This is a genomic window from Pseudomonas sp. GW821-FHT05H12 (assembly GCF_059419385.1).
Genome location: NZ_JBWKRS010000005.1, coordinates 138,163 through 195,833, shown reverse-complemented (window position 1 = coordinate 195,833; position 57,671 = coordinate 138,163). Strand labels below are relative to the sequence as shown.

The window sequence follows — 57,671 nt, the reverse complement described above, 5'->3', positions numbered from 1 at the left end:
ACCAGACCGGGGCAATGTGCTCAGGTGTCTTGAAGGCGTTGGCCTGTTCGAAGTTGGGTTTCTCCAGGAAATAACCACCCATCTCCGGGAAAAAGAACACGATCGAGCAGAAGATGAACAGGAACACCACCACGCCGACAATGTCTTTCACGGTGTAGTACGGGTGGAACGGAATGCCGTCCAGCGGTACGCCGTTTTCGTCTTTGTGCTTCTTGATGTCCACGCCATCGGGGTTGTTGGAACCCACTTCGTGCAGCGCGAGGATGTGCAGCACCACCAGGCCCAGGATCACGATCGGCAGGGCCACGACGTGCAACGCGAAGAAGCGGTTCAGGGTAATGCCGGAGATCAGGTAGTCACCGCGAATCCACTGGGTCAGGTCGTTGCCGATCACGGGGATCGCACCGAACAGCGAGATAATCACCTGGGCGCCCCAGTACGACATCTGGCCCCACGGCAGCAGGTAACCCATGAAGGCTTCGGCCATCAGCGCCAGGTAGATCAACATGCCGAAGACCCACACCAGCTCGCGAGGCTTCTGGTACGAACCGTAGAGCAGGCCGCGGAACATGTGCATATAGACGACGATAAAGAACGCCGATGCACCGGTGGAGTGCAGCAGGCGCAGGATCGAGCCGTACTCGACGTCACGCATGATGTATTCGACGGACGCAAACGCTTCTTCCGCCGACGGCGTGTAGCTCATGGTCAGCCAGACGCCGGTGACGATCTGGTTGACCAGCACCAGCAGGGCCAGGGAGCCGAAGAAGTAGAAGAAGTTGAAGTTTTTAGGCGCGTAGTACTTGCTGAGATGGTCTTCCCACATTTTGGTCGCGGGGAAACGCGCATCCACCCAATCCATGAACTTGCTCATCAGGCCTTCTCCCCCTGGTCGACGCCAATGATAACGATGCTGTCCGTCTCGTATTGGTGCGGCGGAACGGGCAGGTTCAACGGTGCGGGTTGTGACTTGTAGACGCGACCGGCCAGGTCGTAGTGAGAACCGTGGCAGGGGCAGAAGTAGCCACCGACCCAGTCCTTGCCAAGGTCGGCAGGAGCAACTTCCGGGCGGAAGGTAGGCGAGCAGCCCAGGTGGGTGCAGATACCGATCAGCAGCAGGATCTCTGGCTTGATCGAACGGATTTCCTTATCGACGTAGGCGGGTTGGTCGGAATTCTTCGAGTCGGGATCAGAGAGCTGACCCTCGATTTTCTTGAGATTTCCCAGGATTTCCTCGGTACGACGAACAATGAAGACCGGCTGGCCGCGCCACTCAGCAATCATCTGCTGGCCTGGCTCGATCTTGCTGATATTCACCTTCACCGGTGCACCTGCGGCTTTCGCCTTGGCACTGGGAAACCATGACCCCACGAACGGGACCGCAGCCCCCACCGCTCCTGCAGCACCCACCACGGATGTGGCTGCTACCAAGAAGCGACGCCGGCCTGCATTCACGCCGTCATTGCTCATTCAGTCCTCTCCCATCAGCTTTTTGGCCTGTTAAATCAGGCGTCTACTAAGTATTGAATCTTTGCTTATAAAAATTTTGTCGGATGGTAATGAAAAGCCCCACGTATGACAAGGGAATTGCCCGGGGCTCCGCCCCCAGGCCTTGTAGTATAGGGGGTCTACGGATGTGGCAAGTTGTCACGCGCAAATTTGTGCATAAATCGCAGGCAATAAAAAACGCCCAGCTCCGTGAGGAGGCTGGGCGTTTTTGTGGAACGTAAAGCGAATTAACGCTTCGAGTACTGCGGACGCTTACGCGCTTTACGCAGACCGACTTTCTTACGTTCAACTTCACGGGCATCGCGAGTAACGAAGCCAGCTTTGCGCAGAGCGCTACGCAGGGTTTCGTCGTAGCTCATCAGTGCGCGAGTGATACCGTGGCGGATTGCGCCAGCTTGACCACTTACACCGCCACCGATAACGGTGACGTAGATGTCGAACTTTTCAACGGTCTCGGTCAGTTCCAGCGGCTGACGAACTACCATGCGGGCAGTTTCGCGGCCGAAGAAGTTGTCCAGGGAGCGGTTGTTGATCGAGATGTTACCAGTGCCCGGACGCAGGAAAACGCGTGCGGTTGCGGTTTTGCGACGGCCAGTGCCGTAATTTTGAGTCGCCGACATAATGAACTATTCCGTTAAAACTTCAGTTCTTGGGGCTGCTGAGCAGCATGAGGGTGTACAGCGCCCGCATAGACTTTCAGCTTGCGAAACATATCGCGACCCAGTGGGCCCTTAGGCAGCATGCCTTTGACCGCGATTTCGATCGGGGCTTCAGGCTTCTTGGCAATCAGGCCTTCGAAGTTGGAAGACTTGATACCGCCTGGGAAACCGGAGTGACGGTAGTACATTTTGTCGCTTGCTTTGTTGCCGGTTACACGAACCTGCTCAGCGTTGATGATGACGATGTAGTCACCGGTATCAACGTGCGGGGTGTACTCAGGCTTGTGCTTGCCACGCAGACGGCTGGCGACTTCAGTGGCCAGACGACCCAGGGTCTGACCAGCGGCGTCGACGACAAACCAGTCGCGCTGAACTGTTTCCGGTTTTGCAGTAAAAGTTGTCATTCTTTAATAGCCTCAGGGGCCGCCTGTAAATTTAGACGGCGGATCTTACTGAATAGTGCGTACTTTGACAAGGTCAAAGGCAGCCGGATACAGACGCTATCGGGGGCTCGGGTCGGCGCGTCCGTTCAACGGCAAGATTCTTCGGCAGGCGGCGCATCACTTCCACTGCAGAAAGAGGTGGGCAATTATGCAGATTGCCAAAAAAAATTCAACCTGCTTTTATGATTGTTTTCCCCGAAGGAGTACCCGATGGATTATCGACAGCTGGGCCGTACGGATCTGAACGTGAGCGCGATAGCCTTGGGCACCATGACCTGGGGCGAGCAGAACAGCGAGGCAGAGGCCTTCGCACAGATCGAACGGGCCAAGGCCGCGGGGATCAACTTCCTCGACACCGCCGAAATGTACCCGGTGCCGCCCAAGGCCGACACCTATGCCACCACCGAACGCTACATCGGTAATTACTTCAAAAGCCGCGGCGACCGTGCCGACTGGATCCTGGCCAGCAAGATCGCCGGCCCTGGCAACACCATCGACTACATCCGCGACGGCCACCTGCGCCACAACCGCAAGCACATCGTCGAAGCCCTCGACGCCAGCCTCAAGCGCCTGCAGACCGACTGGATCGACATCTACCAGTTGCACTGGCCGGAGCGCAGCACCAACTTCTTCGGCCAACTGAGCTACAAGCACAAGGACGAAGACAACCTCACCCCACTGGAAGAAACCCTCGAGGTGCTGGACGAGCAGGTCAAGGCCGGCAAGATCCGCCACATCGGCCTGTCCAACGAAACCCCGTGGGGCACCATGAAGTTCCTGGCCCTGGCCGAAGCCCGTGGCTGGACCCGCGCCGTGTCGATCCAGAACCCCTACAACCTGCTCAACCGCAGCTTTGAAGTGGGCCTGGCGGAGGTCGCGATTCGTGAACAGTGCGGTCTGCTGGCCTACTCGCCCCTGGCGTTCGGCATGCTCAGCGGCAAGTACGAAAACGGTGCACGCCCGGCCAAGGCGCGCCTGACCGAATACAGCCGCTTCAGCCGCTACTTCAACCCGCAGTCGGAAGCAGCCTGCAGCCGTTATGTGGCACTGGCGCGAGAACATGGGCTGGATCCGGCGCAGATGGCGCTGGCGTTTGTGACGCAACAGCCGTTTGTGACCAGCAACATCATTGGCGCCACGTCGCTTGAGCAACTGGACAGCAACATTGCCAGTGCCGACCTGAAATTGTCGAAAGAGGTGTTGGAGGGGATTGAGGCGATTCAGAAGGATCATCCGAACCCTGCGCCTTGATTGACCGGCAGACCGCTATCGCAGGCAAGCCAGCTCCCACATTTTGATTTGTGAATACCGTCAAATGTGGGAGCTGGCTTGCCTGCGATGGCGCCCTCAAAAGCACCACATGATCAAAGCGCCCGAGCAATGATCTCTTTCATGATCTCATTGGTCCCCGCATAAATCCGCTGCACCCGCGCATCCGCCCACGCCCGGGCGATCGGGTATTCCCACATGAAGCCGTAGCCACCGTGCAACTGCACGCACTCATCGAGCACCTTGCATTGCAGGTCCGTGGCCCAGTACTTGGCCATCGCCGCCGTGGGTACATCCAGCTTGCCCTCCAGGTGCAACGCGATGCACTTATCCACAAACACACGCCCGATCTGAATCTCGGTGGCCATCTCCGCCAGCTTGAACCGGGTGTTCTGGAAATCGGCGATCGCCTTGCCAAACGCCTTGCGTTCGCGGGTGTACTCCAGCGTCCACGCCAGCGCCGCCTCGGCTGACGACACGGCGCCAATCGCCACGGTCAGCCGCTCCTGGGGCAACTCCTGCATCAGGTACGCGAAACCCATGCCGGCCTGGCCCAGCAGGTTTTCCTTGGGCACCCGCACGTCCTGGAAGAACAGCTCGGAGGTGTCCTGGGCTTTCATGCCCACCTTTTCCAGGCGCTTGCCCTTGTCGAAACCCGGCGTGTCGGCCTCTACCAGGAACAGGCTGGTGCCCTTGGCGCCGGCCTTTGGGTCGGTCTTGGCCACGACGATGACCAACTCGGCCAGGTAGCCATTGGTGATAAAGGTTTTGGAGCCGTTGATCACATACTCATCGCCGTCCAGCACCGCGGTGGTTTTGACCCCTTGCAGGTCGGAGCCGGCACCTGGCTCGGTCATGGCAATGGCCGTGACCATCTCGCCGGAGATCAGCTTGGGCAGGTATTTGTGCTTCAGCGCCTCGCTGCCGTAATGCAGGATGTACGGCGCCACGATGTCCGAATGCAGGGAAAAACCGATGCCGGTCAGGCCGAGGCGACTGATCTCTTCGATCACCACCGCGCTGTACAAAAAGTCCGCGCCCAGGCCGCCATATTCTTCCGGCAGGTGGGAACACAACATCCCCGCCTCCCCCGCCTTGCTCCACAGGCCACGGTCGATGTAGCCCTGTTTTTCCCATTGCCCATGGAACGGCGCGGCGTCTTTTTCGAGGAAAGTGCGCACGCTGTCGCGGAAGAGTTCGTGCTCCGGGCTGTACAAGGTTCTGGGAATCATGGGTCACCTGCGTGGATTGTCAGACAAGGACGAGCCCACAGAGACTATGCCGCGAAAGCATCACGGGACACTGGACACATGCGACAAAAAATAAGACGATCCAGCCGTCTGGTGACCACTTTCCCCTATAAGAATAAATGAAATTATGTCTAACCAAATCTCCACGCCGTTGCGGCGCGTCAGCATTTTGGCCATTGATCGGGTATTCGCTTCCACCCTCATGCAAGCCAAGGATTTCTTCCACCTCGCCAGTCTGCGTTACGGCAAACAACAAGGCCTGGGCCTCACCCCCGCATTCGAAACACGCCTGGTCAGCCCCGACGGGCAATCGGTACGCAGCTTCAGCAATGTGATCATGCCGGTGGACGGCGGCCTGGAAAACGCCGACATCATCGTATTGCCGGCCTTCTGGGATGATTTCGACGCGCTGTGCGCGCGTTACCCTCAAGTGCTGCCGTGGCTGCGCGAACAACACGCCCGTGGCGCCGTACTCTGCGGCGAAGCTACCGGGGTGTTCTGGCTGGCCGAGGCCGGCCTGCTCGATGGCAAGGAGGCGACCACCTACTGGCGTTTCTTCAATGCCTTCAGCGAGCGTTTCCCCAGGGTCCAGCTCAATCAGGACAAACACCTCACCGACGCCGACAACCTGTATTGCGCCGGCGGCACCACGTCGGCGTGCGACCTTTATATCTACCTGATCGAACGCTTCTGCGGCGCCAACATCGCCCAGGCCGTGGCCCGCGACATCCTCTACGAAGTGCAGCGCAGCTACGCACCGGGGCGCATCGGGTTTGGCGGGCAGAAGCTGCACCAGGACGTGATCATCCTGCAGATCCAGCATTGGCTCGAAGAACACTTTGCGGACAAGTTCCGCTTCGAAGACGTGGCCCGGGAACACGGCATGAGCATCCGCAACTTCATGCGCCGCTTCCAGACCGCGACCGGCGACAAGCCGTTGCACTACCTGCAACGCCTGCGCATTGAGACGGCCAAGGGCCTGCTCTCGGGCAGCCGCAAGAGCATCAAGACCATCAGTTATGAGGTGGGTTACGACGATGCGAGTTTCTTTGCGCGGTTGTTCAGGCAGCACACGGAACTGTCGCCGAACCAGTACCGGCAGCAGTTCCAGCAAGCTGCATAACCCAGTTTAAACACAGCTCCACTGTAGGAGCTGGCTTGCCAGCGATGAGGCCAGCACCATCAACATTGATGTTGAGGCCGCCATCGCCGGCAAGCCGGCTCCTACAAGGGATGCGTTTAGGGCTTGTGACCGCGTGACAGGAACTCGTGGGACTGCATTTCCAGCAGGCGGCTCAGCGTGCGCTGGAACTCGAAGTTCAAGCGACCACCGGTGTACAAATCCTTCAACTCAACTTCCGCCGAGATGATCAACTTCACGTTACGGTCGTAGAACTCGTCGACCATGTTGATGAAACGGCGTGCAATGTCATCGGTGGTGACGCTCATCTGCTCCACGCCACTCAGGATCACCGCGTGGAAGATCTTGCCCAACTCGATGTAGTCGTTCTGGCTACGCGGGCCGTCGCACAGGGCACGGAAGTCGAACCAGGCCACGTCATCACAAGTGCGCAAGGCAATGATTTCGCGGTTCTCGATCATCAGCTTGTCGTTTTCCACTGCCTGGGTGCATTCCGGCGTCAGCGCACGGAAGCTCTTTTTCAGGCTCTCGTGGGCCGCTTCGTTCAGCGGGAAGTGGAACAGCTCGGCTTGCTCCAGATGGCGCAGGCGGTAGTCGACGCCGCTGTCGACGTTGACGATCTCGGTGTTCTGCTTGATCAGCGCAATGGCGGGCAGGAAGCGCGCACGTTGCAGGCCGTCCTTGTACAAACCGTCGGGCACGATGTTCGAGGTGGCAACCAGGGTCACGCCGTTCTTGAACAGCTCTTCCATCAGAGTGCCCAGGATCATGGCATCGGTGATGTCGGAGACGAAGAATTCATCGAAGCAGATCACCCGCGCTTCTTCGGAGAAACGCTTGGCGATGATGGTCAGCGGGTTCTTCTCGCCCGGCAGGGTCTTCATTTCTTCGTGCACGCGCTTCATGAAGCGGTGGAAGTGCGTCCGGACCTTTTCCTTGAACGGCAGCGCTTCGAAGAAGGTGTCTACCAGGTAAGTCTTGCCCCGGCCGACGCCGCCCCAGAAGTACAAGCCTTTGACCGGCGTGTGGTCTTTCTTGCCAAACAGCTTGCTGAACATCCCTGGCTTGTTTTGCGAAGCGGCGATCAGGTCGTCGTACAGGCGCTGCAAATGGCGCACCGCATTTTCCTGGGCCGCGTCATGAAAGAATTCAGGGCGCTTCAGATCAGCTTGATATCGTTCTAGGGGCGTCATAATTTCGTTAGCAAGGCAACAAAAACGGGCCGTCACTGTAACGACGGCCCCGGATAATGGCAATCAACCCTTGGTCGGGTTAATCCTCGATAGGGGTCAACGCAACGCGCAGGGCTTCGATGGCCGCATCGCGCGACGCTTCGTCGGCGAACTCGGCACTGTCGGCCACCGCGGCGCCGTCCAGCCATACGCTGAAGCCCAGGGCTTCGGTGCGCACGTCCAGGGCGTCGCCACTTTGCAGCTGCTTGGTCACCGCACCAGCGGCTTTACCATCGGCAAAGTTGCGCGACAGCAGCAGTTGTTCGCCATCGGCCGCCAGCAGGCGGAAGCGGAAGCTGCCATCATCTTCACGGAAGCTCACGAAGCGCGCGGCTTTCGCAGCTTTCTTCTTGGCCGCCACCGGCGCCGCCGCTTGATTGACGAACGAGCGCAGGCCCACCGCTTCACGCAGTTCAGCCAGGAACGGCGCCGCCACGGCACGGGCTTTCTTGGCACCGATCAGCAGCAGGTCTTCCATGTCGGAAGGGCGCGACATCAATTGATGGTAACGCTCGCGGGCTTCGCCCAGTTGGCCGTCCAGCAGTTGGAACAGGCGGTTCTTCGCCTCACCCCAGCCCAGGCCTTGCAGCAGTTCAGCGCGGAACTCTTCTTCCTGCGCCTTGCTGGCAAACGCCTGATACAAGGTGAACAGGTGCGAGTTGTCCGGGTCTTTGGCTTCGCCCGGTGCGCGGGAGTCGGTGACGATGCGCGAGATGGCGTCTTTCATGTCCTTGGCGCTGGTGAACAACGGGATGGTGTTGTCGTAGCTCTTGGACATCTTGCGGCCATCCAGGCCCGGCAAGGTGGCGACGCTTTCTTCGATCAACGCCTCGGGCATGGTGAAGAATTCTTTACCGTTGCCGAACAGGTGGTTGAAGCGCTGGCCGATGTCGCGGGCCATTTCCACGTGCTGGATCTGGTCGCGGCCGACCGGCACCTTGTGCGCGTTGAACATCAGGATGTCCGCCGCCATCAGCACCGGGTAGCTGTACAGGCCCATGCTGATGCCCGCATCCGGGTCTTCGCCGGCTTCCACGTTCTTGTCCACCGAGGCCTTGTACGCATGGGCACGGTTGAGCAGGCCCTTGGCGGCCACGCAGGTGAGCAGCCAGGTCAGCTCGGGGATTTCCGGGATGTCCGACTGGCGATAGAACGTCACCCGATTCACATCCAGGCCACCGGCCAGCCAGGTCGCGGCGATTTCCATACGCGAGCGCTGGATGCGCTGCGGGTCATCGCACTTGATCAGGGCGTGGTAGTCGGCCAGGAAGTAGAAGGAGTCGGCATTGGCATCCTGGCTGGCAAGGATCGCCGGGCGGATCGCGCCAGCGTAGTTGCCCAGGTGCGGCGTGCCGGTGGTGGTGATGCCGGTGAGGATACGGGTACGAGTCGTCATGGGTAATCGCTTATCAGACTGCTATCAATTCGAGAGGCGCGGCAGCACCAGATCCTTCAGATCGGTGAGCTTGCCATGAAAAAAGTGCCCGCATTCTGCCACTTTCAGCAGCTCATGGGGGCGTTTCAGGGCGGCGGACCAGTCGTAGACGGTCTGCGGGTCGACCACTTCGTCGGTTTCTGGCTGGATCAGGGTCAGCGGGCAGCCCTGTGGCAGCACGTCGGTATCACGCAGGCGCATCACCGCAGCGGCCACCATAAACAGGTGCGCGAGTTGTTCGCCCTTGGCTTCCAGGCGCCCGCCGAGGCTGGCCGCCACGTAGCCACCGAAGGAGAAACCGAGCAGGGTGATCGGCAAATCCGGGTGTTTTTCCCGCAGCCAGGTGGCGGCCGCTTCGGCGTCATCGACTTCGCCGGTGGCCATATCGTGAGTACCGGCACTGGCGCCGACGCCCCGGTAGTTGAAACGCAAGGTAATCAAACCGGCATCGCGGGCGGTGCGTTGCAGGGTCGAAACGACTTTATTGAGCATGGTCCCACCCTGCACCGGGTTGGGGTGGCAGATCAGCGCCAGGCCACGTGGCTCGGGGTGATCCAGGTACAGGGCTTCCAATTGGCCTACCGGGCCATCGATCAAAACGGGGGTTTCACGCATGAGCAAGGAATGAACTCCGTGACCTCTCAAAGGGTCGACTCGTCTAGCTAAAAGTCTGTGCATGGCATCATTGCGAGCTTAATCGCGGTATACAGCGCAGGTCCGAGCCGTTAACGTAAAGCAAAGCCGTTTATAGAGGAAGGACTCGTGGAACACTCGCTCTTAGTTTGGTTGTTGCCGACTCTTGCCCTGGTTGCCGGTGTCGCCATTGGTTTCCTGGTTGCTCGCTTGCTGCCCAATGCCGCGCCTAACCGCACGCAGCGTCAGCTGGATGACATCCAGGAACGTTTTGACAGTTATCAGAACGAGGTTGTTACCCACTTCAACAGCACCGCGACCCTGGTCAAGAAGCTCACCCAGAGCTACCAGGAAGTACAGGATCACCTCGCCGATGGCGCCAACCGCCTGGCCCTCGACGACATCACCCGTCAGCGCCTGCTGGCCGCGTTGCATTCCGATGCACCGCAAACCCCACGGGAGCGCCTGACCCCACCCCGGGAAAACCAGGAGCCACCACGGGACTACGCGCCAAAAACGCCGAACGCCCCAGGCATGCTGGATGAGCATTACGGCTTGAAGAAGTAACATCTCTTCACGCACAAAAAAGCCCGGCTGATCGATGATCAGCCGGGCTTTTTTATTGGATCACGCATCAACTGTAGGAGCCGGCTTGCCGCGATGGCGGCGTGTCAGGCAAAAGATGGGTTGCTTGATCCACCGCTATCGCCGGCAAGCCGGCTCCTACGGGGAGCGCGTCAGGCCACGGGTTGCTCCTGCAACAACCCGCTTTCGATCCGCACATGCCGCCCATGGAAGCGCTTGAGGCTGCTGCGATGGCCGACGCTGACGATGCTCAGCCCCGGCAGCTCATCGATCAATGCCTGATACAACGTCGCCTCGTCCTCTTCATCCATGGCCGAGGTGGCTTCGTCCATGTACAGCCATTGCGGTGCGAACAACAACGCGCGGGCAAACGCCAGGCGCTGCTGCTCACCCGGCGAGAGCATGCGCTGCCAGTGGTTGGCTTCGTCCAGGCGCGCCACCAGATGCGGCAGGCGGCAGGTCTCCAGCACCTGTGCATAACGTTCCGCCGGGTAGACGCTGTCCTCCTGTGGATAACTCAACACCGCCTTCAACGTGCCAATCGGCAGGTAAGGCTTTTGCGGCAGGAACAGGTAGCGCGCCGCCGGCAGGCGAATGCTGCCGTGGCCTGCGGGCCATAAATGCCCCATCGCTCGCAGCAACGTACTTTTGCCGCTGCCGGAACGACCACTGAGCATCACGCGCTGGCCCGGCTCTACCGTCATGTCGGCATGGGTGAGCAAATGGCGGCCGTCGGCCAGGTCCATGCCCAGGTCTTGCACCACCAGGCGCTCGCCCTCCGGGCGCACGTCGATGGCCGGCGCGCGCTGCTCGTTCTCGCTCATGGCCTGGTGGAAACTCAACAGACGATCACTGGTGGCGCGCCACGACGCCAGCTCCGAATACGCGCTGATAAACCAACTGAAGTTCTCTTGCACGTTGCCGAAGGCCGAGTTGATTTGCATCAGCTCGCCCAGCTCGATCTTGCCGGTGAAGTAGCGCGGCGCCGCGACGATGAACGGGAAGATGATTGCGATCTGGCTGTAGCCGGCGGTGAAGAACGTCAGGCGCTTGGACACTTTCATGATGTCCCAGAAGTTGTGCCAGACCTTGCCGAAACGCGCGCTCAGGCGCTGGTTTTCATTCGGTTCGCCGTTGTACAGCGCAATACTTTCGGCGTTCTCACGCACGCGCACCATGGAGAAACGCAGGTCCGCTTCGAAACGTTGTTGTTGATTGCTCAAGCCGATCAAGCGACGGCCGATCAAGTGCGTCAGCCAGCTGCCCACCGCTGCATACAACAACGCACACCAGAACATGTAGCCGGGAATGGTGATGCCAAACACTTCGATGCTGCCCGACACGCCCCACAGGATGATGGAGAACGACACCAGGCTGACCACGTTACGCAGCAACCCGAGGCCCAGGCTCAAAGTGCTGGAGGTGAAGTTGTTGAGGTCTTCGGAAATCCGCTGGTCCGGGTTATCGGTGTAGCCGCCCTGCTCCAGCTGGTAGTAGTTCTTGTCGGAGAGCCAACGCGCAAAGTGTTTCTCGGTGAGCCAGGCACGCCAGCGGATGGTCAGCATCTGGGTCAGGTACAGGCGGTACACAGCACCGAGGATCGCCACGGCGGCGATCCCGCCGAAGTAGCCGATCAGTTGCCAGAAGGCATCGGTGTCCTTCTTTTCCAGCGCGTTGTAGAAATCCTTGTACCAGTGGTTGATCCACACGGAGATCGCCACGCTGAACAGCGACAGACCGATCACCGCCGCCAGCAATAACCAGGCTTTACCCTTCTCTTCGCTGCGCCAATAGGGCGTGATCATCGCCCAGGTTCGGCGAAAGAAGTGCCCACGCACCGCGTCGTTGACCGCGGAGTACTCAGCGTTCTGATTCATCGTTCAGGCTCTGTAAGAGAATGTGACAGGTGTTTGAACCGATCATAGACGATCGGTTCAGGGCGCCGTGCGGCCTGACGCAGATTGTTCAGACTTTGTTCAGCGCGGTAAAGGACGCTTCTTTCGCCACAGACCGCGCGCGTCAAGAAAGCTCGACCTACCGCGAGTGAAAGAAGAAGTGACATAGACAGAGGAACGTTGCCTACGGCCTTGCCACACAGGAAGCCCATCAATAACCGTTCCTGCCTGAGGCTCCCGTTATGCAAATTGCCCCCCATCAACACGTCAACCTTTACCCTGTGTCATCAGCCCCCACGTCGCCGCAAGCTCGCCCAAAACGCTCGATTGATGCCAGCGCGCCTAAAGACCAGGAAGTCGTGCAGGTGGTCAAACCGACGCCGCAATCATCAGGAGGCGGTTACGAAGAAGTGAGCATCAACCCTGATCCGGGTAAACGCATCGGGGTGGGTGAGAAAACGCCATCCCCGGTCGACCTGGGCGTCAACATCAACATCGACCCCATCACGCAAGACGTCAGCAACTCGCTCAATACCGTCGAGCAGGAAGCTTCAAACTTCTTCAAGAATCTATTCGCAAAGTTTATACAACGGTCCAAATTCCCCGAGGAGGAAAAAAGGTGGAACGTCGACCCCGATAACACGTATCTGGTGACGTTCGAATACAACACCACCGGCGAAAAGCCCTATCCCGCGAAAATCATTCAGCGCCTCTCGTTGACCCAGGCGCTCATACAGAACGCCCAGGAGACGCCCTCGGGGCAAGGGTTTGCAGTGCCTTACTACGCCGGTGGCCCGGACGTCATCGTCAAACCCGATCTGGAAATACGCACACCTGGAACATTCGACTTTTCCAGCCGTTTTAATCCGGGTACGGAAAAGGCCGACATCACTCATACCTTCCAAGGTATTTATAAAGAGTCCCCAGGAGAGCCTGCAACAGCCTACAACGCTGGCAACGAAAGTGGGATCAGGCCGGCAGAACTCAGGCAACTGATCAAAACGGCTGACTATCAAAAGCCTTACAAAGAGTATCTGGATGACTTCTGGAGCCGCCACCAGGAGAAATACCCTGTGCTGGCCAAAGCCTCGCTCGTCAAATCCGCCATGGGCCAACACCAGGAAGGTAGCCTGACCACACAAGGTCGCGAGCTGATCATGCGGGCTGCCGGCCTGTCAGGTCATCAGGAGTCATGGCCAGACGTCAAGTTCGAGGACTTGCAAAAGAACCCGCCCAAGGATCCCAACATTGAACTGGGCCTGTTGAAAGTCGGCAGCTATCAATCCACCGACCTGATGTACATCACGGACACCAAGAGCACACCGGCGCTGACCCTGCTATACATCCCCGGTAACTCCTCGCCACTGCACAGTTTCAACAGCCAGGCCGAGATGAAGACCTGGCTGGCAGAGCAAATGGCCGACCCGGCCAAACGTGACGCCATGGCGTTGCACTTTGCCTTGAAAGACAAACCCAACGGATTGACCAGGGCCGGTGTCGACGAAACCCTGGCAGGGCTCGGCACCTGGCCGCAAAAGCGTGAAACCCCGGGCGGATTGTTCAATTACGATCACCGGGCCTTCAGCGGCTTTTGGGATCCACAAACGTACATCACTACAGAGCCCAGTAGCCTGCCGCTTGATGAAATGACGAAACGCCAGAAAGATCGCTCCTATGCCGATGCGGATGTCCAGATCACCAGTAATGCAGATGTAACCAAAAAGGCCATTTTGTCGGGCCTGGAAAAAACCAAAAAATTTGCGCTGTTTTTAACGCCGCTGGCATTGGTGATGCCTGAAGTAGGGCTGGCGCTGGATGCTTTTTATCTGGCAGACGGCGTCACCACCACCGTCGTTGGTATTGACGACAAGGCGCACGGTAAACCCCAAGGCACCGAGCGGATCGTGTTTGGTGTTTTCAATGCCGCAACCGTCGTGCTCCCCCATATCGCGAGAGCAGGCAAGGCAACAGAAGGCGCGGCGGGCAAAGTCGAGTACGAAATCATAACGCCCAACGATAACCCTGCGCCGAACAGCCCCGAAACGGCGCAGATACACACGCCGGACGTGGAGCCCATCCGGCCGAGCACCGCTCGCCCCCTGCCCGACTTCAGCGCTCACGCCCTGCCCGAAAATCTCCTTGAAGGTCGCACATTGAGAGGAGATGGTACGTATCAGGTTGGGGAACAGTTCTACGTCCGTTACACCGACGGCACGGGCGTCAGCCGAGTGTTTGAGATCAGCCGAAATTACAAAATCGAGAACGGGTATGTTCGGGTCATTGACCCCGTCACCCAGAAAACCGTGATGTTCCTGGAATCTGCGGGTCACGGTGAATGGCGCTTGAACACAATGAAAGGCGGCGGCAAGAAATTCATCAAGCCCGCACAGCAAAAAGGCCCGGCCTCGAAAGAAAATGCAGTGCCAAGTATTTCAGCGAACCCGCCATTGGCCAATCATCAGGATTGGCAATCCCTATTGGATTCGGGCACGTACAACGGGCAGCCGGTATACATTCACTACACCGACAAGGCCGGCGCGGAAGCGATCGCCCAGGGACAAAGCATTACAGATTCGACGCGAGGAGCAACGCGCGCAGGCTCAAAGGGGGGCATATACGTCAACCCTCCAGGCCAGCAATTCAACGGTGAGAACGTCGAAGACCTGTTGTTTCTGGGTAACGAGCGCTATGTGGGCAGGGGCAACTACATGGTGATATTCAGCACCGACCAGGCACCCGAGGAGCTCGGTGCCATCACCGCCGGCAGCCCGTTCGTCGAGCTGAGGATGCCCAAGGAAATCAAGCTGAAACCGTCGAACTTTCTGTACCTCGGGCCGAATACATTTCCCAACTACTTCGACTGAGGTCGACTGGAAATAGCCGGGCAACCCGGCTATTTCACTTCACAGCACCAGCCCTCAGCGGCGAACCGGGCGCTTCTGCAGCTTGCGCTGCAAGGTACGGCGATGCATGCCCAGGGCCCGGGCCGTAGCGGAGATATTGCCTTCGTGCTCAGTCAGTACGCGCTGGATGTGTTCCCACTGCAGGCGGTCCACCGACATCGGGTTTTCCGGCACCAGGGTGTCGAGGTCGGCGTGCTCGGAGAGCAACGCGGCCAGCACGTCATCGGCGTCGGCCGGTTTGCACAGGTAGTTGCAGGCGCCGCGCTTGATCGCCTCGACGGCCGTGGCAATGCTGGAATAGCCGGTGAGGATCACCACGCGCATTTCCGGGTCGAGCTCCAGCAGCTTGGGCAGCAGCACCAGGCCGGAGTCGCCGTCCATCTTCAGGTCAAGCGCGGCGTAGTCCGGCAGATCGGCCTGGGCAATGGTCAGGCCTTCTTCGGCGGAACCTGCGGTGCTGACGCGAAAACCTCGACGGCTCATGGCGCGCGCCATCACGCGGGTAAAGGTGGCGTCGTCATCTACCAGCAGCAGGTGCGGCAGTTCTTCGCCTTCGACTTGGATCTCGTCACTCATCGATATCTCCTCGTGCGACACGGGGCAGGCGCAGCTCGGTGAGCGTGCCGCCTTCCTCATGACTATAGAGCTTCACTGAGCCGCCCGCGCGGGTCACGCTGGCCTTGCTCAAGAACAGGCCCAGGCCGAAGCCTTTGCCCTTGGTGGTAAAGAAGGGTTTGCCGATCTGCTCGGCAATGGCCAGCGGCACGCCCGCGCCGTGGTCACGAATGCTGATGGTGACGTTTTCCGCGTCCCAGTCCAGTTGTACACCCAGCCCTTCGGGGCAGGCGTCGGCGGCGTTGTTCAGCAGGTTGAGCAATGCCTGGGTCAGGTCGGGTGGCGGTGCCATGCGCGGCACAGTGCCCTGGCCTAATAGATGAAAGCGGTAGCTGGCCTCGGGGCGCATCAGGTGCCAACGGTTCAGGGCTTCGTCGAGCCACTGGGTCACGTCCTGCATCTCCACCGCCAGGCGGCGATTGGCTTCGGCGGCGCGCACCAGTTGCTGCAAGGTCTGCTTGCACTGCTTGACCTGCTCGCGCAGTACGCCAAGGTCCTCTTGCAGCACAGGGTCGTGATGGTCCTGGGTCATTTCGTTGAGCAACACGCTCATGGTCGCCAGCGGTGTGCCCAACTCATGGGCGGCGCCAGCAGCCTGGGTGGCGACGGCCAGCAGTTGCTGGTCGCGCAGGCCTTCTTCGCGGCGGATGGCGCGCAATTCTTCCTGGCGACGCAGCTCTTCGGCCATGCGCGCGGCGAAGAAGGTGATGACCGCGGCAGACAGGGCAAAGCTCAGCCACATCCCGTAGATCTGCAGGTTTTCCCGGGCGATGGGGAAGGTTTGCAGTGGATAGAAGCGTGCCAGCAACAGGGTGTACAGGGTCAGGGCGATGCCCGACAGCACCACCGAATAGCGCCATGGCAAGGTCACGGCGGCGATGGTCAGGGGCACCAGGTAATAGGAGACGAACGGGTTGGTGGAGCCACCGGAGAAATACAGCAACACACTGTGGATAAACAGGTCGCAGGCCAATTGCAGGGCGTATTCCAACTCGGTGACCGGCCAGGTGGTGCGCAACCGGATCGCAGTGAACACACAGAGCACGATGGAGAAACCCAGGGTCACGCCCAGTTGCAGCCAGGGCAGCGGCAACAGGTCGAACCAATAGGCGAGCCCGACGGAACCGGCCTGTGCGGCCAGCACCAAGGTGCGGATGAACGTCAGGCGCCAGAGGTTCTGGCGGGTGGCGGAAGTCAGTTTTACGGCGGCGAGCATGAGCTCTCCCGGTGAGCGCTGCAGGCGGATCGGCAGGAGTATAAACGAAGCAGGCCCCCTGCCACGGCCTGTGTGGCTCTTTGACGCAGGCGAGGCAAATGACCGTTCGTCGGCACCGCCACAACTTGTAGGTAATGTGTAAACCCGAAGAACCCGATGCCACCGTCTACAGTCATACCGAACACGCACAACCCCCAAGGAGCTTCCATGTCTCGTTTCACTCGCAGTGCAGCCGTCATCACCCTCGGCGTCGCCACGCTTGCCAGCCTCCCTGCCCTGGCCGCCGAAGGCCTGAACTACAACCAGATTTCCCTGCGCGCCGAGGTCAGCCAGGAGGTTGCCCGTGACAAGATGATCGTGACCCTCTACACCGAATCCCAGAACAGCGACCCGGCCAAGCTCGCCGCGGAAATCACCACCACCCTGAACAAGGCCCTCGGTGAAGCCCGCGAAGTCAAAGGCGTGACCCTGCGCCAGGGCAGTCGCAACAGCTACCCGATCTACGACAACAAGAATCAGAAGATCACCGGCTGGCGCGAGCGTGCCGAACTGCGCCTGGAAAGCGCGGACTTCCCGGCACTGTCCAAGCTCACCGGCGAGCTGCTGAACACCCTAAAAATGGAAAACATGGACTTCGCCATCGCCGACGCCACGCGCAAGGCCAGCGAAGATGCCCTGCTCAAGGACGCCGTCGCCGCCTTCAAGGCCCGCGCGCAACTGGCCACCGACGCGCTCGGCGGCAAGGGCTACAAGATCGTCAACCTGAACTTCAACACCAATGGTTACCCGATGCCCTATGCGCGCAATGGCGGGATGATGATGAAAGCCGCCATGGCCGATTCGGCGCCGACGCCTGAAGTGGAGGCTGGTACCAGCCAGGTCAGCATGAGCGCTGATGGCGTGATTGAAGTCTTGCAATAACCCGCATGTTCGACGGTGAAAAAGGCGCAGCCCGCGTAGGGTAGCGCCTTTTTTTGAGCAGCGTTTCGACCTAATCACGTAATACTTGGCAGCATATGGGATGGAATCAACCATCCGGTTTTCGCGACACACACAACGGCGCAGCCACAGGGAGTGCTGCATAGACGTTGTTTATTTCACGAGAACCAGTTTTATGCTTATCCCTCCCCACTACACAGCGGTCATCCCACCGCACGCTCCCGACGGGTTACCCCATCAACCGGCTACGGTAACGGCGCCAACAAACGGGGCCGGCCCCGGTTCATCTCCCCATGAGACAGCCCTGCTCAACGCCTACCTAAAAGCGGTGCAAAACAAAGCACAGAGCAACACGCCCGGACTGATCACCGCTCCTGCACAGAGTGCGCTTGGGCAATGGCTGGATCTGTATCGGGCCCAAGTGGAACATCCGGTGGTTCAAAGCTGGTTGCGCGATCAAAAGATCGGGCCATTCACCACGCTTTCTATCGACCCGTTCAAAGGCACGCTGTCGGTCGAGGAAGACGGAAAAACCAGAACCTTTACCCTCTCGGACACGTCGGGCTGGGGTCAGGTGTCAGGCCCACTGCTGGCCGCTGCAAAAGTGATTGCGCCCGAAAACAGAGGCCCTTTGCGCGTGAAGCTCGAAGAGGGTTCAACTCGGGTCAGCGCGAAGGTAGTTGCCAACTTCCAGGGTATACCGCTGCCTAAAAACCAATCCGAGGCCAATGAGCAAATCAGGCATCTGCAGTTGCAGAACGCCTTCGATCCCATTTCACCCAATGACCACGCGCGCCCGGCCGGTAGCCGTTCGACTCACGCATTGGCTGTGCAAAGACAAGAGGCCGCCAAGTTCTACATCGGCGCCCCCCAGGCCCTGGAATACAAGCGCCTGGCAGTCAACGTTGCCACCCAACTGCCCAAAACCCGCGAAGAAGCCAAGAAATGGGCGGAAAAGCTAATTTTCCAATTGACTGGCAAGCACGTCGATGCCGACACGATCTTTCTGAATCGTTTCAAGACCGCCAACACGCCCCTGAGCGAAAGCACGGCCACGGTGACCGGCTGGGAGCACCCCGGCGAAGAGCCTTATTCTTCGCTGCGCCTGCCCGATGCCCTGCTGAAAAACTTTAACGAGCACGACGGGGTGCCGGGCAACCTCGACCTGGACGCCGGTTTATACCTGGATGGCCCCGGTCAAAGCACGAAAGGCGGGTATGGTGCTCACAACCAGTTCCCTCTGGCGCCATCTGCCCTCATGCACGCGAGCTGGAAAACCGACTTCCAGGCAGAGATGATCCAGAAAATCGATCATTTCTGGAGCACTCAATCCGAGAATTACGAAGTCGCCATCAAGGGCGAATTCGTTTACCAGGCCCGCAAGCAACTCAAGGCCAACGAAGCGAGGTCGCCCGCCGAACGAGCCCTGCAAGCTCCCGAGCATAAATTCACCCGAGAAGACTACCGCCTGGTGATGGGCGCCGCGTCCAATCTGCCACTCGATGAGCATGCGCCGCTCACTATCGAGCAACTCAAGGCCAGCAATCCCGACAAAGGCACCGCCCAGGCACATGCCTTCAACATCCATGGTTTCACCTCCAGCGACATAGTGCGATTCAGCGCTGCTGACGGCCGCCAAGTACTGTCCATGCCCGGCGCCGAGCCCGCTTTTTTGAGGTTTGACTCCCTGGAAAAACTGAATCAATGGATCGTGGACCAAACCAAAGACCCCAAGAAGCGCGAAGACTTGCTCTCCCACTTCCCGCTGATTTATCGCCAGGACCATGAGGCCAGCTTTGGCGCGCGCGCGGCCAAAGTGCTCATGCCCATCCTGTGGTTTACCCACGTTGGTGAGAAAACCGAGGGCCTGAGTACGTTGTTCGACAAAATGTCTACCGGAAAGCTGAAGGATCCGGCGATCAACGACAGCCACTCGAAAATCGAGGGCGACGTGTTCCACACCGTCACGACCAGCACCAAAGAGCGTATGAAAAGCGACGCCGACACGGTGATCAAGTCCAACAGCGAGGTGATCAGGGACACCTGGCTGAACGACATTACTGTGGCGGCGGGCCTGCTGGCGAAACTTGCGCCCATCGCTGCGCCGGTAGCGGCTGTAGCCGTCGTCACCGGGTTGACCGAGTTTGCACTGGGGGCGGAAAAAGCATCGTCAGGCGACACCGAGGCCGAACGCAAGGACGGAGCATCCAAAGCATTTGATGGTCTGCTGAACACGCTGTTCTCGGTTGGGGCCAGCGCACGTGTGGAGGACCCTTTTGAATTACCGGAGGAGAACCCAGGCGCCTCTGCCCCAGGCGAATCGCCTCAAATAGACACTGCGCAGACAAGAGGCCCCAAGGCGCTTCCCGAGGTAAACCGGTTACAGCCCAGCCAGGCGGGCAACATCAGCGAATACGCGGTGCCCGACGGCGAAAGTCTCATTGAAAACGGCACACGCAATGGCAAAGGCATCTATCAAGTCAAAGATGATCTATCAGGAAAGGACCATTGGTTTATTCGCTATACCGATACCACCGGTGTTCGCCAGGTATTCGAGATCAAAGGCGACTTCAAGCTGAGCAATGATTATGTGCAGATCATCAACCGTGATACGGGTAAGCCGGTGATGACCGTACATGCCACGGCCAATGGCGAGTGGGCGCGCGGCCTCGGACCGGGCGGAAAATGGCCATGGTCGCGCCCCTCGACATCGCCTGGAGAAACTGCCAAACCAGCGCCAAGAATTTCCGACGCATTTGTTGATTTGGAAGGCAAAAAAATCGACGGCGCTGACCAACTCGATGAGTTCCTGTCCGTGGACGACCGCGCCAGCTACGAGTACTCCATACGCAATATCGAAGAGAACGGCGTCATAAAGACCAAGCTCGGTATTTCATGGGACTTGGCAGAGGACAACTTCGAAGTCGGCCTGACAGAAGCTGCCGGCCCCTCGGACTTCAGCTCGAGCCAATACTCGGAACAATTCACCAAGGACCTGTCCCGCTTCAATTATTCTGTTGTTGTGAAGGACGGCGCGAATGAAACGCGCACCGTACTCAAGAGCACCGCCGAAGATGGCCTGAAAAAAACAGAGGAAAGACTTCGCCAGTTTGAAGCACTGGTTCCTGATCCACTGCTGCGGGCACGTATTTCCGAAGTGGCTCACCAAGGCTCTCTGGCGCCGGCCTCGAACTACCTGAACCAGGACTCAAGCGGGTTGAAGGACGGATTCTACCTGGGCGGCAAAGACACAGAGATCACCATCGAATACGACACCCAGACGAAGCGCGCCAAGGTTCATTTTGTGAGCACGAACACTATCAGCCAACCAGACGCTGAGCGTTACAAAATCCCGGGAGTTGAGATCACCACCAAACGGACCTTCACCATCACCGAAAGCAACGAGATCTACGACGTCGACAATACTTACGTAATCGATAAACACGCGCCGTCCAACATTGAACTCACACTCGTGGTGAAATGATCATTTAAACATCCCCCTGAACGGCGGTACCCTCGGTTCCGCCGTTTTCGTTTGGGCGGCTTTTATATGCCTGCCACTTCAGGGGTCTCCATGGAAAGAATCGCCTTCAAACCGCTCCTCCTGGCTGCAGGCCTGCTGGCTTTTATGCCGATGGCTCACGCGGCCACTACCCTGGTTTATTGTTCCGAAGCCAGCCCTGCCGGTTTCGACCCCAGCCAGTACACCAGCGGCACCGATTTTGATGCGTCCGCCGAAACCGTGTTCAACCGCCTGACTCAGTTCAAGCGCGGCGGTACCGAAGTCGAACCTGGCCTGGCGACGAGCTGGGACATTTCCAAAGACGGCCTGACCTACACCTTCCACCTGCGCGATGGCGTCAAGTTCCACACCACCGATTTCTTCACCCCTACCCGCGACTTCAACGCGGATGATGTGTTGTTTACCTTCAACCGCCTGCTGGACGCCGAGAGTCCGTTCCGCAAGGCGTACCCGTCCGAGTCGCCGTACTTCACCGACATGGGCTTGAACACCACGATCAAGAACGTCGAAAAACTCGACGACCACACCGTGCGTTTCAACCTGAACAACGTCGATGCGTCGTTCGTGCAGAACCTGGCCATGAGTTTCGCCTCGGTGCAGTCGGCCGAGTACGCAGCGCAGCTATTAAAGGAAGGCAAGGCCGAAGACATCAACCAGAAACCCGTCGGCACCGGGCCGTTCGTGTTCAAGCGTTACCAGAAAGACTCGCAGATTCGCTACGCGGCCAATAAACAGTATTGGAAGCCCGAGGACGTGAAGCTCGACAACCTGGTGTTCGCCATCACCCCGGACGCCGCCGCACGCCTGCAGAAACTCAAGGCCGGCGAATGCCAGGTCAGTGGCTACCCGCGTCCCTCCGACATTGAAGTGATGAAACAGGACCCGAACCTGCGCGTGCTGCAACAGGCCGGTTTCAACCTGGGCTTCCTCGCCTACAACGTGACCCATCCACCACTGGACCAACTCAAGGTCCGCCAGGCCCTGGACATGGCGATCGACAAGCCGGCGATCATCAAGGCCGTGTACCAGAGTGCCGGACAATTGGCGCAGAACGCCCTGCCTCCGGCGCAGTGGTCTTATGACCCCACCATCAAGGACGCGCCCTACGACCCGACCAAGGCGCGGGCGCTACTAAAAGAAGCAGGGGTTGCACCGGGTACCACCATCAACCTCTGGGCGATGACCGTACAACGCGCCTCCAATCCGAACGCGCGGATGTCGGCACAAATGATCCAGCAGGATTGGGAGAAGGTCGGGATCAAAGCCAACATCGTCAGCTATGAGTGGGGCGAATACATCAAGCGCGCCAAAAATGGCGAGCACGATGCAATGATTTATGGCTGGACCGGTGACAATGGCGACCCCGATAACTGGCTCGGCGTGCTCTACAGTTGTGCCGCGGTCAAGGGCAGCAACTACGCCAAATGGTGTAACCCGGCCTACGACAAACTGGTGCAGCAGGCCAAGGTCAGCAACGACCGCGACCAGCGCATCAAGTGGTATCAACAGGCGCAAAAAATCCTTAAGGAACAAGTACCTATAACGCCTATTGCAAACTCGACAGTTTTCCAGCCACTTCGCAAGGAAGTGCGCGACTTCAAGATCAGCCCGTTTGGCCTGACGCCCTTCTACGGCGTGAGTCTAGATAAGTAACAGCAACGCCCCAACCGAGTGCGCTAGACGCCTCGGTTGGTCTTTTTTGGTGCGCCTCGTGCACCGAAAAAAACCTCTATATATATGCATTTATGTACAAACTTTCATAAATGCGACATTCCTGTACGTTCGTACCACACTTTCATCCCTGCAAGGGTTCAGCATCTTGCATTGGGTATGGCCCCTGCATAAGTATCCGCAGGTCGACTCACGAGGTCGCCCTCACTACCAAAAATGACAACAAATCATGAGGCCAACATGCTTAAACACGCAGTCCTTCCGCTTTTAGTTAGCGCTGGCCTTATGGCCGCAGCTCCTTTTGCCCACGCGGCGACTAACCTGGTGTTCTGCTCCGAAGGGAGCCCGGCCGGTTTTGACCCAGGCCAGTACACCACCGGAACAGACTTCGATGCCTCGGCCGAAACCGTGTTCAACCGCCTGAGCCAGTTCGAACGTGGCGGCACCGCCGTGATTCCTGGCCTAGCCACCAGTTGGGATGTTTCCCCGGATGGCCTGACGTATACCTTCCACCTCCGTGAAGGCGTCAAGTTCCACACCACCCCGTATTTCAAGCCGACTCGTGAATTCAATGCCGATGACGTGCTCTTCACGTTCAACCGCATGATCAACAAGGACGACCCGTTCCGCAAAGCCTACCCCACCGAGTTCCCGTACTTCTCCGACATGGAGATGGACAAGAACATCAAGAACATCGAGAAAGTCGATGACCACACCGTCAAGTTCACCCTTGGCACCGTGGACGCCGCTTTCATCCAGAACCTGGCAATGAGCTTCGCCTCCATCCAGTCGGCCGAATACGCCGCCCAGCTGTTGAAGGAAGGCAAGGCCTCGGACATCAACCAGAAGCCAATCGGCACTGGCCCGTTCGTGTTCAAGAGCTACCAGAAAGACTCCAACATCCGTTTCACCGGCAACAAGGATTACTGGAAGCCTGAAGACGTCAAGGTCGACAACCTGATCTTCTCGATCTCCACGGACGCCTCGGTGCGTATCCAGAAGCTGAAGAAAAACGAGTGCCAGATCACTGCCTATCCTCGCCCGGCGGACATCAAGCCCCTGGAAGCGGACAAGGACATGAAGATGCCGCACCAAGCGGGCTTCAACCTGGGCTACATCGCCTACAACGTGATGCCTGTGCTCAAGGGCCAGACCACGCCAAACCCATTGGCTGACCTGCGTGTTCGCGAAGCCTTGGACATGTCGGTGAACAAGCAGCAGATCATCGACTCCGTGTACCAAGGCGCAGGCCAACTGGCGGTCAACGCCATGCCGCCGACCCAATGGTCCTACGACACCACCATCAAGGATGCCAAGTACGACCCGGCCAAGGCGCGGGAACTGCTCAAGGAAGCGGGCATCAAGGAAGGCACCGAGATCACCCTGTGGGCGATGCCGGTTCAGCGTCCGTACAACCCGAACGCCAAGCTGATGGCCGAGATGCTGCAGAGCGACTGGAAACAGATCGGCCTGAAGGTCAACATCGTGAGCTACGAGTGGGGCGAGTACATCAAGCGTTCCAAAGGTGGCGAGAACCAGGCCATGATCATTGGCTGGAGCGGTGACAATGGTGACCCGGACAACTGGTTGGGCACCCTCTTCGCCTCTTCGGCGTTGAACGGTAACAACTTCTCCAAGTTCACCAACAAGCAATACGACGACCTGATCAGCCAGGCCAAGTCGACCACGGACGTCGCCAAGCGCACTGAACTGTACAAACAGGCGCAGCAACTCCTCAAGAAAGAACTGCCTTACACACCTATCGCGCACTCGACGGTGTATCAACCCATGCGCAACACCGTGCAGGACTTCAAGATCAGCCCGTTTGGCTTGAACTCCTTCTACGGCGTTAGCGTCAGCGGCAAGTAAGGATTCATAGCGGCGACGTTTCATAACGTCGCCGTTATTGCATCCGCCTAGACCGTAGGAAATAGACCACGTTCGCAACCATTGCCGTCCTACAGCAATGAACTGCGATCTGCGGCTCCGTTACCTACAAGGTCAGTCAGATTTGATGCATTTACTGCACGGTCCACGGCCCATAACGTCGCAGGACAGCAGAGGCTTCAGTCTGAGAAAGGCACTTGCTGTGTGTGGGATCAGTGATGTCCCCCAGGCTGTACGCCTGGGTGATTGCTCGCTGATGACAAATACAACTAGGGATCGGGATCGTCATGCGCCATACCACCGTTCTATCTGCACTGTTTGCCACCAGCTTGCTGGCTGTGGCCACCACCGGCTACGCCGCCGAGAAAAAGAGCCTGGTGTTCTGCTCCGAAGGCAGCCCCGCAGGCTTTGATACTGCGCAGTACACCACCGCCACCGACAACGATGCGGCCGAGCCGCTGTACAACCGCCTGGTTGAGTTTGAAAAAGGCGCAACCAACGTGGTGCCCGCGCTAGCAACCAAGTGGGATATTTCGCCAGACGGCCTGACCTACACCTTTCACCTGCGTGAAGGGGTGAAATTCCACAGCAACAAGGAATTCAAGCCAACGCGCGACTTCAATGCCGACGACGTGCTGTTCACCTTCAACCGCATGCTTGACCCCGAGCACCCGTTTCGCAAGGCCTACCCCACCGAGTTTCCGTACTTCAACGGGATGAGCCTGAACAAGAACATTGCCAAGGTCGAGAAAACCGGCCCGCACACCGTGGTGATGACCCTGAACTCGGTGGACGCCGCGTTCGTACAGAACATCGCCATGAGCTTCGCCGCGATCCTCTCGGCCGAGTACGCCGAGCAGTTGCTCAAGAGCGGCAAGCCCAGCGACATCAACCAGAAGCCGATCGGCACCGGCCCGTATGTCTTCCAGCGTTACCAGAAAGACTCGCAGATCCGCTACGTCGCCAACAAACAGTACTGGGACCCGAGCAAGGTGCAGTTGGACCAGTTGATTTTCGCGATTAACACCGACGCCTCGGTGCGCGTGCAGAAGCTCAAGGCCAATGAGTGCCAGGTGACCCTGCACCCACGCCCGGCCGACGTCGACGCCCTCAAGGCCGACCCGAACCTGCAACTGCTGACCAAGCCCGGCTTCAACCTCGGCTACATCGCCTACAACGTGCGCCACAAACCCTTCGACCAGCTCGAAGTGCGCCAGGCGCTGGATATGGCGGTGAACAAGCAGAGCATCCTGAACGCCGTGTACCAGGGCGCTGGCCAACTGGCGGTCAACGCCATGCCGCCGACGCAGTGGTCCTACGACGACACCATCAAGGACGCCGCCTACAACCCGGAAAAAGCCAAGGAACTGCTCAAGGCCGCCGGCGTGAAGGAAGGCACCGAGATCACCCTGTGGGCGATGCCGGTGCAACGGCCGTACAACCCCAACGCCAAGCTGATGGCCGAAATGCTGCAGAACGATTGGGCCAAGATCGGCCTGAAAGTGAAGATCGTCAGCTACGAATGGGGCGAGTACATCAAGCGCACCAAGAACGGTGAGCACGATATCAGCCTGATCGGCTGGACCGGTGACAACGGTGACCCGGACAACTGGCTGGGCACCCTCTACAGCTGCGACGCCATCGGCGGGAACAACTACTCCATGTGGTGTGACCCGGCGTACGACAAGCTGGTCAAGCAAGCCAAGGTCGTGACCGACCGCGAACAAAGGACTGTTCTGTACAAACAGGCGCAGCAACTGCTCAAGCAGCAGGTGCCCATCACGCCAGTCGCCCACTCGACGGTCAACCAGCCGTTAAGCGCCAAAGTCGAAGGCTTCAAAGTGAGCCCCTTCGGCCGCAACGTGTTCTCAGGCGTCAGTATCAACCCATAAGAAAATAACCGGATTGCGCAGAGCGAAGTCTGCTCTGCTGCAAACGTGCAGCCTTTTGTTGGGAATTTTCCTACGGCAAACGTTTGCAAAGGCTTGAACGAGTTACACACCCAATAGCCGGTTCACCTAAAAAGACTGGCATTAAAAAAGAGAACCAAAGGAGCTTCACCCATGAAACTGAGCAGCACCGCGCTTCTGGCCTTGGCCATCAGCAGCATCACGGCCACCGCCTACGCTGAAACCCAGAGCCAGGACTTCGTTCCAACCACACTGGCCGGCACCAGCGCCCAAAGCGAGGCCAAAGGCTTTATCGACGGTCAAAGCCTGGGCGGTACAACGCGTAACTGGTACTCGACCGAGAAGAAATTCCGTGGTCAGCGCTTCTCGTACGAGAAGCACGGTCAAACGCGCACCGACGCGAACCGTACCAACTGGGTACAAGGCACCATCCTCAACTACTCCTCGGGCTTCACCCAAGGCACCGTGGGCGTAGCCACTGAAGTGGCGGCCTACAACGCCGTGGTCCTGGACCGCAGCAAGCGCGACATCAAGGGCGGTTCCAACCGTACCCTCGCTGACTCCGACGGTGACGCAGTAGGCCAATGGAGCAAACTGGGCCTGGCCAACGTCAAGTTCCGCGTGTCGAACACCACCTTGACCGCCGGTCGCCAGAATTTCAGCAGCGGTATCGTCGACACCATCGGCAACCGTGCATTGCCTTCGAGCTTCGAAGGTGTGAGCTTCAACAGCGAAGAGTTCAGCAACCTGTCTTTCCAGGGCGGCGTCTTTGACCGCGTATCCCCGCGGACTGAGCAGAGCCTTTCGAAGTTCCGCACCGAATACGGCAATGGCAAGCAGGAAACCGACAAGGTCAGCACCCTGGGCGTCAACTACCAGCCACTCAAGAGTCTGAAGACCAGCCTGTTCGCCGCCAACGTGAAAGACTTCTGGAACCAGTACTACTTCGGCGCTACCCACGAACTGGGTGACAGCCAGGTACTGAGCCTGACCACCGGCCTGAACTACTACAAAACCGTCGACGAAGGCAAAAAGTTGATGGGCAAGATCGACAACGACACCTACTCGCTGTCGCTCGGCCTGACCCACCAGGCTCACAGCCTGACCTTCTCGTACCAGGAAGTGAACGGTAACGAGTACTTCGACTACCTGCACGAAACCAACGGTATCTACCTGGCCAACTCCCTGACTTCCGACTTTAACGGTCCGAACGAGAAGTCCTTCCAGGTTGCCTACGGCATCAACATGGCCGAATACGGCGTGCCAGGCCTGAAGTTCAACATCTACTCGGCTCGCGGTTGGGGCATCGACGGTACTCACTACACCGGCGACGGCGGCGTGAAAGGCTTCGCTTACAACGGCATCCAGTCCCAGAACGGTGAACACCACCAGGAATACGGCGTGGGTTCTTCCTACGCAATCCAGAGCGGCCCTCTGAAAGCCACCACCATCCGTGGCACCTACGTGACTCACCGTGCCAGCGAAAACCAGGCTGACGGCAACATCCGTGAGTTCCGTCTGGTCACCACCATTCCGTTCAACATTCTTTAATTAGCGCCAGGTAGACGGCCGGCTCAGGACGAGCCTGCCGTCTACGCTTGTCTGGTTCAATCGATTGCAGAGGGCTCTGAATGAAAATGCTCCCACTCCAAGCCGCCATGGCCGCCGCGCTGCTGAGCGTTGCGATCGGCGTTTCGGCCAAACCACTGGTGGTCTGCACCGAAGCCAGCCCGGAAGGTTTCGACCCGGTCCTGTACACCACGGCCGTCACCGCTGACGCCGCCGCTGAAACCATGTTCAACCGCCTGGTGGACTTCAAGCCCGGCACCACCGAAGTGATCCCCGCACTGGCCAAGGCCCTGCCGGAGATCAGCGCCGATGGCCTGACCTACACCTTTCACCTGCGTGACGACATCAAGTTCCACACCACCGACTACTTCAAACCCACGCGCAACCTGAATGCCGACGACGTGCTCTGGAGCTTCCAGCGCCAGCTGGACCCGAATCACCCGTGGCACAAAAAGTCCAGCGTGGGCTACCCGTACTTTGAAAGCATGGGCTTCAAGGAACTGCTCAAGAGCGTAGAGAAGACCGACGATCACACCGTGGTCTTCACCCTGACCCGTCCTGAAGCACCGTTTTTGGCCGACCTGGCCATGGCGTTTTCCTCGATCCACTCCGCCGAATACGCCGACCAGTTGCTCAAGTCCGGCAAGACCGACGACCTGAATGCCAAGCCGATCGGCACCGGCCCGTTCATCTTCACCCGCTACGCCAAGGACGCCCAGGTACGCTTCAAGGCCAACCCGGATTACTTCCGTGGCAAGCCGCCTGCCGATCCGCTGATCCTGGCGATCACCACCGACAACAACGTGCGCCTGCAGAAGCTCAAGGCCAACGAGTGCCAGATCGCGCTGTACCCCAAGCCCGATGACGTGCCGAGCGTCAAGGCCGACCCGAACCTGAAGGTCGACGAACTGGCGGCGATGACCACCAGCTACACCGCGCTGAACACCACCCATAAGTACATGAGCGACGCACGGGTGCGCCACGCGATCAACATCGCCTTCGACAAGGCCGGCTACACCGAAGCCCTGTACGGCAAAGGCAATGCCGTGGTCGGCACCGGCCCTTACCCGCCGACGCTACTGGGCTTCAACGACAAGCTGAAGAACCCGCCACGTGACCTGGACAAGGCCCGCGCCCTGCTCAAGGAAGCCGGTGTACCGGAAGGCACTGAGTTCACCCTGTTCACCCGCAACGGTGGCGGCCCGACCAACCCCAACCCGATGCTCGGCGCCCAGCGCATGCAGGCGGACCTGGCGCAGATCGGCCTGAAAGTGAATATCAAAGTCATGGAATGGGGCGAAATGCTCAAGCGTGCTAAAAACGGTGAGCACGACATGGTTTCGGCCGGCTGGGCCGGGGATAACGGGGACCCGGATAACTTCCTCACCCCGAACCTGAGTTGCGATGCTGCCAAAAACGGCGAAAACTACGCCCGCTGGTGTAACAAAGAGTTTCAAGACTTGATCGACAAGGCGCGCGCCATCGCTGAACCTGGCCAGCGCGCTGAACTCTATCAACAAGCCCAGGACGTTTTCGAGAAAGACCAACCCTGGATTCCAATGGCGTATCCGAAGATGTTCACCGCCATGCGCAAAAACGTCGAGGGTTATACCCAAAGCCCTCTGACCACAAATAACTTCGCCACCACCCAGGTGAAGTAAATAAGAGACGCTCGGCACCGTCGACACTGGCGGTGCCGGACCTGCCTAACCGGCTGATTGAGGTACACAACAAGATGTTTAGTTTTATTGCCCGCCGATTGGGGTTATTGATCCCCACGTTCTTCGGCATCACGTTGCTCACGTTTGCGTTGATACGCATGATCCCTGGCGACCCCGTTGAAGTCATGATGGGCGAGCGGCGCGTCGACCCCGAGATGCACGCACAGGCAATGGAACGCCTTGGCCTTAACAAGCCGCTGTATGCGCAATACCTGGACTATGTCGGCAAGCTCGCCCAAGGCGACCTTGGCGAGTCCCTGCGCACCCGCACCAGCGTGTGGACCGAGTTCACCGCACTGTTTCCCGCGACCCTGGAACTGTCCATGGCCGCCCTGTTGTTCGCCGGCGTCCTGGGCCTGTTGGCCGGGGTGATCGCGGCACTCAAGCGAGGATCCCTGTTCGACCATGGGGTGATGGGCATCTCCCTGGCGGGATATTCGATGCCGATCTTCTGGTGGGGCCTGATCCTGATCATGTTCTTCTCGGTGAGCCTGGGCTGGACCCCGGTGTCCGGGCGGATCGACCTGCTCTACGACATCGAGCCGCGCACCGGCTTCATGCTGATCGACACGCTGCTGGCTGACGAGCCGGACGCGTTCTTCGACGCCCTGCACCACCTGATCCTGCCGGCCATCGTGCTCGGCACCATCCCGCTGGCCGTGATCGCGCGGATGACCCGTTCGTCGATGCTCGAAGTGCTGCGCGAAGACTACATCCGTACCGCCAAGGCCAAGGGCCTGTCGCCGGCGCGCGTGGTATTCGTGCACGGCCTGCGTAACGCGCTGATCCCGGTGCTGACCGTGGTCGGCCTGCAAGTCGGCACCCTGCTGGCCGGCGCGGTCCTGACCGAAACCATCTTCTCGTGGCCCGGCATCGGCAAATGGCTGATCGAAGCCATTGGCGCGCGGGACTACCCGGTGGTGCAAAACGGCATTTTGCTGATCGCCTGCCTGGTGATCCTGGTGAACTTCGTGGTGGATATCCTCTACGGCTTCGCCAACCCACGCATCCGTCACCAGCGCTGAGATCATGACCATGACCACACCTACCCAAGCGTCGGCAGTCGATCAAAGCCTGCTGTACCCGTCCCCGTACAAAGAATTCTGGCAAGCCTTCTCCAAGAACAAAGGCGCGGTTGCCGGCCTGCTGTTCATGCTGCTGATCGTGTTCTGCGCGATTTTTGCCCCCTGGGTGACCCCGCATAACCCGAGCGAGCAATACCGCGACTTCCTGCTGACCCCACCGGCCTGGCTGGAAGGCGGGCAGATGCAATTTTTGCTGGGCACCGACGAGCTGGGCCGTGACTTGCTCTCGCGCCTGATCCAGGGCTCGCGCCTGTCGTTGCTGATCGGCTTGTCGTCGGTGGTGATGTCGCTGATCCCAGGCATCCTGCTGGGCCTGTTCGCCGGGTTCTTCCCGCGCTTGCTCGGCCCGACCATCATGCGTTTGATGGACATCATGCTGGCCCTGCCTTCGCTGCTGCTGGCCGTAGCCATTGTCGCGATCCTCGGCCCTGGCCTGATCAACACTGTGATTGCGATTGCCATCGTATCCCTGCCGTCCTACGTCCGTCTGACCCGCGCGGCGGTGATGGGCGAACTGAACCGCGACTACGTGACGGCCGCCCGCCTCGCCGGCGCTGGCCTGCCACGCCTGATGTTCATCACCGTGCTGCCCAACTGCATGGCACCGCTGATCGTGCAGGCCACCTTGAGCTTCTCTTCGGCGATTCTCGATGCCGCCGCACTGGGCTTCCTGGGCCTTGGCGTACAACCGCCAACCCCTGAGTGGGGCACCATGCTGGCTTCGGCCCGTGACTACATCGAACGCGCCTGGTGGGTGGTGAGCCTGCCTGGTTTGACCATTTTGCTCAGCGTGCTGGCAATCAACTTGATGGGTGACGGCCTGCGCGATGCGCTCGACCCGAAACTCAAGAACGCCGCCTGAGGAGATTCCCATGTCACTGTTAGAAATCAAGAATCTCAACGTGCGCTTCGGCGACAAGACCGCCGTGCCGGTGGTCGATGGCCTGGACCTGTCGGTCGACAAAGGCGAAGTATTGGCGATCGTTGGCGAGTCGGGTTCGGGTAAATCCGTGACCATGATGGCGCTGATGGGCCTGATCGAACACCCTGGCATCGTCACCGCCGACTCGCTGACCTTCGACGGCAAGGACATGCTCAAACTGAGCAGCCGCCAGCGTCGTCAGATCGTCGGCAAGGACCTGGCCATGGTCTTCCAGGACCCGATGACCGCGCTGAACCCCAGCTACACCGTGGGTTTCCAGATTGAAGAAGTGCTGCGCCTGCACCTGAAAATGTCCGGCAAGCAAGCGCGCAAGCGTGCCATCGAACTGCTGGAGAAAGTGGAGATCCCGGGCGCTGCCAGCCGTATGGACGCCTACCCGCACCAACTGTCCGGCGGTATGAGCCAGCGTGTGGCAATCGCCATGGCGATTGCCGGCGAGCCAAAACTGCTGATCGCCGACGAACCAACCACCGCGTTGGACGTAACGATCCAGGCGCAGATCATGGAACTGCTGCTGGCTTTGCAGAAAGAACAGAACATGGGCCTGGTGCTGATCACCCACGACCTCGCCGTCGTGGCAGAAACCGCCCAACGCGTGTGTGTGATGTACGCCGGCCAAGCCGTGGAAGTCGGCCAGGTGCCGCAGTTGTTCGACATTCCGGCACACCCGTACAGCGAAGCCCTGCTCAAGGCGATCCCCGAGCACAGCCTGGGCGCCACGCGCCTGGCCACGCTGCCGGGTATCGTTCCGGGTCGTTATGACCGCCCACAGGGTTGCCTGTTGTCGCCGCGCTGCCCGTATGTGCAGGAATCCTGCCGCGCCCAGCGCCCGGGCCTTGATCCAAAAACCAACAGCCTTGCGCGCTGCTTCTACCCCTTGAACCAGGAGGTGGCGTAATGGCCGTCGTTCTTACCGCCCGCGACCTCACCCGTCACTACGAAGTGTCCCGTGGCCTGTTCAAGGGCCACGCCACCGTGCGTGCCCTCAACGGGGTGTCGTTCGAGCTGGAAGCCGGCAAGACCCTCGCCGTGGTAGGCGAGTCGGGTTGCGGCAAGTCCACCCTGGCTCGTGCCCTCACGCTGATTGAAGAACCGTCGTCGGGCTCCTTGAAAATCGCCGGCCAGGAAGTGGCTGGCGCCGACAAGGCCCAGCGCAAGCAATTGCGCAAAGACGTGCAGATGGTGTTCCAGAGCCCGTACGCCTCATTGAACCCACGGCAGAAGGTCGGTGATCAGCTCGGCGAGCCGCTGTTGATCAACACCAACCTGTCCGCCGCTGAACGCCGCGAGAAAGTGCAGGCGATGATGAAGCAAGTGGGCCTGCGCCCCGAGCATTATCAGCGCTACCCGCACATGTTCTCCGGTGGCCAGCGCCAGCGCATCGCCCTGGCCCGCGCCATGATGCTGCAACCGAAAGTGCTGGTGGCGGATGAGCCGACCTCGGCACTCGACGTGTCGATCCAGGCTCAGGTGCTCAACCTGTTCATGGACCTGCAGCAGGAATTCAACACGGCCTACGTGTTCATCTCCCACAACCTGGCGGTGGTGCAGCACGTTGCCGACGACGTGATGGTGATGTACCTCGGCCGCCCGGTGGAAGTGGGCCCCAAAGAAGACATCTACGCACGCCCGCTGCACCCGTACACCCAGGCGTTGCTGTCGGCCACCCCGACCATCCACCCGGACCCGAACAAGCCGAAGATCAAGATCGTCGGCGAGCTGCCTAACCCGCTGAACCCGCCGCCGGGCTGCGCCTTCCACAAGCGTTGCCCTTACGCGACCGCCCGTTGCAGCAGCGAAGAGCCGCAATTGCGCGCCTTGGACAACCGCCAGGTGGCTTGCCACTACGCGGAGCAGTTCGTGGCCTGAGCCGACACAAAAATGCCCCGGGTGTTGAGCCCGGGGCATTGTTTGAGTTCTACCGCCCCTCCCGTCGGATTGCGCATCAGTCCGGCAGGCGGGGCTTTTTCATGGCGCCTTATGTATCGCTGTCACCTTCGGTGTCATCGTCGTCTGGCGGCGCTTGCTGGTCGTCATCATCCTTTGAGCCGCCCTGGTCTTCATCACCGGGCTCCGACTCGCTCTTGGCCAGCTGCAAGCCCCCGGCCTGCGCCGTCTTCGCCGCCACAAAGCCCGGTGCCTGGCTCTGCACGGCCGCATTGGCCCATGCAGACGAAACACCCAGCGATAACATCACCAACACTTTCAGCAACAGCACTACACGTTGAAAGATAGTCATGGTCGATTTCCGTCCAGTCAGTGAATCACGTACGCCGGCATTCCGCCGTCGCTGTGGATTAAGCTAGTTCCGATCCCGGGTTTGCGCCAATCAGGCCTCAGGTATCGCCATCATCGTAGGTCTCGCTGTCTTCCCCCTCGTTGTAAGGGTTTTCTGCATCCTCCTTCGGCGCCGGTTGAGCCTGGGGCTGCCAACTGCCGGAATTGACCTCGTTTTGCTTGCGCTTGGTCACCGGGCCGGTGTCCTTCCACTGGGGGGTGCCTGCCCCCGCCAGCGCCCAGGAGGCGGACAACCCCAAGACGCCCAGCAGCACCAGTTGAATGGCGCGTCGAGTTAAACGCATCAGGAACTCCTATTCCGTCGGTGAATCGGTGAAATATGTGAAACGCTAGACCGGATGCGCGCTTAGCGCCAATGCTGCGGATTGGATGAAGATCAAAATTGTGGGAGCTGGCTTGCCTGCGATGCAGGCACCTCGGTGCATCAAGCAGACCCGGTTGATGCCATCGCAGGCAAGCCAGCTCCCACAGGATTGATCGGTGCCTGCCAAAATGAAAAAGGGCGAAGCCATCACAGCTTCGCCCTTTTCTGTACCGCCCGGACCTTAGTGGTGCTCGCGGGTCGCGCGGAATTTCACATCCGGCCAGCGCTCTTCCATCAGCGCCAGGTTGACCCGGGTCGGGGCCAGGTAGGTCAGGTGACCGCCGCCGTCGAGCGCGAGGTTTTCCACGGCCTTGTTGGAGAACTCTTCCAGCTTCTTCTTATCGCTGCACTCGATCCAGCGCGCGGAGTACACGGTGATGGGCTCGTAGGAGCATTCGACCTTGTACTCCTCTTTCAGGCGGCTGGCGACCACATCGAACTGCAGCACACCGACGGCGCCGAGGATGATGTCGTTGCTGCGCTCCGGGAAGAACACCTGGGTGGCGCCCTCTTCCGCGAGCTGCTGCAAGCCTTGGCGCAGTTGCTTGGATTTGAGCGGGTCACGCAGGCGTACGCGGCGGAACAGTTCCGGGGCGAAGTGCGGGATACCGGTAAAGCCCAGCGCTTCGCCTTCGGTGAAGGTGTCGCCGATCTGGATGGTGCCGTGGTTGTGCAGGCCGATGATGTCGCCGGCGTAGCCCTCTTCGAGCTGTTCACGCTCGGAAGAGAAGAACGTCAGGGCGTCGCCGATGCGCACATCCTTGCCGGTGCGCACGTGGCGCATCTTCATGCCTTTTTCGTATTTGCCGGAGCAGATACGCATGAAGGCGATACGGTCGCGGTGCTTGGGGTCCATGTTCGCCTGGATCTTGAACACGAAACCCGAGAACTTCTCTTCCACCGGTTCCACGGTGCGTTCGTTGGCGACACGGGCCAATGGGCGCGGCGCCCAATCCACCACGGCGTCGAGCACGTGGTCGACACCGAAGTTGCCCAGGGCGGTCCCGAAGAACACCGGGGTCAATTGGCCGTCGAGGAATTCCTGCTGGTTGAACTCATGGCAGGCGCCCTGCACCAGCTCCAGCTGGTCGACAAAACGGTCGTACTCGTCACCCAGGTGGGCGCGGGCTTCGTCGGAGTCGAGCTTCTCGATGATCTTGGTTTCGGTGCGCTCGTGACCGTGGCCGGCGGTGTAGACAATGATGTAGTCGTCGGCCAGGTGGTAAACGCCCTTGAAGTCGCGGTAGCAACCAATCGGCCAGGTGATCGGCGCGGCCTTGATCTTCAGGACGGCTTCGATTTCATCGAGCAGCTCGATCGGGTCGCGGATGTCGCGGTCGAGTTTGTTGATGAAGCTGACGATCGGCGTGTCACGCAGACGGCATACGTCCATCAGCGCGATGGTACGCGGCTCGACGCCTTTACCGCCGTCGAGGACCATCAATGCCGAGTCCACTGCCGTCAGGGTGCGGTAGGTGTCTTCGGAGAAGTCTTCGTGGCCCGGGGTGTCGAGCAGGTTGACCATGTGGTCGCGATACGGGAACTGCATGACCGACGTGGTAATGGAAATACCCCGTTGTTTTTCCATTTCCATCCAGTCGGAGGTGGCATGGCGGTCGGACTTGCGGGATTTCACCGTGCCGGCCACCGCGATTGCCTTGCCCATCAGCAGGAGCTTCTCGGTGATGGTGGTTTTACCGGCATCGGGGTGGGAAATAATGGCGAAAGTGCGGCGTTTCGCGACTTCGGCGGCCTGGTGGGTCATGGGAAATCGCCTGGCAGGTGAGTCAAAAAAGGGCGGCGAGTATAGCGCAAATCAACGCTCCCGGACCACCGTTCGCCCATCAACCACAACCCCCCGTAGGAGCCAGCTTGCCGGCGATGAGGCCCTTGAATTCAACATTGGATCAAGGACGCCATCGCCGGCAAGCCGGCTCCTACGGGGGAGAAAAACGTCGGCAAGGGTGGCTAAATGCTGCCAAGTATGGAACCTTTTAAAAGGTCGAGACGTCCACTCCCCTGCTACCGCACTCGGAACAGGGGCTGATAAATCAGCAAGTTAGCCTGACGAGGCTGCGCTCATGGCTCGGATTGATATCGCGTTGCCGGTATGGACGAGCTGCTTTTCGCGAACCTATTCGCCGACAGCCAGGAATGGCATTGCCGCCGGAGAATGTGTTCGCCGACAAAAGAAAAAAGGAGTCCGCCTGTGGCTATTCGCTATGGCAAAGGGCTGATAGGAGGCGTGGTTGTCGTCGCGCTCCTGGCCCTGCTGGTCCACTGGATCGGCATCAACACGATCGAACTGTACCGCGACGATTTGTTGTTTTACCTGCAAGCTCACCTGATCCTCGTTCTTGTCTCCATGCTGGCTGCCCTCGTTGTAGGGATCCCCGCCGGTATCCTGCTCAGCCGACCGAACATGGTCGGACGCGCAGAACGCTTCATGCAGATCTTCAACATCGGCAACACCGTCCCTCCCCTGGCCGTACTGGCCATCGCCCTCGGCGTCCTCGGCATCGGCAGTGGCCCGGCCATCTTCGCGCTGTTCCTCGCCTCCCTCCTGCCCATCGTGCGCAACACCTACGAAGGCCTGAAAAACGTCCAGGGCTCCCTGAAAGAAGCCGCCACCGGCATCGGCATGACGCCGCGCCAGGTGCTGTTTCGCGTGGAATTGCCCAACGCCGTGCCGATCATCATCGGCGGCGTGCGCGTGGCCCTGGCGATCAACGTGGGTACCGCCCCGCTGGCGTTCCTGATTGGCGCCAACAGCCTGGGCAGCCTGATCTTCCCTGGCATCGCCCTGAACAATCAGCCGCAATTGCTGCTCGGCGCCGCGTGTACCGCGTTGCTGGCCTTGCTGCTCGACGGTCTGGTGACCCTGGCCAGCCGCCTCTGGCTGGAACGCGGGCTGCGGGCGTCTTAAGGAATCGACATGAAAAAACTGACCTTGATACTGAGCTGCGTCCTGCTGTGTGCAGGCTTTGCGCAAGCCGCTGAAAAACCGCTGATCCGCATCGGCGCCCGGGTGTTCACCGAACAGACCCTGCTGGCCGAAATCACCTCCCAGTACCTGCGTACCAAAGGCTACGACACCCGGGTGACCGGCGGCCTGGGCAGCAACCTGGCGCGCAGTGCCCAGGAAAGCGGGCAGCTGGATTTGATCTGGGAATACACCGGCGTGTCGCTGGTGGCCTACAACCATGTCGACGAGAAACTCGACAGTGAACAGTCTTACGCCCGAGTGAAAGAACTCGACGCGAAAAAAGGCCTGGTCTGGCTCTCGCCGTCGCGCTTCAGCAACACCTACGCGTTGGCACTGCCGGAAAAGGTGGCCGAGGAACATCCTGAAATCAGCAGCATCAGCGACCTGACGAAGGCCATGGCGCAGAGCACCAAAGAAAACCGCCTGGTGGCGCTGGACACCGAGTTCGCCAACCGTTCCGACGGCCTGGCGGGCATGGTCAAGCTGTACGACATGAACCTGACCCGCAAGAACACCCGGCAGATGGACGCTGGCCTGGTCTACACCGCGCTGCGTAATGGCCAAGTGTTTGCTGGCTTGGTCTACACCACCGACGGTCGCCTGAACGCGTTCAAATTGAAGTTGCTGGAAGACGATAAGCACTACTTCCCGGACTACACCGCCGCGCCCGTGGTGCGTCAGGTGTATCTCGACGCCCACCCGGAATTGGCCGCCGACCTCAAGCCGCTGGCCGCGCTGTTCGACGACGAAACCATGCGCCAGCTGAACGCGCGGGTCGACGTCGACCACGAAAGCCCCTCCGCCGTGGCCGCCGATTTCCTGCGCCAGCATCCGATCAACTAACGAGGAGAAGACATGGAATTCCTGAACGCCTTTTCCCATCTTGATTGGGCCCAAGTCCTGCACCTGACCGGGCAGCACATCACCCTGGTCGGCATTGCCGTGATCCTCGCGATTCTCATCGGCGTGCCGCTGGGCATCCTGATGACGCGCTTCCCGACCTTGGCCGGGCCGCTGCAAGCCAGCGCCACCGTGTTGCTGACCGTGCCGTCCATCGCCCTGTTCGGCCTGCTGCTGCCGTTCTACTCCAAGTTCGGCCAGGGCCTGGGACCGATGCCGGCGATCACCGCCGTGTTCCTTTACTCCCTGCTGCCCATCATGCGTAACACCTACCTGGCCCTAACCGGCGTGGAACCGGGCATTCGCGAAGCCGCACGCGGCATCGGCATGACCTTCGGCCAGCGCCTGCGCATGGTCGAGCTGCCGATTGCCGTGCCGGTGATCCTCGCCGGTGTGCGCACCGCCGTGGTGATGAACATCGGCGTGATGACCATCGCCGCCACCATCGGCGCCGGTGGCCTGGGTGTACTGATTCTGGCTTCCATCAGCCGCAGCGACATGTCGATGCTGATCGTCGGCGCCGTGCTGGTCAGTCTTCTGGCCATCTTCGCCGACCTGCTCCTGCAATGGCTGCAACGCTCGCTGACTCCAAAAGGATTGCTCAAATGATCGAACTTCAAAACCTGTCCAAGACCTTTCAAAGCAACGGCAAGACCATCACCGCCGTCAACGATGTAAGCCTGACCGTCAACGAAGGCGAAATTTGCGTGTTCCTGGGGCCTTCGGGCTGCGGCAAGAGCACCACGCTGAAAATGATCAACCGCCTGATCAAGCCGACCTCGGGCAAGATCTTGATCAACGGCGAAGACACTACCGACCTGGACGAGGTGACCCTGCGTCGCAACATCGGCTACGTGATCCAGCAGATCGGCCTGTTCCCGAACATGACCATCGAGGAAAACATCGTGGTGGTGCCCAAGCTGCTGGGCTGGGACAAACAGAAATGCCACGACCGCGCCCGCGAGCTGATGAGCATGATCAAGCTGGAGCCCAAGCAGTACCTGCACCGCTACCCGCGTGAACTGTCGGGCGGCCAGCAACAGCGTATCGGCGTAATCCGCGCGCTGGCGGCCGATGCGCCGCTGCTGTTGATGGATGAGCCGTTCGGCGCAGTCGACCCGATCAACCGGGAGATGATCCAGAACGAATTCTTCGAGATGCAGCGCGCGCTGAACAAGACCGTGATCATGGTCAGCCACGACATCGACGAAGCCATCAAGCTGGGCGACAAGATTGCGATCTTCCGCGCCGGCAAGCTGCTGCAGATCGACCACCCGGACACGCTGCTGGCGCACCCGGCCGACGAGTTCGTCAGCAACTTCGTGGGCCAGGACAGTACCCTCAAGCGCCTGCTGCTGGTGAAGGCCGAAGACGCGGCGGATAACGCACCGTCGGTGAGCCCTGAGACGCCGGTGGCGGATGCGTTGGAATTGATGGATGAGCATGACCGCCGCTATGTGGTGGTCACGTGCGCAGAGAACAAGGCGCTGGGGTACGTACGACGTCGCGACCTGCACCGTCAGACCGGCACCTGCGGCCAGTACCTGCGTGAGTTCAACGCCACGGCGGCGTATGACGAGCATTTGCGCATCCTGCTGTCGCGCATGTACGAGTTCAATCGCTCGTGGTTGCCGGTGATGGATGCTGAGCGGGTGTTCCTGGGGGAAGTGACCCAGGAGTCGATTGCCGAGTATTTGAGCTCTGGTAAGTCCCGTGGGGGCAAGACCAGTATTGTGTCGCCTGCGGAAACCGCACTGGCCTAATGCTCAAGCGTTGCTGCCAAGCCTTGGCTTGGCAGCAATTGGCCCGCTTTATTTCAGCTGCGGGTTACAGCCTTGAGCTACCGCTTCTGCTTGAGAGACATAAGGACGATCCGGTTCCAGATTCCAAGTCTCTTTGCCTGCGGCAATGCTGGGTGTTGCAACATGGCATACGAACTGTCGGCGCATACTGGTGCCCATCCGGTCGAGATTCCACGAGGGCTGGTTGGCTGCCTTAAGCGCCAGCTCTGCAAATGCGACGTCAGTTTTTTCTGGACCAATGGTCCTCCCGCAAGCAGTCGGCGTAACCTGGAGAGAGGGGATGGTTTTCTTCGCAATAGGCTCATAGTAGTTGTTATTCCACTCTGCCTTTTCGATATAGCTATCGCAGGAACCTTTGTCAGCATCGCCTGGGGGCACTTTCTGATCTGCGGGAGAGTAGGTGAAGGTGGCGTCATCCGCTGTCGAGGCAGGCATTTTCACATCGATTACCGGTACGAACTCTCCTTTTCCCAATCGGGTCTGGGTGTCTTCAAACCACCTGCGTTGGTCATCCTGCGCCAAGGTGCGACCGGCGAAGGACTTCCCATCAGCGTCAGGCTGGCCCTTTATACCGGTGTATATAAACGCCAGAATAGGCAAACGAGAATTATCAGGCCACACGGCCAGTCGCGCCTCAGTCTGGGTTTTTATCTCTTCATCCTTGATTAACTTCCGGGCTTCGATCGCCGTATTAAACGCATCCGCCTTATTAAAGCTTCCGTAGTCTTTCACCGTATCAAAAATACATTGTTTCCTGTGATCACTCCCGACACTTCTATAATTGCTTAGCCATGCGGCGGCGGTTTTTACCCCCGCCTCCTGACACGTCTTTTCCACTTCAGCCGATGCCTTATAGTCAGCACAACCTGCATCAGTTCGATTATCTGTCCAGGCATCTACGGGCGCCATACACAGTGTTTTAATTTTGAGTTCACCCGGCGCAATAAAATCGTTGGGCTTTAATACAAACCCATTATTTTTAAGGAGACCCAGATCCTGATATTCAGAATCGATTCTGAAATACGAAACCGAAACCCCGCCGCTGACCTTTGAAGCAGGGCTTGCATTCCATACAACAAAGGGTTTCCCGCTGTCAGTGCCCCGAAGGTAAAGGCCCGAACATTCTGACGCGAGCCTGCCGGGCCCACAATCTCTTGCCGTGTGTTTATAGAAGTACGTCATCAGGGTGACGGCATCTGAGCCAGCACTGGCGTGAACGCCGGATGAAAACGCAACAATACTCATCACCCACAGTTTCACCCACGGTCCAATCAGTCCATATTTTTTCATGATAGCCTCGCAAGAAATTAACTTTCAAACTAAGCAGCCACTGCCTGGCCGCGCACTTATAAGCGCGCAGTTAAGTACCTGCCCACGGGCAAACCCATGCGCATACAGCGGGCATTAGCCGCAATTAACAGCCGTATGAAAAGTTAACTCTCCCGCTTTAGTATTCTCAAAAACACCTTGTCTTACTACTGTCAAACCTCACAGGCTTTCAGTGATTTTCTATACTGCTTCCTACTTACAAGGGTTCATTTAATTCCGAAATAGATCTATCGAACCTGCCTGACGGAAGCGCAAAGCCTCCCGTAGCCGGATCACAACGGTTTCAGACCGTGAACGCGTTCCCGTGGAGCACCCTGGGGGAACATCTGCCTGTCATGCAGGTCGGTTAAACAGGAGCTGACCGCGATGCCGCGACGAACGCGTGCAAAAACGCGACATTTTTAGTTGATCTATGGCCCCTCACGTCCTAAAGTTCGCGCCGAACGTCCATGCTGGAAACGATCCATCCGGCTCAAGTACTGACGACGAGACAGCAAGGCCAAGGGAAGCGGTTGATCCCATGGCCTTTTTGCTTTCGGCGACATGCCTTGGGAAGTAGGCGAACCAAAGTGGGGATACGGAGGACGTTCATTTGCACCCATTGATCAATCTAGTTTGCCCTTAGGAGTTCCCAGCATGTCGATCCAGGTCGAAGATTATTTCGCGCGCGCCACTTTTGACAAAATGAAGGCGTTCGCCGACACGCAAGAAACCCCGTTCGTGGTGATCGACACCGCGATGATCAGCCAGGCCTACGATGACCTGCGCGCCGGTTTCGAATTCGCCAAGGTCTATTACGCGGTCAAGGCCAACCCAGCCGTCGAGATCATCGACCTGTTGAAAGACAAAGGTTCGAGCTTCGACATCGCCTCAATCTACGAGCTGGACAAAGTACTGGGCCGTGGCGTCAGCCCGGACCGTATCAGCTACGGCAACACCATCAAGAAATCCAAGGACATCCGCTACTTCTTCGAGAAGGGCGTGCGCCTGTTCTCCACCGACTCCGAAGCCGACCTGCGCAACATCGCCAAGGCCGCGCCGGGCTCGAAAGTGTATGTGCGTATCCTCACCGAAGGCTCGACCACCGCTGACTGGCCTCTGTCGCGCAAGTTCGGCTGCCAGACCGACATGGCCATGGACCTGCTGATCCTGGCGCGTGACCTGGGCCTGGTGCCTTACGGCATCTCCTTCCACGTGGGTTCGCAGCAGCGCGACATCAGCGTGTGGGACGCGGCGATCGCCAAGGTCAAAGTGATCTTCGAGCGCCTGAAAGAAGAAGACGGCATCCACCTGAAGCTGATCAACATGGGCGGTGGCTTCCCGGCCAACTACATCACCCGCACCAACAGCCTGGAAACCTACGCTGAAGAAATCATCCGCTTCCTCAAGGAAGACTTCGGCGACGACCTGCCGGAAATCATCCTGGAGCCAGGCCGTTCGTTGATTGCCAACGCCGGTATCCTGGTGAGCGAAGTGGTGCTGGTGGCGCGTAAATCCCGCACAGCGGTAGAGCGTTGGGTGTACACGGATGTGGGCAAGTTCTCCGGCCTGATCGAAACCATGGACGAGGCCATCAAGTTCCCGATCTGGACCGAGAAGAAAGGCGAGATGGAAGAAGTGGTCATCGCCGGCCCAACCTGCGACAGCGCCGACATCATGTACGAGAACTACAAGTACGGCCTGCCGCTGAACCTGGCCATTGGTGATCGCCTGTACTGGCTGTCGACCGGTGCATACACCACCAGCTACAGCGCAGTTGAATTCAACGGCTTCCCGCCATTGAAATCTTTCTACGTCTGATCACCCTTCCCGGGAACGATCACATCCCCCTGTAGGAGCCCGGCTTGCCGGCGATAGCGATCTTAAAGACGCCATCGCCGGCAAGCCGGCTCCTACAGGTTTAATTGTGTGGCGCGTTTCTGGTAAGCCTCGGCCATTGCGCGGATCTGCGGATCATTCGCCGCTTCCAACGCCTTTTGCGCCGTACGCAAAAACTTCAGATTCCCGCCCGCCAACGCCTCTCGCAACCACTCCAGCGCCGCGTCGATCTGGCCTCTGTCCGCCAGCACCGCCGCATAACTGAACTGCCCGCGAAAATCGCCGCCTTCGGCTGAACGTCGATACCACGCCTCGGCAGCGTCCAGATCCCTTGGGCAGCACTGCCCGTCTTCCAGATAACGCCCCAACAGGTTCATCGACTTGGCGTGCCCCTGCTCGGCCGCCTGGCGATAAAGCGCGAACGCCTGCTGCTGATTCTCGGCGACACCGCGCCCGGTCGCGAGCAAATTGGCGTGGTTGTACTGCGCCCAATCCAGGCCCGCCTCGGCCGCTTGCTGGTATTCCCGAGCGGCAGCGGCTTCGTCGATGGCGCAGCCCCAGCCATGTTCCAGGCAACGCCCGGCCATGTTGCGCGCCATCAGGTGGCCGCCCTGTGCCGCGATCTGGAACCAGCGCAGTGCCAAGGCTTCATCCCGCGCAATGCCACGGCCTTCCAGCAGGATTTGCCCAAGCAGCGCCTGGGCGTCCACCACACCCTCCTTCGCCGCCATCAGGATCGCCTGGGCCGCACGGACGGGGGAGTCGTCGAGCATCGATTGCAGTTGCTCGACGTTGAGCACTTCTTCACGGCGCAATAAAAAGCCCATGTCAGACCTCGACCCAGCGACGCAGCAGGTTGTGGTAGGTGCCGGTGAGCTGGATCAAGGCCGGGTGGTCGGGTACGTCGCGGGACAGTTGCTGGATCGCGCCGTCCATTTCGAACAGCAAGGTGCGCTGGCTGTCTTCGCGCACCAGGCTTTGGGTCCAGAAGAACGAGGCATAGCGCGCACCACGGGTCACGGCATTGACTTTGTGCAGGCTGGAGCCCGGGTACAGCACCATGTCGCCGGCTGGCAGCTTGACGCGCTGCAGGCCGAAGGTGTCCTGGATCTCCAGTTCGCCGCCGTCGTATTCGTCGGGGTCGCTGAAGAACAACGTGGAGGACAGGTCGGTGCGCACCCGCTCGTGGCTGCCCCGGGCCTGGCGTACGGCGTTGTCGATATGGAAGTCGAAACTGCCGCCTGCGGTGTAGCAGTTGAGCAAGGGCGGGAAGACTTTGTGCGGTAACGCCGCTGACATAAACAGCGGATTTTTCCACAGCCGTTCGAGCATTGCCGCACCGATTTCCTTGGCCAGCGGATGGCCTTCGGGCAGTTGCAGGTTGTGTTTGGCTTTGGCGGATTGGTGCCCGGCGGTGATTTTACCGTCGGCCCATTCGGTGGTTTCCAGGGCCTGGCGAATGCGCTGCACTTCCTCACGAGAGAACAGGCCGGGTATGTGCAGCAGCATGGGACAGTACCTGAAATCAGAGAGGCGCTAATGGTATTGATTCTTATCCGCCCTGTAAAACACGGCAGACGAACGAGTTCGTAAAAACCGTAAGCAAAAAGTGTAAAGAATGTAAATTCAGTGCAATTAGCAATGTATCGCAATTGATAGAAATACTTGTTCACCCTATATTCCGCGGCCTCACATCCTTGGGGAAAGGACACGTCATGCCGCGCACTACTCTAAAAACACCTGCCAGTTCACCACGCATGCTGGCTTCGGCCATCGGCGTTGCCCTCAGCGCCAGCTCTGCCGCCCACTTGGCGCAAGCGGCTGAAGACACCGAACAAAAAGGCGAGCGCAACAGCATCTCCCTCGGCGCCACCAGCATTACCGGTCAGGAACAGGACAACACCTCCTACCAGGTGGAAAAAGCCTCATCGCAGAAGTACACCGCCCCGCTGGTGGACACCCCGCGCTCCGTCACCGTGGTGCCACAACAAGTGCTCAAAGACACCGCCGCCACCTCGTTGCAGGATGCCTTGCGCACAGTGCCAGGCATTACCTTCGGCGCCGGTGAAGGCGGCAACCCTCAAGGCGATCGCCCATTCATCCGTGGTTTCGACGCCCAGGGCGACACTTACCTGGACGGCGTGCGTGACACCGGTGGCCAGAGCCGTGAGATCTTCGACATCGAATCGATCGAAGTCAGCAAAGGCCCCAACTCCTCGTTCGGCGGCCGTGGCTCGGCCGGCGGCAGCATCAACCTGGTGAGCAAGACGCCACAAGCGCGGGACTTCACCAACGGCGGCTTCACCTACGGTTCCGACCAGACCCGCCGCTACGTGCTCGACGTGAACCGCCAGTTCCTCGACGACAGCGCCGCGTTCCGCCTGAACCTGATGAGCCACGAGCAAAATGTCGCCGGCCGCGACGCCATCGACTACGACCGTTGGGGCGTGGCCCCGTCGCTGACCTTTGGCCTGGGCACCCCGACCCGCGTCAACCTCAGCTACTACCATATGGAAAGCAATGACCTACCCGACTCCGGGATTCCGTATGGCTACAGCAGCCGCGCCTCAAACGCCGCCCACGTCCACGACAAACCCACCGACGGCGGCGACAGCAACAACTTCTACGGTTTGAAAAGCCGTGACTTCCGCAAGACCCGCGCCGACATCAGTACGTTCTCCATCGAGCACGACCTGAACGACAACATGACGCTGAAAAACACCCTGCGCCACGGCAGCACAGGCCAGGACTACGTGCTCACCCAACCGGATGACAGCCAGCACAACGTCAACCAGTTCGGCACCGTATGGCGTCGTGCCAATACCCGTGTCTCCACCACCACGACCACCACCAACCAGACCGATCTGTTTGGCAGCTTCCAGGCCCTGGGCTTCAAGCACAGCTATTCCACCGGCCTGGAATTCACCGGTGAAGAAACCCGTGTCAGCGGCTACACCGTCAGCCCCAACGCCAATCCGACGTGCACCGTCATCAAAGGCTCTGCAAACGGCCAGTGCACCTCCTTGAGCAACCCGACCCCGGACGACGCCTGGACCGGCTCCATCGCACGCAACTACATGGGCACCAACACCAAGGCCACCAGCCGTGCGGCCTACGTGTTCGACACTATCGAACTGGACCCAAAATGGTTGCTGAACGTCGGCCTGCGCTACGACACCTTTGACACCGAAGCCAACACCAACGCGGTGCCGACGTCCACGGTCAAGGCGCGCAGCAAGGTCAAGGACGACAGCCAGTTCTTCAACTGGCAGGCGGGCCTGGTCTGGAAGCCGCTGGATAACGGCAGCATCTACACCTCCTACGCGACGTCGGCTTCGCCGGCCGGTGGCCTGGTGGGCGAAGGCGTGGACAGCAACGCGATCCCGACCGGCATCAACACCAGCGACCTGAAACCGGAAGAAACCGTCAACTACGAGCTGGGCACCAAGTGGGACCTGTTCCACAACCGTCTGTCCCTGTCGGCTGCGGTGTTCCGCACCGAGAAGAAAAACACGCGCATCCTGGTGGACTCCAACACCTACGAAACCGCAGGCGAATCGCGAGTGGACGGCCTGGAACTGTCGGCCAGCGGCAAGATCACCGATCAATGGCAAGTGTTCGCCGGCTACAGCTACCTGAAAGCCGAACTGGTTGACCCAGGCAAGAACGGCAGCCGTACCGGTGCCGTCGTCGCGGGTTCCAACAAAGGCAACCAGATGCCTAACACGCCTGAAAACTCGTTCAGCCTGTGGACCACGTATGACGTGACGCCGAAGCTGACCATCGGTGGTGGCGCGTTCTACGTCGATCAGGTCTACGGCGACCCGGCCAACACGGTGTACGTGCCGTCCTACACTCGCTACGACGCCATGGCCAGCTACAAGCTGACCAAGAATGTCGACCTGCAATTGAATGTGCAGAACCTGACCGACAAGACCTATTACGACAAAGCCTACGCGGCCCACTTCGCCAACCAGGCGGCCGGCCGCACGGCCCTGTTGTCCACCAGCTTCCACTTCTAAACGCGGGCAACAAACGCGCAAAAGCCCCACGCATCGGATGCGTGGGGCTTTTGCGTGTTAAACAGAATATTTCTCGATAACCCACGGCATAATGCGCGCCGTGACAACAATATCCAGATGAGCGAGGCGGTCCGACGTGTTGAAGAAAACCCTGTTCCAGTTGCACTGGTTCTTCGGCATCACTGCCGGGCTGGTGCTGGCGTTGATGGGGATCACCGGGGCTGCGGTCTCGTTTCAGGATGAAATACTGCTGGTGCTCAACCCGACCGTGTTGAGTGTGCAAAAGCGCGAGGCCGGCGTACTGCCGCCTGCAGAACTGGTGCGCAAGCTCGAAGCCACCGAAGGCAAGACCGTGTCGATGCTGTGGGTCGAAAGCGAAAGCGGCCACGCCGCGCGCGTGTTCTTCACCCCGCCAGCCGGTGAACGTCGCGGCCAGATGCGCTACTTCGACCCTTACACCGGCGACTACATGGGCGACGCCGTCGGCCAGGACGTGTTCGGCTTTATCTTGCAGCTGCACCGCTTCCTCGTCATGGGGGATACCGGCCGCCAAATCACCGGTGCCTGCACACTGATCCTGGTGTTCTTCTGCCTGTCGGGCCTGTACCTGCGCTGGCCGCGCCAAGCGGCGAACTGGCGCGCCTGGCTGACCCTGGACTGGCGCAAAAAAGGCCGCAGTTTCAATTGGGACCTGCACTCGGTGTTCGGCACCTGGTGCCTGCTCGCCTATTTGCTGGCCGCACTGACCGGCCTGTATTGGTCCTACGATTGGTACAACCAAGGCGTGACGAAGCTCTTGTCCGACGCGCCACAAAATGAACGCATGCGCAAACGCGGCCCTCCACCCGCAGGCCCGGCGCCGGTAGCCAACTACGACGCCATCTGGAGCAGCATCTACAGCAATGCCGGACCTGGCTTGAGCGCCTACAACATCCGCATGCCAGCGGTCGCCGGCCAGCCGGCCACCGTCTACTACCTGCTTAAAGACTCGCCCCATGACCGGGCGCTGAACCAGATCAACCTCGACCCGGCCAGCGGCGAGGTCAAATCCCACGACCGCTACGCCAGCAAGTCCCTGGGCTCCCGGCTGCTGACTAGCGTCTATGCGCTGCACACCGGCAGCTACTTCGGTTTGATTGGGCGCATCATCCTCACCATCAGCGCGCTGTGCATGCCGCTGTTCTTTATTACCGGCTGGCTGCTCTACCTCGACCGCCGCCGTAAAAAGCGCCACGTCCGCGATGCCCGCCAAGGCCTTGTCGCCAACAGCAGCGATGCGCCAGCCTGGTTGATCGGCTTCGCCAGCCAGAGCGGCTTTGCCGAGCAACTGGCCTGGCAGACCGCCGGGCAATTGCAGGCCGCTGGGCTGCCGGTGAAGGTGCAGCCCTTGGGCAGCGTCAGCCGCGACGACCTGAGCCAGTCGCACCATGCGCTGTTCGTGGTCAGCACCTTCGGCGACGGCGAAGCCCCCGACAGCGCCCGTGGTTTCGAACGCAGCGTGCTCGGCCAGGACCTGTCCCTCAAAGGCCTGAACTACTCGGTACTGGCCCTGGGTGATCGCCAATACGAACACTTCTGCGGCTTCGCCCGACGCCTGCATTTCTGGCTGACCCACCAAGGCGGCAACGCGTTGTTTGCGCCGGTGGAAGTCGACAGCGGCGACGCCGACGCCCTGCTCACCTGGCAACAGCAACTGGGCCAACTCACCGGCCAGGCGCCCGCCGCGACCTGGCAAGCGGCGCCGTTCGAAAACTGGTCACTGAGCCAACGCACGCTGCTCAACCGCGACAGCGTGGGCTCGGATATCTACTTGCTGGGCCTCACACCGCCGTCGCCGCAAAGCTGGTTGGCGGGTGACCTGGTGGAAGTCCTGCCCCGCAACTGCCCGTGGGCCATCGAGCATTTCCTCGGTGGCCTCGGCCTGGCGGGCAGTGACGGTGTGGTGATCGACGGGCTGGCGCAGTCCCTCAGCCTGGCATTGGCGACACGGCAACTGCCGGAAAACCGCACCCATCTGGTCGGCCTGCATGCCCAGGCGCTGGTGAACGCGCTGGTGCCGTTGGGCATGCGCGAATACTCCATCGCCTCGATTGCCAGCGACGGTGTGCTGGAGTTGATCGTGCGCCAGGAACGTCACCCCGACGGCAGCCTGGGCGTGGGCTCTGGCTGGCTGACGGAGCACGCCGCGATCGGTTCGGGCATCAGCCTGCGCCTGCGCCGCAACAGCGGTTTCCACCTGCCAGAAGCGCCAGTGCCGCTGATTCTACTGGGCAACGGCACCGGCCTGGCAGGCCTGCGCAGCTTGCTCAAGGCACGCATCGTCGAGGGCCATACACGCAATTGGCTGCTGTTTGGCGAGCGCAATATCAAGCACGACTTCCTGTGCCAGGACGAACTGCAAGGCTGGCTGGCCAGCGGTGACCTGGCGCTGCTCGACCTGGCGTTTTCTCGCGATCAGGAAGAAAAAATCTACGTGCAGGACCGCCTGCGTGAGTCGGCCGATGTGTTGCGCAAATGGGTAGCCGATGGCGCCGCGATTTATGTCTGCGGCAGTCTGGAGGGAATGGCGACCGGCGTTGACCGGGCGCTGGTGGACATCCTGGGGAGCGAGGCGGTGGAACGGTTGATCGAGCAAGGCCGCTATCGTCGCGACGTGTACTAATGACTCCCGGACGAAGACGTTCAAATGTGGGAGCTGGCTTGCCTGCGATAGCGATGGTGAATTCACTATCGTCATCGCAGGCAAGCCAGCTCCCACAGTTTGATCGTATTCCAGGTCAGGCGGGTTGCAGTTTTTGTTCGAACACCGAGACGCCATCCAAATCCCGCAATATCACGGTCAATTCCGCCGTCTGCCCATCAATCTGCACCTCGCCGAAAAACTGAAACCCGGCAAACGGTGAACTGTTCTGCACCGCCGGCGCCTTCTGGAACACCACCTCGGGCCCGAAGGTTTTATCCAGCGCATTCGGCCCGAAACTCCCGGCGTTCAACGGCCCGGCGACGAACTCCCAGAACGGTTCGAAATCCTGGAACGCCGCGCGATCCGGGTGGTAATGGTGGGCAGCGCAGTAATGCACATCCGCCGTCAGCCACACGTGATTACGCACGTTTTGTGCCCTTAAAAAGCCCAGCAGTTCGGCCATTTCCAGCTCGCGCCCTTGGGGTGCGCCCGGATCGTTATTGGCGATGGCTTCCCAGCGCGGCACGCCCGGGCTGACCTCGCCGTCGGGCACGCCGAGGCCGATGGGCATGTCGGCGGCGACGACTTTCCACTGGGCCTGGGAGCCCTTGAGTTCGCGCTTGAGCCACTCCAGCTGTTCACGCCCCATGAAGGGTTTTTCGCCGCCCAGGTTGTCATCGTTGGGCCCGCGATAGCTGCGCATGTCCAGCACGAACACATCCAGCAACGGGCCATAGCTGAGCTTGCGGTAAATGCGCCCGCCACCGTCAGCCGCCTGCCGGCGCATGGGGGAATATTCCAGCCAGGCCTGGCGTGCGCGGCCGACCAGGGTGTTGATGTCCTTGGTCTGGTAACGCTCGTCCAGCTGCTTGCTCGGCGACCAGTTATTGACCACCTCATGGTCGTCCCACTGCCAGATCTGCGGCACTTCGGCATTGAAGCGACGCACGTTCTCATCCATCAGGTTGTAGCGGTAATTACCGCGATATTCATCCAGGGTTTCAGCGACTTTGCTCTTGGCTTCGGTGGTGATATTGCGCCAGATGCGCCCACCTTCCGTGGTGAGCTGCGCGGGTACCGGGCCGTCGGCGTAAATGGTGTCGCCGCTGTGGATAAAGAAGTCCGGCAAACGCAGGCGCATGGCTTCGTAAATACGCATGCCACCGATATCCGGGTTGATGCCGAAGCCTTGGCCAACGGTGTCGCCGCTCCACACAAAGCGGATGTCGCGACGCTGTTGCGGCACGCTGCGCAAGTGGCCGAACCAGGGCTCGCTGGCGACGCCGGTCTGGGCATCTTCGAAGTGCACGCGATAGAAAATCGCCTGGTCGGCGGGCAAGCCGGTGAGTTCGACTCGGGCGGTAAAGTCGGTGCGGTTATCGGCCAGGGGCGAGATGAACCTGCGCGGGTTGCTGAACACACTGCGGGTGTCCCACTCCACCACCATCCGCGCCGGGCGGTCGCTGCGGCTCCAGATCATGGCTCGGTCGCCCAGCAGGTCACCGGACTGAACGCCGTCGGTGAGTTGCGGACGGTCTTTCACCGAAGCGATCACCGCCGGCGCCAGGCCCGGCAGCAACAGGCCAGCACCGACGGCTTGCATCACGCGGCGGCGGCCGAGGTCGAAGTGGCTCATGCAGGTTCCCTCTTGAGCGTCAAAAGGAAACTAAACCACGCGGGGATGAAAACCAGATGACACCTGTGGGAGCTGGCTTGCCTGCGATGGGGCCCTTGAGGACGCCATCGCTGGCAAGCCGGCTCCTACAGGTGGGAGTCATGCGGAAGTGACGACCAGCTCTTCAGTGTCCGGGCGCTTGATCAGGGCGTAGACCAAGCCAGTCAGCACGCTACCAGCCACAATCGCCAGCAGATACAACAGCGCATGGTTCATCGCATTCGGGATAACCAGCACCGCCAGGCCACCGTGGGGCGCTGCCAGTTTGCAGCCGAAATACATCGAAATTGCCCCTGCCAACGCGCCGCCCGCGATGCTCGCCGGAATCACGCGCAGTGGGTCTTTGGCCGCAAACGGAATCGCACCTTCGGAGATAAACACCATCCCGAGAATGATCGCCGCCTTGCCGGCCTCTCGCTCTGTCTGGGCGAACTTGCGGCGCGCAAGGAAGGTGGCGATGCCCATGCCAATCGGCGGCACCATACCCGCCGCCATCACGGCGGCAATCGGCCCACCACTGTGCTCCGCCAACATGCCCACGGAAAACGCATAGGCCGCCTTGTTGATCGGCCCACCAAGGTCGACGCACATCATGCCGCCCAACAGAATGCCCAGCAGCACCGCGTTGGTCGTGCCCATATCATTGAGGTAGGCGGTCAAGCCAACGAGCATGCGCGCCACCGGCGGCCCGATCAGATAGATCATCGCCAGGCCGGTGACCAGGCTCGCCAGCAACGGGATGATCAGGATCGGTTTAAGCGCATCCAGGCTCTGCGGCAATCGGATCGCGCGGTTGACGAGCTTGACGCAGTAGCCGGCCACGAAACCGGCGAAAATCCCACCGATAAATCCCGCCCCCAAGGTCGTTGCCAGCAAGCCGCCGATCATTCCGGGGGCCAAGGCTGGTCGGTCTGCGATGGAGTAGGCGATGTAGCCTGCCAGCAGCGGCACCATCAGCATAAAGGCCTGACCACCGACGTTTTTCAAGGCCGCAGCGAGTGAACCTTGTTCTTCAAAAGCGGTGATGCCAAACATGTACGACAAGGCGATTAACAACCCACCCGCCACCACCATCGGCAACATGAACGACACGCCGGTGAGCAGGTGTTTGTACACGCCGGTTTTTTCCGACTGGGCCACCGCTGCACTGCCGGTGCTTTCCACCGCGCCTTCGGCCAACGCTTTTTTCAGCGTCGCTTCGGATTGCTTGAGGGCGATGCCCGTGCCGCAGCGGTAAATTTTCTTGCCGGCAAACCGCTCGGTGGCCACCTCGATGTCCGCCGCCAACAGCACCACATCGGCCTCGGCAATCGCTTGCGCACTTAATGGCGTACGCGCGCCCACCGAACCCTGGGTCTCGACTTGCAAGTCGTAGCCCAGCCGCTTGGCGGCTTGCTGCAGGGCTTCGGCGGCCATGAACGTGTGCGCCACCCCGGTAGGGCACGCGGTGATTGCGACGATGCGCGGCGCGGTCTTGGCTGCCGTTTCAGTGGCGACGTAAACCTCGGCCTCTTCGGCCCCACGCCGCAATACCGCCTCGACGTCCGCCAGCGCCTGAGCCGGCGTGCTCTGGAACACACGCTTGCCGACAAACCGCTGCATGTCCACCGGCGTGCTGCTGACCAACAACACCCATTCGGCGGCGTCGAGGGTGGCCTGGGACAATTGGCGTTCAGGGCGCTGCCCATCGACCACTTCGACACTGGTGCTCCAGCCCTGACGTTGCGCGGCGGCGTCCAACAAGCGGGCGCACAGCACACTGGTGACCATGCCGTTCGGGCAGGCGGTAACAATGGCTAACTTCATCACAAACCCTCTTATTGTTCTGTCAGCGTACGCACGTGGACGCCGCTTTCGAGGCGCGCCAACTGCGCGTCATCGCTGATGCCGAAACCGATCTGCGTCACCGCCATCGCGGCAATCGCCGTGGCGCGGCGCAAGGTCTGCTCGGGTGCATCGCCAGCGAGCAAGCCGTGAAGCATCCCGGCCAGCAACGAATCGCCCGCACCCACGGTGCTCGCGACCGTGACCTTGGGCGGCGTGGCATGCAGCGCCACCTGGGGGCTGTACCAACTCACGCCCGCAGCGCCGTCGGAGACCACGACATGCTCCACGCCCAGTTCATGCAGGCGATGGATAGCGTCGGTGGCATTGCCCAGCGCCTCGGCCAGTTCTTCGGTGTTGGGTTTGACCAGCCACGGTCCAGCTTGTAGGCCGGCGCGCAAGGCTTCGCCACTGGTGTCCAGGGCGACTTTCAAACCCAGGCCTTTGATTTTCTCGAGCAAACCCTGGAACCATTGAGGGGTGATACCACGCGGCAGGCTGCCTGCCACCACCACCGCGTCGAATTCAGGGCCGACGATGGTGATGAGTCTGAGCAGTTCTTCTTGCGCCTCTTCACTCACCAGCGGCCCCGGCGCATTGATGTCGGTAACCCGGCCATCCCGCTCGGCAATCTTGATATTGCTGCGTGTCTCACCGGGCACCCGAATAAACGCATTGCCAAACTTACGACGGGCAATCAACGCGTCGAAAGCCTGGGGATTTTCCGCACCGAGAAACCCGCCCACACTCACCTGATGGCCCAGATCGGCCAGTACCTGCGCCACGTTCACGCCCTTGCCGGCCGCGTGGGTCAGCAAGGTTTCGCTGCGATTGACTTCACCCGGTTCCAGGTGCGCCAAGCGCACGGTCAGGTCCAACGCCGGGTTCAGCGTCAGGGTCAGAATCCTTGCCATTTACACGGCCTCCACAAGGGCACGCACGTCGGCGGGCGAACCCGCTGCCAGTGCTTTTTGCGCCAGGCCCTGGGCCTCGCTCAGGCTGAATTCACGCACCCGCGCCTTCACTTCGGGAATGCTGCGGGCGGACACACTCAACTCATCCACCCCCAGGCCCACCAGCACCGGCACCGCCAACGGGTCGGCCGCCAACTCGCCGCACACACCCACCCATTTGCCATGGGCGTGGGCGGCTCGCACGGTGATGTCGATCAGTTGCAACACTGCCGGGTGCAGGCCATCGGCCTGGGCGGACAAGGTCGGGTGACCACGGTCGATGGCCAGGGTGTATTGGGTCAGGTCATTGGTGCCGACACTGAAGAAGTCGACTTCCTTGGCCAGCACCGGCGCGAGCAACGCGGCGGACGGCACCTCAATCATGATGCCCAGTTGCAGGTCGGCCACCGGGATTTCCAGGCGCAAGCGCTCGGTCATGTCACGGGCGGCGCGCCACTCGTCCACACTGCCGACCATGGGGAACATGATGCGCAGTGGGCGGTTGTCTGCCGAGCGCAGCAGCGCACGCAATTGTGCTTCCATGATCTGCGGGCGCTGCAAGGTCAGGCGAATGCCACGCACGCCAAGGAACGGGTTTTCTTCCTGGGCAATGGGCCAGTAAGGCAGCGGTTTGTCACCGCCGACGTCGAGGGTGCGCACCACCAGCGGGCGACCGTCGAGGCCGTCGAGCACACGACGGTATTCGGCTTCCTGGGTGGCTTCATCCGGCGCTTGCGGGTGGGCCATGAAAATCAGTTCGGTACGCAGCAGGCCGATCCCTTCGGCGCCTTGTTCAACGGCACTGGCAACGCCGGCGCTTTCGCCGATATTGGCGAACACTTCCACGGCGTGGCCGTCGCGGGTCAAGGCCGATTCATGGCGTTGGGCCGAGGCCGCTTGCAGGCGTTGTTCGCGGGTGTCACGTTCGACGGTGGCGCGTTGCAGGGTGGCGGCGTCGGCGTCCACGTGCAGGCGACCGCGCTGGCCATCGAGCAACAGCGGTGTGCCCGGCGCCAACAGCAAAACGGCAGCACCTGCGCCCACCAAGGCTGGGATGCCCAGGGCACGGGCGACGATAGCGCTGTGAGCGGTGGCGCCGCCACGGGCGGTGAGGATACCGGCCACGCGGGCCGGGTCCAGGCGTGCGACGTCGGACGGGCCAACTTCATCCATTACCAGAATGTAGGGCTGGCTCGGCTCCTGGGCGGTTTCGACCCCGCAGAGTTGCGCCAGCACACGCCGGCCAATGTCGCGCAAGTCGGCGGCACGCTCGGCAAGCAAGGCATCCTGCAGCGATTCCTGCTGCTTGGCGGCGGCCTCGATCACGCTCATCCAGGCGGCTTCGGCGCTTTCACCCTGCTTGAGACGGGTATCGACTTCGTCGGTGAGTTCCGGGTCGTCGAGCATCTCCTGGTGCGTGATGAAAATCTCGCGGATGGCTTTGGCTGGGCTGCGTTCGATCAGCCCCTGGATATCACGGCGCACCTCGGCCAAGGCGTCTTGCAGGCGCTGACGCTCAATGGAGGAAGACTCGCCGCGCAACGGGTAATCAAATACCTGCTGGACCTGGACGTGCGCCGGGCCGATGGCAATGCCCGGCGCGGCGGCGATGGCCTGGATCTGGCTGCCGGACACGGGGGCGCTGATTACGGGCTCGATATCAACAGTGGCAGGCTGCGCGCTGGCCGTCGGCAACGGCTCGACCTCTTCACCCAACCCCGCTTCGACCGCTGCCAACAGAGCGGGCAGCGCATCACCGGCAATCGACGGCTCGGCAACAAATTCCAGCACCTGGCCGCGACGCGCGCCGAGGCTGAGCAACTTGCTCAGGCTTTTCACCGACACGGCGCCCACCGGGCCATCGATGACGCGCACCCGCAAATCGCCGTCAAACTGCTTCGCCAACTGCGCCAGCACCTTGGCCGGCCGGGCGTGCAGGCCGTGGGCGTTGGCCAAGGTAATCCGGGCGCTGGGCCAGTCGGCAGGCAGCTCGCCGCCGAGCACTTCGAGCACGGCACGGCTGCTGGTGGCGCGGCCCAGTTCCTGCCCGCGCCCTTCAATCAGCAACGCGCACAGGCGTTCAAGCAACGCTTGGTGCGCCTCGCCGAGGCTGGCCAGGCAGAACACGCCATTGAGGGGCTGGCCGAGGTAACGCATGGGTTTGTCGGGGGTGACGAAGGCAAGGCCGGGGCGCTTCACCGTCTGCTCACTGTGCAGCCACCAGAGGCCATCACCCAGGGGCAGGGCGTCGACTTGCTGCAAGACGGCGGCGAAACCATTGCTCACGCAATCGGCCTGGCGCAGCAGGCGTGCGCCTCGCCATACCAGCTCTTCGAAATCATCGGCGGACACGCCCAGGCTGATCATCTGTGCATCCAGCGCCAGTTCCTGCGGCGCACCTTGCAGCAGTTTCAGCAAGGCTTCGGCGGAACCGGCACGACGCAGCGCCTGGCCCAGGTCGGTTTCACCGAGGGCGCGGGTAAGCAGTTGCAGCAGACGCAGGTGTTCATCGGATTTGGCGGCAATGCCGATGGCCAGGTAGACGATCTGGCCGTCGCCCCAATCCACCCCTTCGGGGAACTGCAGCAGGCGCACACCGGTGGAGAACACTTGGTCGCGGGTTTCGGGAGTACCGTGGGGAATGGCGATGCCTTGGCCGAGAAAGGTCGAGCCTTGGGCTTCACGGGCTTGCAACCCACTGAGGTAACCCTCGGCGACCAGACCGTCGGCCACCAGTTTGTCCGCGAGCAGGTGCAAGGCAGCAGATTTATCCACAGCCACCTGGCCCATGGAAATCTGCTCTACAGTGAGCTCAAGCATGCCGTTCTCCTAGTTAGTGCGAGGGGCGCACTAGGTATTGTTTTGAATAAATCAGCGCACGGGTGTTCAAAAATAACTGACTGAGTGGTCAATTGGCAGTAGCCACTGAGTCACGAACGTCGTAAAAATACGCCAGCTGAAACGTTTAATCTAGAATTTATGGC

General features: G+C 60.1%; 43 protein-coding genes (1 of these 43 running past the window's edge). 22 read left to right on the top strand and 21 right to left on the bottom strand.

Features of this window, described 5'->3' with window-relative positions; all coding sequences use genetic code 11:
• The 4 genes from AC07SU_RS06625 to rplM form a co-directional block, all read right to left on the bottom strand.
• A protein-coding gene (locus AC07SU_RS06625) for a cytochrome b (protein ID WP_494996556.1) crosses the window boundary here: on the bottom strand, nucleotides 1-874 show its 5' portion. The gene continues 338 nt to the left of window position 1, outside the view; the window shows 874 of its 1,212 coding nt (coding positions 1-874); its start codon is at nucleotides 872-874; its stop codon lies beyond the left edge, outside the window.
• Complete coding sequence (petA, locus tag AC07SU_RS06620; RefSeq protein ID WP_122720920.1) at nucleotides 874-1,470, bottom strand: ubiquinol-cytochrome c reductase iron-sulfur subunit; 597 nt, start codon at nucleotides 1,468-1,470, stop codon at nucleotides 874-876. Before petA ends, AC07SU_RS06625 begins: the two co-directional genes overlap by 1 nt.
• A gap of 266 nt (nucleotides 1,471-1,736) precedes the next feature.
• A complete protein-coding gene (rpsI, locus tag AC07SU_RS06615) occupies nucleotides 1,737-2,129 on the bottom strand; it encodes a 30S ribosomal protein S9 (protein WP_016971570.1) in 393 nt (130 codons plus the stop codon).
• Nucleotides 2,130-2,143: 14 nt separating this feature from the next.
• Nucleotides 2,144-2,572: a 50S ribosomal protein L13 gene (gene rplM / locus AC07SU_RS06610; protein WP_003188508.1), complete on the bottom strand. Its 429-nt coding sequence runs from the start codon at nucleotides 2,570-2,572 to the stop codon at nucleotides 2,144-2,146.
• A gap of 249 nt (nucleotides 2,573-2,821) precedes the next feature.
• Between rplM and AC07SU_RS06605 the strand changes: the two genes are divergently transcribed.
• The gene (locus AC07SU_RS06605) at nucleotides 2,822-3,862 is read left to right on the top strand and encodes an NADP(H)-dependent aldo-keto reductase (protein ID WP_494996555.1); all 1,041 of its coding nucleotides are present in this window, start codon (nucleotides 2,822-2,824) and stop codon (nucleotides 3,860-3,862) included.
• A 113-nt stretch (nucleotides 3,863-3,975) separates the two neighbouring features.
• Here AC07SU_RS06605 and AC07SU_RS06600 read toward each other — a convergent pair whose 3' ends face one another.
• Complete coding sequence (locus AC07SU_RS06600) at nucleotides 3,976-5,112, bottom strand: acyl-CoA dehydrogenase family protein (RefSeq protein ID WP_176995106.1); 1,137 nt, start codon at nucleotides 5,110-5,112, stop codon at nucleotides 3,976-3,978.
• A 220-nt stretch (nucleotides 5,113-5,332) separates the two neighbouring features.
• On the opposite strand from AC07SU_RS06600, the gene AC07SU_RS06595 reads away from it, so the two are divergent.
• Nucleotides 5,333-6,253 carry a GlxA family transcriptional regulator gene (locus AC07SU_RS06595; protein WP_176995256.1) on the top strand — a complete coding sequence of 307 codons (921 nt, stop codon included), beginning with the start codon at nucleotides 5,333-5,335 and terminating at the stop codon, nucleotides 6,251-6,253.
• Between the two features lie 116 nt (nucleotides 6,254-6,369).
• On the opposite strand, the gene zapE is transcribed toward AC07SU_RS06595, so the two are convergent.
• From zapE to AC07SU_RS06580, 3 genes are all read right to left on the bottom strand, one after another.
• Nucleotides 6,370-7,464, bottom strand: coding sequence for a cell division protein ZapE (zapE, locus tag AC07SU_RS06590; protein WP_176995107.1), 1,095 nt, complete (start codon nucleotides 7,462-7,464; stop codon nucleotides 6,370-6,372).
• Between the two features lie 79 nt (nucleotides 7,465-7,543).
• Nucleotides 7,544-8,899, bottom strand: a complete 1,356-nt coding sequence (locus AC07SU_RS06585; RefSeq protein ID WP_176995108.1) for a tryptophan--tRNA ligase — start codon at nucleotides 8,897-8,899, stop codon at nucleotides 7,544-7,546.
• Nucleotides 8,900-8,923: 24 nt separating this feature from the next.
• A complete protein-coding gene (locus tag AC07SU_RS06580) occupies nucleotides 8,924-9,553 on the bottom strand; it encodes an alpha/beta hydrolase (RefSeq protein ID WP_016971576.1) in 630 nt (209 codons plus the stop codon).
• 147 nt (nucleotides 9,554-9,700) lie between these two features.
• On the opposite strand from AC07SU_RS06580, the gene AC07SU_RS06575 reads away from it, so the two are divergent.
• Entirely contained in the window at nucleotides 9,701-10,138 is a 438-nt protein-coding gene (locus AC07SU_RS06575) for a Z-ring associated ZapG family protein (RefSeq protein ID WP_003171734.1), read from the top strand.
• A 170-nt stretch (nucleotides 10,139-10,308) separates the two neighbouring features.
• On the opposite strand, the gene AC07SU_RS06570 is transcribed toward AC07SU_RS06575, so the two are convergent.
• Entirely contained in the window at nucleotides 10,309-12,033 is a 1,725-nt protein-coding gene (locus AC07SU_RS06570; RefSeq protein ID WP_494996554.1) for an ABC transporter ATP-binding protein/permease, read from the bottom strand.
• A gap of 260 nt (nucleotides 12,034-12,293) precedes the next feature.
• Between AC07SU_RS06570 and AC07SU_RS06565 the strand changes: the two genes are divergently transcribed.
• Nucleotides 12,294-14,915: a dermonecrotic toxin domain-containing protein gene (locus AC07SU_RS06565; protein ID WP_494996553.1), complete on the top strand. Its 2,622-nt coding sequence runs from the start codon at nucleotides 12,294-12,296 to the stop codon at nucleotides 14,913-14,915.
• A 54-nt stretch (nucleotides 14,916-14,969) separates the two neighbouring features.
• Here the strand turns inward: AC07SU_RS06565 and AC07SU_RS06560 are convergent, their stop codons facing one another.
• On the bottom strand, nucleotides 14,970-15,530 hold the full coding sequence (locus AC07SU_RS06560) for a response regulator transcription factor (RefSeq protein WP_003171731.1): 561 nt from the start codon (nucleotides 15,528-15,530) through the stop codon (nucleotides 14,970-14,972).
• A complete protein-coding gene (locus tag AC07SU_RS06555; protein ID WP_176995111.1) occupies nucleotides 15,523-16,785 on the bottom strand; it encodes an ATP-binding protein in 1,263 nt (420 codons plus the stop codon). Before AC07SU_RS06555 ends, AC07SU_RS06560 begins: the two co-directional genes overlap by 8 nt.
• Nucleotides 16,786-16,992: 207 nt before the next feature.
• On the opposite strand from AC07SU_RS06555, the gene AC07SU_RS06550 reads away from it, so the two are divergent.
• The 11 genes from AC07SU_RS06550 (at nucleotide 16,993) to AC07SU_RS06500 (ending at nucleotide 33,902) form a co-directional block, all read left to right on the top strand.
• Nucleotides 16,993-17,706, top strand: a complete 714-nt coding sequence (locus AC07SU_RS06550) for an SIMPL domain-containing protein (protein WP_494996552.1) — start codon at nucleotides 16,993-16,995, stop codon at nucleotides 17,704-17,706.
• A gap of 193 nt (nucleotides 17,707-17,899) precedes the next feature.
• Entirely contained in the window at nucleotides 17,900-21,208 is a 3,309-nt protein-coding gene (locus tag AC07SU_RS06545; protein ID WP_494996551.1) for a dermonecrotic toxin domain-containing protein, read from the top strand.
• Between the two features lie 90 nt (nucleotides 21,209-21,298).
• Nucleotides 21,299-22,900: an ABC transporter substrate-binding protein gene (locus AC07SU_RS06540; RefSeq protein WP_494996550.1), complete on the top strand. Its 1,602-nt coding sequence runs from the start codon at nucleotides 21,299-21,301 to the stop codon at nucleotides 22,898-22,900.
• A 258-nt stretch (nucleotides 22,901-23,158) separates the two neighbouring features.
• A complete protein-coding gene (locus tag AC07SU_RS06535) occupies nucleotides 23,159-24,787 on the top strand; it encodes an ABC transporter substrate-binding protein (RefSeq protein WP_176995115.1) in 1,629 nt (542 codons plus the stop codon).
• 305 nt (nucleotides 24,788-25,092) lie between these two features.
• On the top strand, nucleotides 25,093-26,697 hold the full coding sequence (locus tag AC07SU_RS06530) for an ABC transporter substrate-binding protein (protein ID WP_176995116.1): 1,605 nt from the start codon (nucleotides 25,093-25,095) through the stop codon (nucleotides 26,695-26,697).
• Between the two features lie 171 nt (nucleotides 26,698-26,868).
• Nucleotides 26,869-28,266, top strand: coding sequence for an OprD family porin (locus tag AC07SU_RS06525; RefSeq protein ID WP_176995117.1), 1,398 nt, complete (start codon nucleotides 26,869-26,871; stop codon nucleotides 28,264-28,266).
• 80 nt (nucleotides 28,267-28,346) lie between these two features.
• Nucleotides 28,347-29,945, top strand: a complete 1,599-nt coding sequence (locus AC07SU_RS06520; RefSeq protein WP_176995118.1) for an ABC transporter substrate-binding protein — start codon at nucleotides 28,347-28,349, stop codon at nucleotides 29,943-29,945.
• A 74-nt stretch (nucleotides 29,946-30,019) separates the two neighbouring features.
• Nucleotides 30,020-31,030 carry an ABC transporter permease subunit gene (locus AC07SU_RS06515; RefSeq protein WP_176995119.1) on the top strand — a complete coding sequence of 337 codons (1,011 nt, stop codon included), beginning with the start codon at nucleotides 30,020-30,022 and terminating at the stop codon, nucleotides 31,028-31,030.
• Nucleotides 31,031-31,040: 10 nt separating this feature from the next.
• Nucleotides 31,041-31,952 carry an ABC transporter permease subunit gene (locus AC07SU_RS06510; RefSeq protein ID WP_176995120.1) on the top strand — a complete coding sequence of 304 codons (912 nt, stop codon included), beginning with the start codon at nucleotides 31,041-31,043 and terminating at the stop codon, nucleotides 31,950-31,952.
• A 10-nt stretch (nucleotides 31,953-31,962) separates the two neighbouring features.
• Nucleotides 31,963-32,931, top strand: coding sequence for an ABC transporter ATP-binding protein (locus tag AC07SU_RS06505; RefSeq protein ID WP_178919104.1), 969 nt, complete (start codon nucleotides 31,963-31,965; stop codon nucleotides 32,929-32,931).
• On the top strand, nucleotides 32,931-33,902 hold the full coding sequence (locus AC07SU_RS06500; RefSeq protein ID WP_016971590.1) for a peptide ABC transporter ATP-binding protein: 972 nt from the start codon (nucleotides 32,931-32,933) through the stop codon (nucleotides 33,900-33,902). Before AC07SU_RS06505 ends, AC07SU_RS06500 begins: the two co-directional genes overlap by 1 nt.
• A gap of 109 nt (nucleotides 33,903-34,011) precedes the next feature.
• Here AC07SU_RS06500 and AC07SU_RS06495 read toward each other — a convergent pair whose 3' ends face one another.
• From AC07SU_RS06495 to AC07SU_RS06485, 3 genes are all read right to left on the bottom strand, one after another.
• Complete coding sequence (locus tag AC07SU_RS06495; protein WP_178919105.1) at nucleotides 34,012-34,272, bottom strand: hypothetical protein; 261 nt, start codon at nucleotides 34,270-34,272, stop codon at nucleotides 34,012-34,014.
• Nucleotides 34,273-34,369: 97 nt separating this feature from the next.
• Entirely contained in the window at nucleotides 34,370-34,615 is a 246-nt protein-coding gene (locus tag AC07SU_RS06490; protein ID WP_176995123.1) for a hypothetical protein, read from the bottom strand.
• A 261-nt stretch (nucleotides 34,616-34,876) separates the two neighbouring features.
• The gene (locus AC07SU_RS06485; protein ID WP_494996549.1) at nucleotides 34,877-36,460 is read right to left on the bottom strand and encodes a peptide chain release factor 3; all 1,584 of its coding nucleotides are present in this window, start codon (nucleotides 36,458-36,460) and stop codon (nucleotides 34,877-34,879) included.
• 444 nt (nucleotides 36,461-36,904) lie between these two features.
• Between AC07SU_RS06485 and AC07SU_RS06480 the strand changes: the two genes are divergently transcribed.
• From AC07SU_RS06480 to AC07SU_RS06465, 4 genes are read left to right on the top strand one after another with little or no spacing between them, the layout of a single operon-like run.
• Entirely contained in the window at nucleotides 36,905-37,621 is a 717-nt protein-coding gene (locus AC07SU_RS06480; protein ID WP_016971594.1) for an ABC transporter permease, read from the top strand.
• 9 nt (nucleotides 37,622-37,630) lie between these two features.
• Nucleotides 37,631-38,524, top strand: coding sequence for a glycine betaine ABC transporter substrate-binding protein (locus tag AC07SU_RS06475; RefSeq protein ID WP_494996548.1), 894 nt, complete (start codon nucleotides 37,631-37,633; stop codon nucleotides 38,522-38,524).
• Between the two features lie 12 nt (nucleotides 38,525-38,536).
• On the top strand, nucleotides 38,537-39,190 hold the full coding sequence (locus AC07SU_RS06470) for an ABC transporter permease (RefSeq protein ID WP_016971596.1): 654 nt from the start codon (nucleotides 38,537-38,539) through the stop codon (nucleotides 39,188-39,190).
• Complete coding sequence (locus tag AC07SU_RS06465; RefSeq protein WP_135307767.1) at nucleotides 39,187-40,344, top strand: osmoprotectant ABC transporter ATP-binding protein OsmV; 1,158 nt, start codon at nucleotides 39,187-39,189, stop codon at nucleotides 40,342-40,344. The genes AC07SU_RS06470 and AC07SU_RS06465 overlap by 4 nt, the downstream gene beginning before the upstream one ends.
• A 48-nt stretch (nucleotides 40,345-40,392) precedes the next feature.
• Here the strand turns inward: AC07SU_RS06465 and AC07SU_RS06460 are convergent, their stop codons facing one another.
• Entirely contained in the window at nucleotides 40,393-41,673 is a 1,281-nt protein-coding gene (locus tag AC07SU_RS06460; protein WP_494996547.1) for a DUF2599 domain-containing protein, read from the bottom strand.
• A 675-nt stretch (nucleotides 41,674-42,348) separates the two neighbouring features.
• Between AC07SU_RS06460 and AC07SU_RS06455 the strand changes: the two genes are divergently transcribed.
• Nucleotides 42,349-43,512 carry a type III PLP-dependent enzyme gene (locus AC07SU_RS06455; RefSeq protein ID WP_494996546.1) on the top strand — a complete coding sequence of 388 codons (1,164 nt, stop codon included), beginning with the start codon at nucleotides 42,349-42,351 and terminating at the stop codon, nucleotides 43,510-43,512.
• 92 nt (nucleotides 43,513-43,604) lie between these two features.
• Here the strand turns inward: AC07SU_RS06455 and AC07SU_RS06450 are convergent, their stop codons facing one another.
• Nucleotides 43,605-44,357, bottom strand: a complete 753-nt coding sequence (locus AC07SU_RS06450) for a tetratricopeptide repeat protein (protein ID WP_494996545.1) — start codon at nucleotides 44,355-44,357, stop codon at nucleotides 43,605-43,607.
• Nucleotide 44,358: 1 nt separating this feature from the next.
• Entirely contained in the window at nucleotides 44,359-45,039 is a 681-nt protein-coding gene (locus AC07SU_RS06445) for a Fe2+-dependent dioxygenase (protein WP_176995127.1), read from the bottom strand.
• A 206-nt stretch (nucleotides 45,040-45,245) separates the two neighbouring features.
• Here AC07SU_RS06445 and AC07SU_RS06440 point away from each other — a divergent pair, with 206 nt between their 5' ends.
• Both AC07SU_RS06440 and AC07SU_RS06435 read left to right on the top strand, forming a co-directional pair.
• The gene (locus AC07SU_RS06440) at nucleotides 45,246-47,552 is read left to right on the top strand and encodes a TonB-dependent receptor (RefSeq protein WP_494996544.1); all 2,307 of its coding nucleotides are present in this window, start codon (nucleotides 45,246-45,248) and stop codon (nucleotides 47,550-47,552) included.
• 136 nt (nucleotides 47,553-47,688) lie between these two features.
• Nucleotides 47,689-50,214, top strand: coding sequence for a PepSY domain-containing protein (locus AC07SU_RS06435; RefSeq protein ID WP_494996543.1), 2,526 nt, complete (start codon nucleotides 47,689-47,691; stop codon nucleotides 50,212-50,214).
• Nucleotides 50,215-50,329: 115 nt separating this feature from the next.
• On the opposite strand, the gene AC07SU_RS06430 is transcribed toward AC07SU_RS06435, so the two are convergent.
• The 4 genes from AC07SU_RS06430 to ptsP all read right to left on the bottom strand — a co-directional run bounded on the left by AC07SU_RS06430 (nucleotide 50,330) and on the right by ptsP (nucleotide 57,507).
• A complete protein-coding gene (locus AC07SU_RS06430; protein ID WP_494996542.1) occupies nucleotides 50,330-51,871 on the bottom strand; it encodes an alkaline phosphatase D family protein in 1,542 nt (513 codons plus the stop codon).
• A 138-nt stretch (nucleotides 51,872-52,009) separates the two neighbouring features.
• Nucleotides 52,010-53,716, bottom strand: coding sequence for a PTS fructose-like transporter subunit IIB (locus AC07SU_RS06425; protein WP_494996541.1), 1,707 nt, complete (start codon nucleotides 53,714-53,716; stop codon nucleotides 52,010-52,012).
• A gap of 11 nt (nucleotides 53,717-53,727) precedes the next feature.
• Complete coding sequence (pfkB, locus tag AC07SU_RS06420) at nucleotides 53,728-54,648, bottom strand: 1-phosphofructokinase (protein ID WP_494996540.1); 921 nt, start codon at nucleotides 54,646-54,648, stop codon at nucleotides 53,728-53,730.
• The gene (gene ptsP, locus AC07SU_RS06415; RefSeq protein ID WP_494996539.1) at nucleotides 54,649-57,507 is read right to left on the bottom strand and encodes a phosphoenolpyruvate--protein phosphotransferase; all 2,859 of its coding nucleotides are present in this window, start codon (nucleotides 57,505-57,507) and stop codon (nucleotides 54,649-54,651) included.
• Between the last annotated feature and the right edge of the window lie 164 nt (nucleotides 57,508-57,671).

Bases quoted from the DNA above. Each gene is read 5' to 3' on its own strand.
- petA (WP_122720920.1), bottom strand. From the start codon at position 1,470: ATGAGCAATGACGGCGTGAATGCAGGCCGGCGTCGCTTCTTGGTAGCA.
- rpsI (WP_016971570.1), bottom strand. From the start codon at position 2,129: ATGTCGGCGACTCAAAATTACGGCACTGGCCGTCGCAAAACCGCAACC.
- rplM (WP_003188508.1), bottom strand. From the start codon at position 2,572: ATGACAACTTTTACTGCAAAACCGGAAACAGTTCAGCGCGACTGGTTT.
- AC07SU_RS06605 (WP_494996555.1), top strand. From the start codon at position 2,822: ATGGATTATCGACAGCTGGGCCGTACGGATCTGAACGTGAGCGCGATA.
- AC07SU_RS06600 (WP_176995106.1), bottom strand. From the start codon at position 5,112: ATGATTCCCAGAACCTTGTACAGCCCGGAGCACGAACTCTTCCGCGAC.
- AC07SU_RS06595 (WP_176995256.1), top strand. From the start codon at position 5,333: ATGCAAGCCAAGGATTTCTTCCACCTCGCCAGTCTGCGTTACGGCAAA.
- zapE (WP_176995107.1), bottom strand. From the start codon at position 7,464: ATGACGCCCCTAGAACGATATCAAGCTGATCTGAAGCGCCCTGAATTC.
- AC07SU_RS06585 (WP_176995108.1), bottom strand. From the start codon at position 8,899: ATGACGACTCGTACCCGTATCCTCACCGGCATCACCACCACCGGCACG.
- AC07SU_RS06580 (WP_016971576.1), bottom strand. From the start codon at position 9,553: ATGCGTGAAACCCCCGTTTTGATCGATGGCCCGGTAGGCCAATTGGAA.
- AC07SU_RS06570 (WP_494996554.1), bottom strand. From the start codon at position 12,033: ATGAATCAGAACGCTGAGTACTCCGCGGTCAACGACGCGGTGCGTGGG.
- AC07SU_RS06565 (WP_494996553.1), top strand. From the start codon at position 12,294: ATGCAAATTGCCCCCCATCAACACGTCAACCTTTACCCTGTGTCATCA.
- AC07SU_RS06560 (WP_003171731.1), bottom strand. From the start codon at position 15,530: ATGAGTGACGAGATCCAAGTCGAAGGCGAAGAACTGCCGCACCTGCTG.
- AC07SU_RS06555 (WP_176995111.1), bottom strand. From the start codon at position 16,785: ATGCTCGCCGCCGTAAAACTGACTTCCGCCACCCGCCAGAACCTCTGG.
- AC07SU_RS06550 (WP_494996552.1), top strand. From the start codon at position 16,993: ATGTCTCGTTTCACTCGCAGTGCAGCCGTCATCACCCTCGGCGTCGCC.
- AC07SU_RS06545 (WP_494996551.1), top strand. From the start codon at position 17,900: ATGCTTATCCCTCCCCACTACACAGCGGTCATCCCACCGCACGCTCCC.
- AC07SU_RS06540 (WP_494996550.1), top strand. From the start codon at position 21,299: ATGGAAAGAATCGCCTTCAAACCGCTCCTCCTGGCTGCAGGCCTGCTG.
- AC07SU_RS06535 (WP_176995115.1), top strand. From the start codon at position 23,159: ATGCTTAAACACGCAGTCCTTCCGCTTTTAGTTAGCGCTGGCCTTATG.
- AC07SU_RS06530 (WP_176995116.1), top strand. From the start codon at position 25,093: ATGCGCCATACCACCGTTCTATCTGCACTGTTTGCCACCAGCTTGCTG.
- AC07SU_RS06525 (WP_176995117.1), top strand. From the start codon at position 26,869: ATGAAACTGAGCAGCACCGCGCTTCTGGCCTTGGCCATCAGCAGCATC.
- AC07SU_RS06520 (WP_176995118.1), top strand. From the start codon at position 28,347: ATGAAAATGCTCCCACTCCAAGCCGCCATGGCCGCCGCGCTGCTGAGC.
- AC07SU_RS06515 (WP_176995119.1), top strand. From the start codon at position 30,020: ATGTTTAGTTTTATTGCCCGCCGATTGGGGTTATTGATCCCCACGTTC.
- AC07SU_RS06510 (WP_176995120.1), top strand. From the start codon at position 31,041: ATGACCACACCTACCCAAGCGTCGGCAGTCGATCAAAGCCTGCTGTAC.
- AC07SU_RS06505 (WP_178919104.1), top strand. From the start codon at position 31,963: ATGTCACTGTTAGAAATCAAGAATCTCAACGTGCGCTTCGGCGACAAG.
- AC07SU_RS06500 (WP_016971590.1), top strand. From the start codon at position 32,931: ATGGCCGTCGTTCTTACCGCCCGCGACCTCACCCGTCACTACGAAGTG.
- AC07SU_RS06495 (WP_178919105.1), bottom strand. From the start codon at position 34,272: ATGACTATCTTTCAACGTGTAGTGCTGTTGCTGAAAGTGTTGGTGATG.
- AC07SU_RS06490 (WP_176995123.1), bottom strand. From the start codon at position 34,615: ATGCGTTTAACTCGACGCGCCATTCAACTGGTGCTGCTGGGCGTCTTG.
- AC07SU_RS06485 (WP_494996549.1), bottom strand. From the start codon at position 36,460: ATGACCCACCAGGCCGCCGAAGTCGCGAAACGCCGCACTTTCGCCATT.
- AC07SU_RS06475 (WP_494996548.1), top strand. From the start codon at position 37,631: ATGAAAAAACTGACCTTGATACTGAGCTGCGTCCTGCTGTGTGCAGGC.
- AC07SU_RS06470 (WP_016971596.1), top strand. From the start codon at position 38,537: ATGGAATTCCTGAACGCCTTTTCCCATCTTGATTGGGCCCAAGTCCTG.
- AC07SU_RS06465 (WP_135307767.1), top strand. From the start codon at position 39,187: ATGATCGAACTTCAAAACCTGTCCAAGACCTTTCAAAGCAACGGCAAG.
- AC07SU_RS06460 (WP_494996547.1), bottom strand. From the start codon at position 41,673: ATGAAAAAATATGGACTGATTGGACCGTGGGTGAAACTGTGGGTGATG.
- AC07SU_RS06455 (WP_494996546.1), top strand. From the start codon at position 42,349: ATGTCGATCCAGGTCGAAGATTATTTCGCGCGCGCCACTTTTGACAAA.
- AC07SU_RS06450 (WP_494996545.1), bottom strand. From the start codon at position 44,357: ATGGGCTTTTTATTGCGCCGTGAAGAAGTGCTCAACGTCGAGCAACTG.
- AC07SU_RS06445 (WP_176995127.1), bottom strand. From the start codon at position 45,039: ATGCTGCTGCACATACCCGGCCTGTTCTCTCGTGAGGAAGTGCAGCGC.
- AC07SU_RS06440 (WP_494996544.1), top strand. From the start codon at position 45,246: ATGCCGCGCACTACTCTAAAAACACCTGCCAGTTCACCACGCATGCTG.
- AC07SU_RS06430 (WP_494996542.1), bottom strand. From the start codon at position 51,871: ATGAGCCACTTCGACCTCGGCCGCCGCCGCGTGATGCAAGCCGTCGGT.
- AC07SU_RS06425 (WP_494996541.1), bottom strand. From the start codon at position 53,716: ATGAAGTTAGCCATTGTTACCGCCTGCCCGAACGGCATGGTCACCAGT.
- pfkB (WP_494996540.1), bottom strand. From the start codon at position 54,648: ATGGCAAGGATTCTGACCCTGACGCTGAACCCGGCGTTGGACCTGACC.
- ptsP (WP_494996539.1), bottom strand. From the start codon at position 57,507: ATGCTTGAGCTCACTGTAGAGCAGATTTCCATGGGCCAGGTGGCTGTG.